General features: G+C 32.6%; 50 protein-coding genes and 8 pseudogenes (1 of these 58 running past the window's edge). 18 read left to right on the plus strand and 40 right to left on the minus strand.

Annotation, left to right across the window (positions count from 1 at the left end; genetic code table 11):
* From P5P87_RS04025 to map, 3 genes are all read left to right on the plus strand, one after another.
* A protein-coding gene (locus tag P5P87_RS04025; protein WP_278021651.1) for a Crp/Fnr family transcriptional regulator crosses the window boundary here: on the plus strand, positions 1–104 show its 3' portion. It extends 466 nt beyond the left edge of the window; 104 of the gene's 570 nt are visible here — the last part of the coding sequence; its start codon lies off the left edge, out of view; the stop codon is at positions 102–104.
* A gap of 80 nt (positions 105–184) precedes the next feature.
* Positions 185–922, plus strand: a complete 738-nt coding sequence (locus P5P87_RS04030; RefSeq protein ID WP_278021652.1) for an SDR family NAD(P)-dependent oxidoreductase — start codon at positions 185–187, stop codon at positions 920–922.
* A gap of 116 nt (positions 923–1038) precedes the next feature.
* Positions 1039–1803 carry a type I methionyl aminopeptidase gene (gene map / locus P5P87_RS04035; protein WP_198855639.1) on the plus strand — a complete coding sequence of 255 codons (765 nt, stop codon included), beginning with the start codon at positions 1039–1041 and terminating at the stop codon, positions 1801–1803.
* Between the two features lie 54 nt (positions 1804–1857).
* Here map and P5P87_RS04040 read toward each other — a convergent pair whose 3' ends face one another.
* Both P5P87_RS04040 and P5P87_RS04045 read right to left on the minus strand, forming a co-directional pair.
* Complete coding sequence (locus P5P87_RS04040) at positions 1858–2277, minus strand: serine O-acetyltransferase (RefSeq protein ID WP_278021653.1); 420 nt, start codon at positions 2275–2277, stop codon at positions 1858–1860.
* A 181-nt stretch (positions 2278–2458) separates the two neighbouring features.
* A complete protein-coding gene (locus tag P5P87_RS04045) occupies positions 2459–2857 on the minus strand; it encodes a VOC family protein (protein ID WP_278021654.1) in 399 nt (132 codons plus the stop codon).
* Between the two features lie 126 nt (positions 2858–2983).
* On the opposite strand from P5P87_RS04045, the gene P5P87_RS04050 reads away from it, so the two are divergent.
* Entirely contained in the window at positions 2984–3334 is a 351-nt protein-coding gene (locus tag P5P87_RS04050; RefSeq protein WP_278021655.1) for a DUF2200 domain-containing protein, read from the plus strand.
* 35 nt (positions 3335–3369) lie between these two features.
* Here P5P87_RS04050 and P5P87_RS04055 read toward each other — a convergent pair.
* From P5P87_RS04055 to P5P87_RS04075, 5 genes and pseudogenes are all read right to left on the minus strand, one after another.
* A pseudogene (locus tag P5P87_RS04055) lies at positions 3370–3928 on the minus strand (DUF4256 domain-containing protein).
* A 12-nt stretch (positions 3929–3940) separates the two neighbouring features.
* A complete protein-coding gene (locus P5P87_RS04060; RefSeq protein ID WP_278021656.1) occupies positions 3941–4318 on the minus strand; it encodes a DoxX family protein in 378 nt (125 codons plus the stop codon).
* A gap of 7 nt (positions 4319–4325) precedes the next feature.
* Positions 4326–4793 carry an SRPBCC domain-containing protein gene (locus P5P87_RS04065; protein ID WP_278021657.1) on the minus strand — a complete coding sequence of 156 codons (468 nt, stop codon included), beginning with the start codon at positions 4791–4793 and terminating at the stop codon, positions 4326–4328.
* A gap of 3 nt (positions 4794–4796) precedes the next feature.
* Positions 4797–5114 (minus strand): ArsR/SmtB family transcription factor, encoded by a 318-nt coding sequence (locus P5P87_RS04070; protein WP_278021658.1) that lies wholly within the window; start codon positions 5112–5114, stop codon positions 4797–4799.
* A 128-nt stretch (positions 5115–5242) separates the two neighbouring features.
* Positions 5243–6306 (minus strand): annotated as a pseudogene (locus P5P87_RS04075) (linear amide C-N hydrolase).
* Positions 6307–6527: 221 nt separating this feature from the next.
* Between P5P87_RS04075 and P5P87_RS04080 the strand changes: the two are divergent.
* Positions 6528–7502 (plus strand): alpha/beta hydrolase, encoded by a 975-nt coding sequence (locus tag P5P87_RS04080; protein ID WP_278021659.1) that lies wholly within the window; start codon positions 6528–6530, stop codon positions 7500–7502.
* Between the two features lie 22 nt (positions 7503–7524).
* Here P5P87_RS04080 and abc-f read toward each other — a convergent pair whose 3' ends face one another.
* The 10 genes from abc-f to P5P87_RS04130 all read right to left on the minus strand — a co-directional run bounded on the left by abc-f (position 7525) and on the right by P5P87_RS04130 (position 15446).
* Positions 7525–9111, minus strand: coding sequence for a ribosomal protection-like ABC-F family protein (gene abc-f, locus P5P87_RS04085; RefSeq protein ID WP_278021660.1), 1587 nt, complete (start codon positions 9109–9111; stop codon positions 7525–7527).
* Between the two features lie 205 nt (positions 9112–9316).
* Positions 9317–9688 carry a hypothetical protein gene (locus tag P5P87_RS04090; RefSeq protein ID WP_233074056.1) on the minus strand — a complete coding sequence of 124 codons (372 nt, stop codon included), beginning with the start codon at positions 9686–9688 and terminating at the stop codon, positions 9317–9319.
* A 216-nt stretch (positions 9689–9904) separates the two neighbouring features.
* Positions 9905–10837: a transglutaminase-like domain-containing protein gene (locus tag P5P87_RS04095; protein WP_278021661.1), complete on the minus strand. Its 933-nt coding sequence runs from the start codon at positions 10835–10837 to the stop codon at positions 9905–9907.
* A gap of 18 nt (positions 10838–10855) precedes the next feature.
* Entirely contained in the window at positions 10856–11707 is an 852-nt protein-coding gene (locus P5P87_RS04100) for a substrate-binding domain-containing protein (RefSeq protein ID WP_278021662.1), read from the minus strand.
* Between the two features lie 133 nt (positions 11708–11840).
* The gene (locus P5P87_RS04105) at positions 11841–12239 is read right to left on the minus strand and encodes a DUF4265 domain-containing protein (RefSeq protein WP_278021663.1); all 399 of its coding nucleotides are present in this window, start codon (positions 12237–12239) and stop codon (positions 11841–11843) included.
* Positions 12239–12631, minus strand: coding sequence for a VOC family protein (locus P5P87_RS04110; RefSeq protein WP_278021664.1), 393 nt, complete (start codon positions 12629–12631; stop codon positions 12239–12241). Before P5P87_RS04110 ends, P5P87_RS04105 begins: the two co-directional genes overlap by 1 nt.
* Positions 12632–12635: 4 nt before the next feature.
* Positions 12636–13076, minus strand: coding sequence for a DinB family protein (locus P5P87_RS04115; RefSeq protein ID WP_198855655.1), 441 nt, complete (start codon positions 13074–13076; stop codon positions 12636–12638).
* Between the two features lie 15 nt (positions 13077–13091).
* A complete protein-coding gene (locus tag P5P87_RS04120) occupies positions 13092–13961 on the minus strand; it encodes a nucleoside phosphorylase (protein ID WP_198855656.1) in 870 nt (289 codons plus the stop codon).
* Positions 13962–14052: 91 nt separating this feature from the next.
* Complete coding sequence (locus P5P87_RS04125) at positions 14053–14385, minus strand: translation initiation factor (protein WP_198855657.1); 333 nt, start codon at positions 14383–14385, stop codon at positions 14053–14055.
* A gap of 110 nt (positions 14386–14495) precedes the next feature.
* Positions 14496–15446, minus strand: coding sequence for an isopenicillin N synthase family dioxygenase (locus P5P87_RS04130; RefSeq protein WP_198855658.1), 951 nt, complete (start codon positions 15444–15446; stop codon positions 14496–14498).
* 188 nt (positions 15447–15634) lie between these two features.
* On the opposite strand from P5P87_RS04130, the gene P5P87_RS04135 reads away from it, so the two are divergent.
* Positions 15635–17611, plus strand: coding sequence for an alpha-ketoacid dehydrogenase subunit alpha/beta (locus P5P87_RS04135; RefSeq protein WP_278021665.1), 1977 nt, complete (start codon positions 15635–15637; stop codon positions 17609–17611).
* Between the two features lie 74 nt (positions 17612–17685).
* Here P5P87_RS04135 and P5P87_RS04140 read toward each other — a convergent pair whose 3' ends face one another.
* The 4 genes from P5P87_RS04140 to P5P87_RS04155 all read right to left on the minus strand — a co-directional run bounded on the left by P5P87_RS04140 (position 17686) and on the right by P5P87_RS04155 (position 20291).
* Positions 17686–18624 carry a quinone oxidoreductase family protein gene (locus P5P87_RS04140; protein ID WP_278021666.1) on the minus strand — a complete coding sequence of 313 codons (939 nt, stop codon included), beginning with the start codon at positions 18622–18624 and terminating at the stop codon, positions 17686–17688.
* Positions 18625–18785: 161 nt separating this feature from the next.
* Positions 18786–19364, minus strand: a complete 579-nt coding sequence (locus P5P87_RS04145; protein WP_278021667.1) for a Crp/Fnr family transcriptional regulator — start codon at positions 19362–19364, stop codon at positions 18786–18788.
* Between the two features lie 25 nt (positions 19365–19389).
* Positions 19390–19860 carry a hypothetical protein gene (locus tag P5P87_RS04150; RefSeq protein ID WP_278021668.1) on the minus strand — a complete coding sequence of 157 codons (471 nt, stop codon included), beginning with the start codon at positions 19858–19860 and terminating at the stop codon, positions 19390–19392.
* Between the two features lie 29 nt (positions 19861–19889).
* A complete protein-coding gene (locus P5P87_RS04155) occupies positions 19890–20291 on the minus strand; it encodes a glyoxalase (RefSeq protein ID WP_278021669.1) in 402 nt (133 codons plus the stop codon).
* 80 nt (positions 20292–20371) lie between these two features.
* On the opposite strand from P5P87_RS04155, the gene P5P87_RS04160 reads away from it, so the two are divergent.
* Entirely contained in the window at positions 20372–20791 is a 420-nt protein-coding gene (locus P5P87_RS04160) for a hypothetical protein (protein WP_278021670.1), read from the plus strand.
* Between the two features lie 192 nt (positions 20792–20983).
* Here P5P87_RS04160 and P5P87_RS04165 read toward each other — a convergent pair whose 3' ends face one another.
* Together P5P87_RS04165 and P5P87_RS04170 are read right to left on the minus strand one after the other, a co-directional pair.
* Positions 20984–22240, minus strand: a complete 1257-nt coding sequence (locus P5P87_RS04165; RefSeq protein ID WP_278021671.1) for a mechanosensitive ion channel family protein — start codon at positions 22238–22240, stop codon at positions 20984–20986.
* Positions 22233–22526, minus strand: a complete 294-nt coding sequence (locus P5P87_RS04170; protein WP_278021672.1) for a DUF3817 domain-containing protein — start codon at positions 22524–22526, stop codon at positions 22233–22235. The genes P5P87_RS04165 and P5P87_RS04170 overlap by 8 nt, the downstream gene beginning before the upstream one ends.
* A 104-nt stretch (positions 22527–22630) precedes the next feature.
* Between P5P87_RS04170 and P5P87_RS04175 the strand changes: the two genes are divergently transcribed.
* The 4 genes from P5P87_RS04175 (at position 22631) to P5P87_RS04190 (ending at position 27666) form a co-directional block, all read left to right on the plus strand.
* Positions 22631–23164 (plus strand): DUF6155 family protein, encoded by a 534-nt coding sequence (locus tag P5P87_RS04175; protein ID WP_278021673.1) that lies wholly within the window; start codon positions 22631–22633, stop codon positions 23162–23164.
* Between the two features lie 109 nt (positions 23165–23273).
* Positions 23274–24812 (plus strand): DEAD/DEAH box helicase, encoded by a 1539-nt coding sequence (locus P5P87_RS04180; protein WP_198855668.1) that lies wholly within the window; start codon positions 23274–23276, stop codon positions 24810–24812.
* A 173-nt stretch (positions 24813–24985) separates the two neighbouring features.
* Positions 24986–26323 carry a DEAD/DEAH box helicase gene (locus P5P87_RS04185; RefSeq protein WP_198855669.1) on the plus strand — a complete coding sequence of 446 codons (1338 nt, stop codon included), beginning with the start codon at positions 24986–24988 and terminating at the stop codon, positions 26321–26323.
* Positions 26324–26400: 77 nt separating this feature from the next.
* Complete coding sequence (locus tag P5P87_RS04190) at positions 26401–27666, plus strand: NAD(P)/FAD-dependent oxidoreductase (protein ID WP_278021674.1); 1266 nt, start codon at positions 26401–26403, stop codon at positions 27664–27666.
* Positions 27667–27776: 110 nt separating this feature from the next.
* Here the strand turns inward: P5P87_RS04190 and P5P87_RS04195 are convergent, their stop codons facing one another.
* A complete protein-coding gene (locus P5P87_RS04195) occupies positions 27777–29006 on the minus strand; it encodes a multidrug effflux MFS transporter (protein ID WP_278021675.1) in 1230 nt (409 codons plus the stop codon).
* A gap of 149 nt (positions 29007–29155) precedes the next feature.
* Between P5P87_RS04195 and P5P87_RS04200 the strand changes: the two genes are divergently transcribed.
* From P5P87_RS04200 to P5P87_RS04220, 5 genes are all read left to right on the plus strand, one after another.
* The gene (locus P5P87_RS04200; RefSeq protein WP_198855672.1) at positions 29156–29572 is read left to right on the plus strand and encodes a hypothetical protein; all 417 of its coding nucleotides are present in this window, start codon (positions 29156–29158) and stop codon (positions 29570–29572) included.
* 86 nt (positions 29573–29658) lie between these two features.
* Positions 29659–30042, plus strand: a complete 384-nt coding sequence (locus P5P87_RS04205; RefSeq protein WP_278021676.1) for a hypothetical protein — start codon at positions 29659–29661, stop codon at positions 30040–30042.
* Between the two features lie 688 nt (positions 30043–30730).
* A complete protein-coding gene (locus P5P87_RS04210; RefSeq protein ID WP_198855674.1) occupies positions 30731–32647 on the plus strand; it encodes a DUF294 nucleotidyltransferase-like domain-containing protein in 1917 nt (638 codons plus the stop codon).
* 3 nt (positions 32648–32650) lie between these two features.
* Complete coding sequence (locus tag P5P87_RS04215; protein ID WP_198855675.1) at positions 32651–33247, plus strand: 3'-5' exonuclease; 597 nt, start codon at positions 32651–32653, stop codon at positions 33245–33247.
* Positions 33248–33456: 209 nt separating this feature from the next.
* Complete coding sequence (locus P5P87_RS04220; RefSeq protein ID WP_198855676.1) at positions 33457–33849, plus strand: hypothetical protein; 393 nt, start codon at positions 33457–33459, stop codon at positions 33847–33849.
* 53 nt (positions 33850–33902) lie between these two features.
* On the opposite strand, the gene acs is transcribed toward P5P87_RS04220, so the two are convergent.
* From acs to P5P87_RS04260, 7 genes and pseudogenes are all read right to left on the minus strand, one after another.
* A complete protein-coding gene (acs, locus tag P5P87_RS04225; RefSeq protein WP_278021677.1) occupies positions 33903–35813 on the minus strand; it encodes an acetate--CoA ligase in 1911 nt (636 codons plus the stop codon).
* Between the two features lie 493 nt (positions 35814–36306).
* Positions 36307–37775 (minus strand): annotated as a pseudogene (gene ilvC, locus P5P87_RS04230) (ketol-acid reductoisomerase).
* Between the two features lie 60 nt (positions 37776–37835).
* A complete protein-coding gene (gene ilvN / locus P5P87_RS04235; protein WP_095929307.1) occupies positions 37836–38357 on the minus strand; it encodes an acetolactate synthase small subunit in 522 nt (173 codons plus the stop codon).
* A 50-nt stretch (positions 38358–38407) separates the two neighbouring features.
* A pseudogene (ilvB, locus tag P5P87_RS26060) lies at positions 38408–40098 on the minus strand (biosynthetic-type acetolactate synthase large subunit).
* Positions 40099–40155: 57 nt separating this feature from the next.
* Positions 40156–41830: pseudogene (ilvD, locus tag P5P87_RS04250) on the minus strand (dihydroxy-acid dehydratase).
* A gap of 271 nt (positions 41831–42101) precedes the next feature.
* Positions 42102–43220 (minus strand): annotated as a pseudogene (leuB, locus tag P5P87_RS04255) (3-isopropylmalate dehydrogenase).
* A gap of 60 nt (positions 43221–43280) precedes the next feature.
* Complete coding sequence (locus tag P5P87_RS04260; protein WP_198855681.1) at positions 43281–44456, minus strand: 2-isopropylmalate synthase; 1176 nt, start codon at positions 44454–44456, stop codon at positions 43281–43283.
* Between the two features lie 155 nt (positions 44457–44611).
* On the opposite strand from P5P87_RS04260, the gene P5P87_RS04265 reads away from it, so the two are divergent.
* The gene (locus P5P87_RS04265) at positions 44612–46156 is read left to right on the plus strand and encodes a hypothetical protein (protein WP_278021680.1); all 1545 of its coding nucleotides are present in this window, start codon (positions 44612–44614) and stop codon (positions 46154–46156) included.
* Between the two features lie 287 nt (positions 46157–46443).
* Here P5P87_RS04265 and P5P87_RS04270 read toward each other — a convergent pair whose 3' ends face one another.
* Both P5P87_RS04270 and P5P87_RS04275 read right to left on the minus strand, forming a co-directional pair.
* Positions 46444–48099, minus strand: a complete 1656-nt coding sequence (locus tag P5P87_RS04270) for a M1 family metallopeptidase (protein ID WP_278021681.1) — start codon at positions 48097–48099, stop codon at positions 46444–46446.
* 158 nt (positions 48100–48257) lie between these two features.
* The gene (locus P5P87_RS04275) at positions 48258–49913 is read right to left on the minus strand and encodes a M1 family metallopeptidase (protein ID WP_278021682.1); all 1656 of its coding nucleotides are present in this window, start codon (positions 49911–49913) and stop codon (positions 48258–48260) included.
* A 117-nt stretch (positions 49914–50030) separates the two neighbouring features.
* Here P5P87_RS04275 and P5P87_RS04280 point away from each other — a divergent pair, with 117 nt between their 5' ends.
* Positions 50031–50729, plus strand: coding sequence for a carbohydrate-binding family 9-like protein (locus P5P87_RS04280; protein WP_278021683.1), 699 nt, complete (start codon positions 50031–50033; stop codon positions 50727–50729).
* 150 nt (positions 50730–50879) lie between these two features.
* On the opposite strand, the gene hisIE is transcribed toward P5P87_RS04280, so the two are convergent.
* The 7 genes and pseudogenes from hisIE to hisD all read right to left on the minus strand — a co-directional run bounded on the left by hisIE (position 50880) and on the right by hisD (position 57561).
* A complete protein-coding gene (hisIE, locus tag P5P87_RS04285) occupies positions 50880–51476 on the minus strand; it encodes a bifunctional phosphoribosyl-AMP cyclohydrolase/phosphoribosyl-ATP diphosphatase HisIE (RefSeq protein ID WP_278021684.1) in 597 nt (198 codons plus the stop codon).
* A gap of 44 nt (positions 51477–51520) precedes the next feature.
* Positions 51521–52276, minus strand: a complete 756-nt coding sequence (hisF, locus tag P5P87_RS04290; protein WP_278021685.1) for an imidazole glycerol phosphate synthase subunit HisF — start codon at positions 52274–52276, stop codon at positions 51521–51523.
* 73 nt (positions 52277–52349) lie between these two features.
* Positions 52350–53075 (minus strand): 1-(5-phosphoribosyl)-5-[(5-phosphoribosylamino)methylideneamino]imidazole-4-carboxamide isomerase, encoded by a 726-nt coding sequence (hisA, locus tag P5P87_RS04295; protein WP_278021686.1) that lies wholly within the window; start codon positions 53073–53075, stop codon positions 52350–52352.
* A gap of 86 nt (positions 53076–53161) precedes the next feature.
* Positions 53162–53743, minus strand: coding sequence for an imidazole glycerol phosphate synthase subunit HisH (gene hisH / locus P5P87_RS04300; RefSeq protein WP_278021687.1), 582 nt, complete (start codon positions 53741–53743; stop codon positions 53162–53164).
* A gap of 102 nt (positions 53744–53845) precedes the next feature.
* Positions 53846–54981, minus strand: a pseudogene (hisB, locus tag P5P87_RS04305) (bifunctional histidinol-phosphatase/imidazoleglycerol-phosphate dehydratase HisB).
* A gap of 160 nt (positions 54982–55141) precedes the next feature.
* Positions 55142–56191: a histidinol-phosphate transaminase gene (hisC, locus tag P5P87_RS04310; RefSeq protein ID WP_278021688.1), complete on the minus strand. Its 1050-nt coding sequence runs from the start codon at positions 56189–56191 to the stop codon at positions 55142–55144.
* Between the two features lie 84 nt (positions 56192–56275).
* Positions 56276–57561, minus strand: a pseudogene (gene hisD, locus P5P87_RS04315) (histidinol dehydrogenase).
* Between the last annotated feature and the right edge of the window lie 110 nt (positions 57562–57671).

The following is a 57671-nucleotide window of genomic DNA, read 5'->3' on the forward strand; positions in this document are numbered from 1 at the left end:
AAATGTTTCCAAAAGTAATTAATCGAGTTCCGCTTTCGTATTTGGCTTCCTATCTCGGAATAACACAATCCTCTTTAAGCAGAATCAGAAAAAATATTCGTTAAAAATCGCTTTTTGCCATATGGCAAATGTTTTTGTTTTTAATCGGTGGAACTTTGCTTCAGATAATTTAAAAATATAAAAAATGAAAACAGTATTAATTACAGGTGCAAATAGGAGCATTGGTTTAGAAACTACTAAACAGCTTTCAGAAAAAGGATTATTTGTTTATTTAGGAACGCGTGATCTTGCAAAAGGAGAAGAAGTAGTAAAAGAATTGAACAAAAAAGGATTCCAAAACATTAAAGCTATTCAAATTGATGTTACCAATGCAGAAAGTGTTTTAGAAGCAAAAAACATCGTTGAAAAAGAAAAAGGTAAATTGGATATTCTGATTAATAATGCCGGAATTTTAGGAGATATTCCGCAAAGTCCTTCGGCAACTTCTATAGAAAACATTCAAAAAGTTTTTGACACGAATTTCTTCGGAGTGATAACTGTAACGCAAGCATTTCTTGATTTGCTAAAAAGATCTGAAAATCCAAGAATTAGCAATATTACATCAGGACTTGGTTCTCTCACTTTACACAGTGATCCAACTTGGAAATATTATTCGATAAAAGCAATTTCATATGTCTCTTCTAAAACTGCTTTAAATGCATTTACAGTGACTTTAGCTTACGAATTAAAAGATCTTCCATTCAAAGTAAACTCAATTGATCCAGGTTACACAGCAACCGATTTTAATCATCATAATGGCCCCGAAGTGTTGAAAGTGCAAGCAAGTTTCATTATAAAACATACTTTATTGGATGAAAATGGACCAACTGGAAAATTCTTCAGCAACGATATTGAAGACGAAAGCGAGGAAAGTCCTTGGTAAAAAGTTAAAAACCTTCCAAAGTCATTGATTTTGGAAGGTTTTTAGCATTTTAATAACGATTCATCTTGTAGAAAAGTAGTAAATTTAGACCGTTATTAATATTAAGAAACAAAACAATGTCTATTACAACCGAAGCAGAATTAGCAGGAATGAAAAAAATAAGTGAAGCTGTAGCTTTTACTTTAAAAGAAATGAGAAAATTTGCCAAACCTGGAATATCGACAAAAGAATTAGACGATTACGGAGGACAAATTTTAAATGATTTAGGAGCGAAATCTGCGCCATATTTAACTTACGGTTTTCCAGGTTGGACTTGCATTAGTGTTGACAATGAATTTTGCCACGGAATTCCTTCTGAAAAAAGAATTTTGCAAGAAGGTGATTTAATTAATATTGATGTTTCTGCTGAATTGGATGGATTTTGGTCAGATAACGGAGGTTCTTTTGTAATTGGTAATGATATAAATGAGCATCAAAAGTTAGTGGAAGCTTCTAGAGATATTTTGCATAAAGCCATTCACAATATAAAAGGCGGCGTTCGTATTTCTGATATTGGTTTTCTGATTGAAACAGAAGCTAAAAAACGTGGTTACAAAGTAATTAAAAACCTAACAGGGCATGGAGTAGGAAGAAGTCTTCATGAAGCGCCGCATGAAATTGCCAATTATAGAGACCGTTTTAATCAAACAAGATTTAAGAAGAATTCTGTTGTAGCAATTGAAACTTTCATTTCTACCAGTTCTACATATGCCGAAACCTTAAAAGATGGTTGGACAATGGTTGGAAACAAAGGCGGTTTTATGGCGCAACACGAACATACTATTGTGGTAACAGAAGGAAAGCCAATTATTTTAACAGAAATGAATGAAATTTGGAATTAAAATTCTATTTAAACAAAAAGCCTCTATTATTTCTAATAGAGGCTTTTTGTTTTATTAAATGACGCCATTTTGTTTGTTAAACGCTGTAATCAAATTTTTATTGGCTTCTATCATTTTCTGAAAATGAATCATATTGGAGTTAAATATTAAATCATAGTTTTCGTCTTTTGGTTTAAATTTATTTACTCCAAAAGCTACACTATTTGGCGGAATGTCTTTTGTAATAATAGAACCCGCACCAATAACCGAATTTTCTCCAATTGCGATTGGTCCTAAAATTTTGGCACCATCGGCAATAATAACATTTTTAGCAATAATCGGGTTGCCAATATTCTCCCATTCCTTACTAATTTTATAGTATTTTAAATTTGCTCCGATAGATACGTTTTGAAATATGACAACATTCTCACAAATTTTAGTCGCTACAATGGTGCATCCACGGCCGTGATGTGCAAACAAAACGCTTTTGTCCATTTCCACACAGTTTATTTCGCAACAATAAAATTTCTCTAGCAAATTGCTCGCAATTAGTTTTAAGAATTTATTTTTTGAATGGCAATTGATTTTAACTAATGTATTAAACATATAATTTTAAGTATTTTTAGATATTTGACATTTTAAAAGAATGTCTAATTAAATCCCATCATTCGTTAACTCAACGAGATTCCCAAAGCTCGATTTTATTGCCTTCAGCGTCCATAATATGAACAAATTTACCATAATCGTAAGTTTCTATATTGTCTAAAATTGTCACGCCATTTTCTTTTAATTGTTCCACCAAACCTTCAATGTTCTGCACACGATAATTGATCATAAAATCCTTTTTTGAAGGTAAAAAGTAATCATCTCCTTTTGGAAACGGACTCCATTGCGCCGAATTTATTTGGTCTGGATTATCTAAATCTCTCGAATCAAAGCTTGAAGAGCCCCACGCATTTATATCAAATCCTAGATTTTTAGCGTACCAATCTTTTGTTTCTTTTGGATTATCCGAATAAAAGAAGATGCCGCCAATTCCGATTACTTTAGGTGTTTTATTATCTTGATTTTCCATAGAAATAACTTTTAAAAATTCCTTGACTTTTTGAAACTCTAAGGTATTAAATATTGTTTGTATTTTTATTCTAACAGCTTTTGATTTATATTTACATAACTGCATTTCTAGCAAAATGATACTACAATGAAAACAGAAAGAATTTACAAAATACTATTTTCTAGCGTTTATCCTTTATACATTCAAAAAGTCGAAAAAAAAGGAGGAACAAAAGAAGAATTAGATATCGTAATCAAATGGCTTACAGGATATAGTGACGAGCAAATTAAAGCACAAATTGAAAAGAAAGTAGATTTTGAAACCTTCTTTGCCGAAGCTCCAGAAATCAATCCGAATGCATCCAAAATCACTGGTGTTATCTGCGGATATCGAGTAGAAGAGATTGAAGATCCTTTAATTCAAAAAATACGATATCTAGATAAATTAATTGATGAAATTGCTAAAGGCAAAAAAATGGAAAAAATTTTAAGAGAATAAAAAAAGTCCTTCAAATTACTTGAAGGACTTTAATTTTAAATTCTTAACAAACCGCGAAAACCTCTAGCAAGCATAATAAGAATCGGCACCATTATGATATACAAAAACCGTATTATATCTGAAATCTGAAAAAATTGCTCCTCCCAATTTTCGTATTTCTGATGGAGTTAAAATCCAGCTTGAAGTTTTGGCATCAAATTTTCCTAGCTTTTGCAAATCTTTATATTGTTCTTCATTTAAAATTTCTATTCCCATTTCTTGTGCCATATTTATAGCGCTGTCTGCAGGTTTGTGTTCTTTTCTTTTTTCCAACGCTTCATGATCATAGCAAATGCTTCTGCGTCCTTTTGGACTCTCTGCAGAACAATCTATAAACAAATATTCATCCGTTTTTTGATCATAGCCAACAACATCTGGTTCGCCTTCCGTTCTTTCCATTTCATCAAGCGACCATAACTTTGACGGATTGGACTTTAATTTGATTTCTATTTTTGACCAATCTAAATTTTCATGTCTACTTTTATTTTTCTCAAAACGTTTTTCAAGAATGCTTAAAAGTTCTTCTTGTTGGTTTGCTGTCAGTTGTTTTTTCATGATTTTGACTTTTTAGTTAGAAGTACATCTTCTGCTTTCTGGTCTAAAATACCAAGAAACTACAGTAAGAACAATTAATAATATTGGTCCGAAAAGTGTTGAAGCATCTTCTTTTACAGCCAAATGCGAAACAACAGCTCCAGACATCGCAAAAAAGAAGCCTGCATAAGCCCATTCTTTCAATAAACCGAATTTAGGAATTAAAATAGCAATTACACCCAAAAGTTTCCAAACGCCTAAAAGAGTCAAGAAATAAAGTGGATAACCCAAACGCTGTATCATTTCAACTTCTTCTTTCATTGGTATAAGCTGTACGATTCCTGTAGAAGTCATTCCTAAAGCCAGCCAAAGTGTGGCAATCCAATAAATAATTTTATTACGTTTTGTCATGATTACTTTATTTAAGTTTAGTTACAATTTCTTCTAATCTATTATGCGCCATATTTAATCCTTGCGCAAATGGCATTTTTAATTGTGTGGCTCTATGCTCAATTGATTTGTAAATAATCTGCATCGTTAATCTACTGGTATCATCTGTTAGTTTTTCAAACTCTAAAAACTCCAATTGAGGTGCAAAATTGATATTTTCCATTTCAAACGTGCGTACTATTTTTTGATTTGGAACAAAATCATGAATCACGCCATTAGCTTTAAAAACTACATTACCGTTGGCATCACTAGTTTCAAACTCCCATCCTCCATATTTTTTATTTTCAAGCTTCAGAACTTTTGTTCCCATCCATTGCGCTACAATTTCAGGATCTTCATAAGCTTTAAATAATAATTCTACAGGCAAATCAAATTCTCTTGTAATTACAAGATCATGTCGGTCGTCTTCAGCGTGAATTTTGGTTTTCTTTTCCATAGTTTATTTTTTATAGTTTTTCATAATTGATTCTAACTTATTAAAACGATCATCCCAAATTTTTCTAAATGGCTCGATGAATTTGTCAATTTCTTTCATTTTTTCTGGATTTAAATGATAATAAATTTCTCTACCGTTTTGTGTTTGATGCAACAATTCACATTCGCTTAGAATTTGAATATGCTTTGAAATCGTCTGTCTTGACGAATTAAAATTCTCGGCAATTGCCCCAGGAGTCATAGCCTGAATGGCAACCAAACTTAAAATAGCTCTTCGAGTAGGATCGGCTATTGCTTGAAAAACGTCTCTTCTAATTTCCATTATGCAGTTATTTGACTGCAAATATAATGAAGTCATTTGACTGCGCAATATTTTTTTTGATTTATTTTCAAAAAACAAACCCTTCAAACTTTTCAATTTGAAGGGTTTAACTGTATTTTTGATTAACCTTAATCAAGTCCTGCAAACTGAAAAGGCTTTGTTTCCTTGAAATTTAGTAGTGAATCGCCTGCATAATTCTCATTATTAGCCAAACTTAATTTCTTGATTTTCCCTTTTTCACTAAAATCAATTTTACTGAATTCAACCCAAATCACATTTGGATTCAGAACATTATCAAAATAATAAACCAAGTTTTTTTGGTCAGCAACTGTTCTCCAGCGAGTAGAGGAGATGTTCGGTTCGGTTTCAGACGAAATTCCTAGCGGAACAGAACAGTTTCTAATTACTCCAAAAACACTTGCCAAAGCTGTTCTAGTGTTATCTGTTTTCGGAATGGCATCGATATAATAAGAAGCTCTTACAAAACGATCAGCCGCACGATTGGTTCCGGAAGCATAATAGTGCCAGGAATTCCTTTCCAATACGCGTTAATTGCCAATTGCTGATCAAAAATTGGAGAATTAGTCATCGTTACATACTTTCTGTCATGATGAATAACCAGTTTGCCGTTTATATATTCGAAAATAGCATTGTCTCCACTAGAATCAGAAATAGATAAATGTACAGTAGCAAAAATGTTAGTTCCTGGAATATGAGAAGAAGTAATCACAAAATCGTTCTTTTCTAATGCTGATACCGTTTCTGCAACTGTCGAAAAATTATCTAAAACATATTGGAGCCATAACGAAACCGCCAAACCTTTTACTTTTCCATTTTTTTCAAATGCAGGATATTGAGATTCTACAAGCCACAAAAGATTGCCTACAAGTCCTTTTTCGTTCATTCCATCAGAAGAGGCAATATCCCACGAACTTGTAATTACACTTCCATATTTAGATTTCCATTTGATAGAACTGGTTCCAACTTCTCCGGCTCTTTCAATTCCACGAGGAAAGATCCACAAATTGGCCGGAATTTCACCTTTCCAATCCATAGAACGTGCAGTAATAATTGTTCCGTTTAAACCTTCATAAACCACTCTCGTACAAGGCAATACAGTTTCAGTTATTAATAATGTAAAAGCAAGTAGGGCAGGAAGAATTCTGTTTTTTAGTTTCATAAATTTAGACATTTAATTAAACGTTAAGTTCTGATTTTCAACAGTGTATTTTAAAGAGAAATAGCTTTATAGAAAGCTTCTCTGCAATTTACTGATTTTATGTAAAAAATTGGCTATAAATTATTTAGTATAAAATCGCCGAGTATTATTTAGAATAATTATAAATAATTTTGAATTAGAGCAAAAATAGGTTTACTTTTGGAGCTTACAGCAAGTATTCTAAAAAATATAAAATGATAAAAAATATATTCAAAATCTTAAAAATAGCATTCATATCACTTCTAGTTTTTATTTTTATAGGATTTTTATTTGAACAAATTGCACGCTTTTACTTTGACAGTAAACGTCCTGATAATAATGAATTTGCAAAAATAGATGGCCGAAATATTCATTACAAAAAGCAAGGAAATGGTTCTTGTACCATAATTTTTGAATCTGGTTTAGGTGGAGATTATCTGCATTGGCAGGAAATCCAAAAGAAACTTTCTAAAAAATACACCACAATTTCTTATGATAAAGCTGGAATTTTATGGAGTGATCCTTCTAAAGAAATTTCATTAAAAAGATATTCTAGAGATTTAGAAGAATTACTGAAGCTGACCAATTGTCCAAAACCATACATTTTAGTTGGACATTCCTTTGGTGGAATTACTTCAAGATTGTTTCTTCAAAAAAATAAAAAAGATATGGCAGGAATTGTTTTTGTTGATGTAACACATCCAAAGCAGTTAGAAAAATCGTCAGAAGCATTGAGAAATTCGGTTCAACCTCCGCCAAGAATACTTTTAAGTTTTTTGAACGAAATTGGCGTTATCAGAATCCTTTATAGCAATACTGGTTTTACAACCGTTGTTCCTAAAACGCATTGGTTCAATCAAAATGTGAAAAAATATTTTTATCGCATTTTTGACGGAATGATGACAGAACTTGAAAATGATAAAAAACTAATGAAAGAAGCCTCGGTAATAAATGGTTTTGGTTCCGTTCCATTAACAATAATCACTGCAAAATATCCTGACGGAGTAGAAGGAATGAAGGATAAAAAATTAGAAAAAGAATATTTGACTATACATAACACATTGCAAATAGATTTACTGCAATTGTCATCAAATAGCAAACAGGTTTTTGCAGAAAAAAGTGGTCATTATATTACACTTCAAAAACCAGATTTAATTTGCAATGAAATTGAAAAATTAGCGCCGAGATAATTCTCAGCGCTAACTGTTTTGCTTAAAGTAAAATACTTTTTTCAATATTAATCTGTTCCAAAAACGATTGATCGTGTGAAATCACAATTAAAGTGCCTTGATATTCGTTGATAGCCGAAGTCAATATTTCTATATTTTGAATATCCAGATTATTTGTTGGTTCATCTAAAATTATAATTTCAGGCGATTCATTGCTAATCGTTAAACAGCATAACATTAAGCGCATTCTTTCGCCACCGCTCAGTGCATTGCAAGGTTTGTCCCAATCATTTCTAGAAAATAAAAAGCGATTCAATCTCATTTTGATTTCATGCTCTTCTAAACCGCAATCATTGAAAACCTGCGCTTGTTCGTAAATTTTAAGATTTTGGTTTAATAAAGAATAGTCCTGGTCTATATAAATTGCTTTTTTGTCCAAACAAGTTATTTGTCCTTGGGTTGGATTTAATTCTCTAAGAATAATTTTAATTAAAGTTGTTTTTCCAGAGCCATTTAATCCTTTTACAGCCAAACGATCTCCTGACAGAATTTCAAAATTTAGATTTTCATTCCAAAGATTCCTTTCACCATAATTGTAATTGATTTCTGAAGCCTTAAAAAGAATTTTTCCTTTAAGAAAAGAAGAATTATTAAAACCAAATTTCATTTGATCTATTGCAGGAAGTGATGATCGAAGTTGTCGCAAATCTTCAGAAATACCGTTAATTTTCTCAGCATGAACATCTTTAATCTTAGAACTGCTATTTTCAGCTTTATTTCTGAGCGTATTCATCATAATTCTGGCAACACCCGATTTCTCTTGTTTCTTTTTGCCTCTCGAATCTAGTTTATTTTGACGTTCAATACTTTCTCGTTCTTTTTCTTTGGCTTTTTTCAATGCCTTTTCCTTGCTTTGAACATCTTGTTCTAAGGCATTATTTTCAACTTTTTTCTGTTCGCTATAAAAATCATAATTCCCTCCATAAACAGAAATTTCATTTTTGGTCATTTCCAGCGTCTTACTCAAAAGATTGAGCAATGTTCTGTCGTGACTGACAATAAGTAATGTACTAGAGGTAGATTTTATAAAATCATATAGTAACGTTCTGCTGGCAAAATCTAGATGATTACTAGGCTCATCTAATAAAACCAAGTCGGGTTGATGAATCATTATTCCGGCTAGAAAAACTTTTGTTTTTTGTCCGCCGCTTAAAGTTTCCATTTTCTGATTCAGATCCAAATCATGCAATTGCCAATAAGACAGAGCTTCATTACAGCGTTCTTCAATCGTCCAGTCGTCATCTAACAATTGAAGATTTTCTTCAGTCACAGTACCTTCAAGTATTTCTTTAAGTGAACTTATTTTTTCCTTTATGTGCAAAGCTTCAGCAACCGTAAAATCGTTAAACTGACCAAACAATTGTGGAACAAAATAAGGTTTAGAATTCTGAATTATCTGTCCTGAAAAAGGCTGTAATTCACCAGCAATAATTTTTAAAAGTGTAGATTTTCCAACACCATTATTTCCAACCAAAGCGGTTTTATCGTGATTGTTTAGCGTAAAGCTAATGTTTTGAAACAGCATGTCTTTATTCTCATGCTGATATGAGATATTTTGAAGAATAAGCATAATTCCTTTCTTTTAAAGATAAATAATCTAGCGACCACAAAGTTGTGGTCGCTTACTACATTTTCCTGAAAGAAATTATTTTTCACATATGCCAGTACTTATTTTAAGAAGTGCAAAGATATTTATTTTAACTTTAAAAATCAAAAAACCATTCTTTACAATTGTAGCGAATGGTTTTTGTACTGAATTACGATGTAATTCTTATTTAAATTTTATCAAATGTTAGTTTGGCTTCTTTGGTGTCTAAAATTAACTTATCATCTGTTATAGTACTTTCACAAACGTAAGGCGTTCCAACTTCGTCTTTTATAACTAGTTTTTTACCTTTTTCTGTTAGCGCATAAGTTCCGTCTGTGATTTCACGAAGCAAATATCCTGTTACATGCCCATCTTCAGTAAAAGTAAGCATCCCGTTGGTTAAAATTGCGTTTTTTGTAGAATCAGAAACAGTTTCTTTTGGTTCTACAGCAGTAACTTTCCATGAATTCACAAGCTTGTCTCTTTTACGATGGCATGAAACAATTAATACGACGACAGCAATGGCAATTACGAGGGTAAATAATTTAGAGTTTTTCATGATTTTGTGATTAAAAGTTAAACAGGAAAAAGTTACAAAAAAAAATAACATTAAAATATTCGGAATCAAATATTTATAAAGTTTTTTTTTACTTCTTAAATCGAATAGCTTTTAATTTGAAAAGTCTTTGTTTATGGGACTTTTACTGACAACCAATCACTTAAGTATTGACTATTACAGTAATTAAAAATTACAAAATAGACACTTTGAGACAGGTTAATTAAGAGTCAAAGCTCCCAAAATTTCCTCATACATAAAAGGGCCGCCAGGATAAGTTGCAGTATAATCTAGATTCATCCAGACTTGTCCACGTTCGTCTATGTGGTAGTGTAATTTTTTGCCGTAGCTTTCTTTTACAAAAAGAACATTTTTGATCAAATAATTGACTTTTTCTAGATCAATCATCGAACCAATTAAAATTTCGGGATAAATATGTCCTTTGGTATGAATAAGGCGAGGAGTTCCGCCAATTGCTCGTACAGCTGCCGCCATCAAAATAGAGTGATCATCGCAATCGCCTGAAAAATATTCAAGAGATTCGCTGGCAGTTGCGATGTAATCACCTTCTTTTGGATCGTTTACATAATTCCATCTGCTGTTTATTTCTTTAAAAACTGCAAAACACTGAATTATAGTTCGATAATCTGAATAGCCTCTAATCTTTTTAAAATGCTTTGTAGTCGCCATAATGGCAAAATTTCGCACTTTAGGATTTTGGTATTCTATAGCATTTATAATCTTTGATTTATTAGGAAACGGAAGCAGTTTTGCTACAATAATGTCCTGCGGATAAGGATTATCAGACATGGTGTAAATCATAGAATTGTAATCTTCTGAGATTTCGCTAAAACCGTAATTTCCAATAACCGATCCGTAAAATAGAATTATCAAGTAAACGGCAACACATAAAATAATTATTGTTCTGAGATACATCAGAAGAAAAAATATGACTGCAAAAACAAAAATAAAGATGAATACGCGATCGAGATTGAACGCCCATTCTAAATCTATTAAATTTTGATGCAGAATGATGAAAATCGGAATTGTAATTAAAAGACTTAAAATCGAAATAATAATCCTGTCCCACGGTGATTTCACCTGTAGCTTGGATTTTAAATACGGTAAGTCAATTTTAGGGAATTTCATCATACGAATCAAAAAGCAGTATTACAATGCTTTTACTGTTTCTACAAAAATACTTTTTTTATCAATAATTCCCAGATCAAATAATTGATTTTGAATTTTATTAAAAGATTTTTCTGTCAAATTTTTTTGTGACCACTGAGTCAATTTTAGCCATTCTTTAATATCTTCTGCTTTTTGATTAAAAAGCTTTGATAATTTCTTGTCGATTTCTGGAATCTCTTTAAAATCAACTGTTGTTTTGTTGATTATTTTGAGAATCATTTCTACTGTTTTGGCGTTTTTTTTTAAAAACTCATCACGGCCTACAATTATAAATGAAGGCCAAGGAGTAGGGCAGTCGTCAATTCTTCTAAAAACTCCTTTATCTACAAGAGGTTTTGTCATAAAACGTTCCCACATAAAATAATCGGCTTTCTTGCTTGTTAAAGCATCCACAGCACCATCAATAGTGTTTACAATTTCAAACTCAAGATCATCCATTTCCCAGCCTTGTTCATTTGCATTTACATAAGCCATCAATTGTGATCCAGAACCAATTCTCGAAATTGCCACTTTTTTATTTTTAAGATCTTTTAAGGTCTGAAAATCAGATTTTGCATCAACGTGAATTCCCCAAATTAAAGGAGATTGCACATAAATCTGAACAATTTTACTCGGATTTCCAGCCGAAATATCTTTTAAAATTCCTTCGGTCAAAATAACAGCAAGATCTGTTTCTCCATCACGAAGCATTTGGCACATTTTACCCGTTCCTTCGGGCACATTTGTCCATTGTAAGTCGATGTTCTCTTCTTCAAATTCACCATTTTCAATGCATAGATGCCACGGCAAATTGAAGTGTTCTGGAACACCCGCAATTTTGACAGTTTTCATTTATTTTAAGTTTAAGTTAAGTTGATTGGTATGCGTAATCTTATCGTTATTAGTTTAGTTTTTTAATAAATCTGCCCTATGTTTTTCTGAAAGGCAAGGTTCTGCAAATTCAATAATATCTTGTGATTCGTATTCACTCAATAGATTTCTTACCAAAGAATAATCTACATCTTTGGCTATTTCTGCTTGCAAAAAAAGTTTCATTTAATCCTTCAGACAAACAATTTATTGCTTTTAATTTTTCGCGAATAATTTCTTTATCAAAACCTTTTTCTAAAACAGCAATCTGAACAATCGAATTTCCAGAGTTTTGAATCGTTTTTCTATGCATGAAACGTTCTTCTGTTTCGTCATATTCTGCATAAAAAATATCATCAGTAGCAATTAAAGGGCCGAAAAAAGGGATATTATCCAACTTAAAAAGTCCTTTTTCTAAATCTATAATTTCTGCCCACATCGTTTCAGAAACCACTTCGTCTAGATAATCACTGTAGTATTTAAATAATATTTTCTTGTGAGTTTCTTGTTCCATTATTCAATTTCGCTGATTACAGCTTTTAAAGGTGATATTACGATTCTATAGCCATCTGGATCCTGAATCATTTTTCCATTTTCATTCCAAAACGGATTCAGTGCATGTATAACTGCAATATTATACTTTGGTAATTTATTTACTAATTTATCGTAATCTGCAATAGTTTTAGGGTATAAAACCATTACATCATCTTCATCAAAAGTATGCTTGGCCGGTACTTCAGATTGTGTAAACTCAAAATGCCAGTCTAAGCCCGGTTTTCCTATGAAAATACCATCATAATTATTATGATTCTCAAACCCGCCCAATCGTTCAAAACCGAGTACATCTACATAAAAATTCTCAATTTTCTCTAAATCATTTGTATGTCGCGCAACCCGTAAAAACATAATTTTATGACTTTATTTGATTAATATGATGCTCTAAATGTTCTACATAATCGGTCATTATAAACCGTAAATCAGCTAGAGATCCATCGCCAAAATCAATTTCATACTCTAAAGCTTTTGGATCAACTGTTTTCATCAGTCTTACAAGCTGTTTATTTATGACAAACCATAATTGCGTAAGCTCCTCAATATCCATTGTCTGATACTTATTTATATCTACTAAAGCATCTGGATCGTAAGTTCTTCTTTGATAAGGTTTGTCAACATAATTAATTTCTGTAAAACGGACAAGATTATGGACGGCTGAATCTACCAAATGACCTATAATTTCTTTCTTAGACCATTTTTTAGGTTTTCTTTCTTCTAAAATTTTCTGGTCTATTATTGGAAAATAATGTACATTTTCGTTCAATAATTTTTCAAATTTGAGAATAACACTTTCCATCAATTTGCCAATTAATTAGTTTCCTGCCAATTTATTTAATGTGTAAGCAATCAATTCATCTACAGCTTTGTACGGATCCTCACTAAAAGTTCCGCTAGCACGATTTGCAATAATAGCGTTAAGCGATAATGCATTGTGTCCTAATAGCGCAGAAAGACCATAGATTGCCGCTGTTTCCATTTCTAAATTAGTGATTTTAGTTTCATTAAAACTAAAATTATCCATTTTATTATTCAATTCTTCGTCTTGAATATTTAAACGTAAAACCCTTCCTTGCGGACCGTAGAATCCACCGGCTGTTGCGGTAATGCCTTTGAAAATTCGATCTGATTCGATTAATTTTTCTAATTTTTCAGAACATTGTGTAACATAAGGTTTCCCTTTTTTAGGATCCCAATTGGTATGTTTTACAAATGCATCTTCAATTTCTGTAATAGAAACATCATCTATTAAATAGGAGCGAAGCATATTGTCTAATCCTAACCCGAACTTTGACATCACGAAACTGTCTACAGGAATATCTTCCTGCAAAGAACCTGACGTTCCTATTCTGATAATATTTAAAGAAGTTAATTTTTCTTTTGGCTGACGCGTTTTTAAATCAATATTTACTAAAGCGTCTAATTCGTTTAATACAATATCAATATTATCAGGTCCAATTCCTGTAGAAACTACAGAGATTCTTTTTCCCTTGTAAATACCGGTTTGAGTCTTAAATTCTCTTTTTTGAGCTGAATGTTCGATTGAATCGAAAAATTGAGTGATTTTTTCAACTCTGTTTTGATCACCAACAAAAATAATGTCGTGTGCTATATGTTCTGGACGAAGGTTTAAGTGGTAAACACTTCCGTCTGGATTTAATATCAATTCTGAAGATTGTATCATTTTTTTTAAGTTGCTAAGGTTCTGAGATACTGAGGCTCTAAGTTTTTTTCAATGTTTCAGGTTAGTCGAATAACTTGAAACCTAAAACTTTTTAGCCTCCAACTCGTTTCGTTTTGAATCCTTTTTCTTTAAGGATTGCCATTATTTTATCTCGGTAATCGCCTTGAATTATAATCGAATCGTCTTTAAAAGTTCCGCCAACGCTTAATTTGGTTTTGATTTCTTTGGCTAAGATTTTAAAATCTTCATCTGAGCCTTCGTAACCTTCAATTATAGTTGTTGGTTTTCCTTTTCTTTTTTCAAATTTACAAATCATAGGTTCTTTCTGAACGTACAAAACATGATCTTGTTCTTCAACTTGCTCAGGTTCATTTGTTTCTACGTGATCTGGAAATAGATTCTTTAATTGATCTTTTAAGTCCATATTTTTTTATTCTAAAAATAAATTCCAAGCATAAAGATATTTAAAAATTAAATTCCAAACCCCAAGAAAAGCTCGGAATTTGGAATTTTAATTTTAAAAATTATGTAAGTCTATTTTTTGATTAAACCTAGCTCCACTAAACGTTCGTATAAGAATTCGCCCGCAGTAATATCTTCGTATTTCTTTGGGTTTTCAGCATCAATACAATTTTCAAGACAATCTAAGCGCATATCGCTAACAGGATGCATAAAAAATGGAATTGAATAACGTGAAGTTCCCCACAATTCTCTTGGTGGATTTACCACTTGGTGAATTGTAGATTTTAATTTATTGTTGGTGTGTCTAGACAACATATCACCAACATTGATTACTAATTCATCATCTTCAGCAATAGCATCAATCCAGTCGCCATTATGATTTTGAACTTGTAAACCTTTACCCTGAGCTCCCATCAACAAAGTAATTAAGTTGATATCGCCGTGAGCAGCTGCGCGAATCGCATTTTCTGGTTCAGAAGTAATAGGAGGATAGTGGATTGGTCTTAAAATTGAGTTTCCTTCTTTTGCATAATTATCAAAATAAAACTCATCTAGACCTAAATGTAAAGCCAAAGCTCTTAAAACATAAACCCCTGTTTTCTCCAATTTTTGATACGCTTCTTTACCAACTACATTAAAACGTGGTAATTCGGTAACTTCAACATTGTCTGGGTATTCTGAAGCCCATCTTGAATCTTTGTCAACGTATTGGCCAAAGTGCCAAAATTCTTTTAAGTCTCCTTCTTTACGTCCTTTAGCATGCTCTTTTCCAAAAGAAACATAACCTCTCTGTCCGCCGATTCCAGGAATTTCATATTTATGCTTAGTTTCTATTGGCAAGGCGAAAAAGTTTCTAATTTCACCATAAAGTTCGTTTACCAATTGATCATCAAGGAAATGACCTTTTAAGGCTACGAAGCCAATGTTTTCAAATGCACTGCCGATTTCATTTACAAATTTTTGTTTACGTTTCGGGTCGTCCGAAAGGAAATCACGTAAGTCTACACTAGGAATGTTTTGCATACTTTACATTTTTTATTTTAAAGAAAAAAGGTGTCATAAGCACCTTTCGCTAACAAAGGTAGATAATATTTTAGAAAATAATCTTAAGCTCAGGCATTAAAAGCTGATTTCTGATTAAAATTAATTTTAAAAACCAATAAAATTGATGCAATTTGTTATATTTGAAACACTAAAAAACAAAAAATTACATGATTTTTTACCGACAAAACCTTTCTGACACTGAATTATTAGATTTATATAAAAAAATATTAAAGCCTAGATTGATTGAAGAAAAGATGCTAATCTTGATTCGTCAAGGAAAAGTTTCTAAATGGTTTTCTGGAATAGGGCAAGAAGCTATCGCTGTTGGTGTAACGGCTGTTTTAGATCAGTCAGAATACATACTTCCAATGCACCGAAATCTTGGTGTTTTTACAACTAGAGAAGTTCCTCTTCATCGTTTGTTTTCGCAATGGCAAGGAAAGGCAAATGGTTTTACAAAAGGACGAGACAGAAGTTTCCATTTTGGAACGCAAGAATACAATATTATAGGAATGATTTCGCATTTGGGTCCACAATTAGGAATTGCTGACGGAATCGCACTTGCAAATAAACTTCAAGACAATAAAAAAATTACGGCTGTTTTTACGGGAGAAGGCGGAACAAGCGAAGGTGATTTTCATGAAGCATTGAATATTGTCGCGGTTTGGAAACTTCCGGTAATGTTTATTGTAGAAAATAACGGTTACGGACTTTCGACACCAACTAACGAACAATATGCTTGCGAAAACCTTGCTGATAAAGGAATTGGCTACGGAATTGAAAGCTGGATCGTTGACGGAAATAATATTGTTGAAGTCTACAATAAATTGTCTAAACTTAAAAAAGAAATGCAGGAAGATCCACGCCCAATTTTGTTGGAGTTTAAGACTTTTAGAATGCGAGGACACGAAGAGGCAAGCGGCACAAAATATGTTCCTCAAGATTTAATGGACCAATGGGAACTTAGAGATCCTGTTACAAATTACAGAAAATATTTGACTGAAATTGGAATTCTAAATGCTGAACAAGACGAACAATTTCATGCTGAAATAAAACAAGAAATTGATGAAAATTGGGCATTGGCAAATGCTGAACCTGAAATCGAACCAACTTATAGTGGAGAATTAGATGATGTTTACAAACCATTTCAATATGAAGGATATACCCATAATTCTGATTCTACAAATATTCGTTTTATTGATGCTATTCGTAATGGTTTAGAGCAATCTATGTGGCGCCATAAAAACTTGGTTATTATGGGACAGGACATTGCTGAATATGGCGGAGCATTTAAAATTACAGAAGGTTTTGTTGATGCTTTTGGAAAAGATCGTGTACGGAACACACCAATTTGCGAAAGTGCTGTAATTTCAACAGGAATGGGATTATCTATAAACGGATACAAAGCAATTATAGAAATGCAATTTGCCGATTTTGTTTCTACTGGATTTAACCCAATTGTGAATCTATTAGCAAAATCTCATTATCGCTGGGGCGAAAAAGCAGATGTTGTCGTTAGAATGCCTTGCGGAGGCGGAACTCAAGCTGGTCCATTCCATTCGCAAACCAATGAAGCTTGGTTTACTAAAACTCCAGGTTTAAAAGTAGTTTATCCAGCATTTCCTTACGATGCAAAAGGTCTTTTAAATACTTCGATTAATGATCCAAATCCTGTTTTATTCTTCGAACATAAATTATTGTACAGAAGTATTTATCAAGATGTTCCAACTGACTATTACACTATTCCTTTAGGTAAAGCTGCTTTGGTTAAAGAAGGAAGATCGGTAACGATTATTTCATTTGGAGCCGCAGTTCATTGGGCTTTAGACACATTGGCGAAACATCCAGAAATTGATGCCGATTTAATAGATTTAAGAACTTTACAGCCTTTAGACACAGAAACAATTTTCGCTTCAGTTAAAAAAACAGGAAAAGCTATAATTTTTCAAGAAGACACACTGTTTGGTGGAATCGCAAGTGATATTTCGGCTTTAATTATGGAAAACTGCTTTGAGTATCTAGACGCTCCTGTAAAACGTGTAGCGAGTTTAGATTCACCTATTCCTTTTACTAAAGCACTAGAAGATCAGTTTTTACCAAAAAACAGATTTGAACAAGTTTTGTTAGAATTGATAAAATACTAAGTTTTTGAGAGGCTGAGTTGCCAAGATACTAAGGGAAAAACTTAGAATCATGGCAACTTAGAACCTTAGAACCTCTAAACAAGAACCACTAAACGTTTTCCGTCAGGAACTTCTGCATTCCACATTTTCTCAATATCTGCTAAACGAACGGTTTCAATATTTACTTTTAGTATATTTTTTGAAGCCAAGAGAAACATTTCGGGAAGTATTTCAGAAAACAACAATTTGACTTCTTCTTTTGTCCAACTTCCTAATCCAGAACCAGATAATTGAAGATCAACACTTCGTAAAATCTGTGCAGACAATTGAATGGTATCTCCAGCCATAGAACCTACAGAAACATACCTAGTTCTATGCGTAAAATTTCCGTTTCCTTTTAAAATTGAAAGAATAAGCTCTGCTGAATGTCCCCATAAATAGTCAATTACAATATCAATTGGAGTGTTTTTATGGATTTCTCTTAGCTGAGAAATAAAAGATTCATCATTCTGTTTTAAGGATATAATTTGATCTGCACCTAATTCTAAAAGGCTTTCAAGCGCTTTTTCATTTCTTCCTGTAACAATTATCCTTTTAGCTCCGTAATGTTTTGCAATTTGAACAGCCATTTGTCCCGTAAAACCAGTGGCTCCATTTATTAAAACTGTTTCTCCAGGTTTTATTGTCGCTCTAAAACGAAGTGCCATTGCCGAACCTGCAACTGCATTTGGCATTGCCGCGGCTGTTGCATCATCAATTCCGTTTGGTAAAACTACCATTCGGTTTTTCTCTACTAAAGCTTTTTCGGCGATTGTTCCTGAGATTCCGCGAGCATAAACTCTTGTTCCATTTTCGAGAACTCCAATTGCGTCACTTCCAACAATAAATCCATTTTGATTTTCTTTTTCCGAAGAATAATGCTCTCCGCTTGCAATTCCTTTATCCAGATTTGTGATGGCTACGGCTTTTACCGAAACTAAAACTTCATTTTCATTTGATGCAATTGGTTCTTCAAATTCTGCATATTTTGGCAATTCGCCTTTTTTATAAACTACTGTCTGCTTTCATAATTATTAAATTTTATGAAGCAAAATTACAGAGCCGTTTATGGGCAGACGATAACATTTGTTATCAAATTTCTCCTTAAACCATATAAGTTATATAAGCTAGTTTAAGTTTGACTTATATTAAAATGTCAATTATTTTTATTTACTAATTTACTTTTTAATCTGCTTAAATGTACAGTAGTTATTCCTAAATAAGAAGCGATATAGTGTTGCGGAACACGCAATATAATTTGAGGTCTTTGCTGAATTAAATTAACATAACGCTCTGCAGGGGAATCTTTTATAAATGAAACAAAATATTTCATATAATCAAAAGTACGCTCAAAAAGCTTATTAATGAGACTATCTCTCAATTCTGGTATTTCTTTGATTTCTTCAAGAATTTTATCCAGATCATTTTTATGAATCCACCACAAAACCGAAGGCTCAATCGTTTCTATATTTGTCGGACTTGGAAGTTTCTTCATAAAACTTTCGATAGAAGCAACGCTCTCATTTTCAAAAAAGAATTGCGTAGTAAGATCTTTTCCGTTATTGTTAAACCAAACCCGAATACAGCCTTTTTCGATGATATAAAGTTTTTTTGAAACTTCACCTTCTTCTAAAAGAGTAGTTTTTGCAGGAACTTCAATTCGATTGAAATAACCGATGTATTCGTTCCATTTTTCATCAGTTAAAGGGAATTTGTTTCGGAATTGGTCGAACATTTATCTTAAATATAAATTTATTGCATTAGAATTTATTTTCAAATCTCTTTAAAACATGTCTATCTGAAAAAACATCTTTCCACATTTCAATTCTATAACAATCCTTAGGATCTTCAGAATATGCAGATTCTAAATTACTATAATAGACACGAACTCTATAATTCCCAGTTTCAATTTTTTCTTCTAAAATAAGGGTCGTTAACGGACAATCATTTATTTGTACGAAACCAGTTTTTATTTCTAAACTAGCTTCTACAACATGATCAAAATCACTGAAATCAGAAATTAAACTTTTAGAATCTAAAAATTCAAGTTCACATTTTACAATTCCGTCACTATTTTCAATAGAAATCCCTAAAATCCCTTTCTCTACAGCAAGTTTATCATTAAAAGCTTCATTAGACCAAAAACCTTCGCTTTCAGTATCTCCTTCATCATCTTTTTCATTTAAATAAAATTGACCATAATCTGTTGTAAAATCTAAACTAAATTTCATCTAAACTAAAATTGCATACTTTTTTATTATTAATTTGATTCCACTTCAAACAACTGCACCTGATTTTTCAATCGGTCAATCAGTAAATTCATCATACGTTTATTTAAATCAGAAGAATTTTGGATATAAGTATTGTATTCATCAACTGTAAAAAGCGCCATTACAATTCCTTTTAAAGAATTTCTGAATTTAATGTCTTTTTGAATGGAGTTTTCGATTGTCTGGAGTTTCTTTTCAACCGAGTAAGAATAAAAATCAGGTTTATTCTTGTTTACGTAATTCAAAAAAACGGCTATAAATAAATCGTTTTGAAGCTTTAAAATCGGTCTGATCGTTTGGTTTTGAAAGATCTCATCTGGTGAAGATTGAGCACTTACGGTTCCTAAAGTTTCGCCTCTGAATTCTTTTAAAAAAGTGTCTCTATCTTCCATGGTATTTCTTTTAAGTTTTTTTAAAGTTAAAGAAATAATCTCACAGTAAAACCTATTTTTGTTTTTATAAAAAATAAATTATGCGATTATTTCTGTTTCTCTGCTTATTATTAGCTTCTTGCAATTCTAAAGAAGATAAAGAAAAATATAACCGTTCTTTTTATAGAGCTGTAAATAATAAAGACACTGCAATTCTAGATATTCACATGAATGACAAGCGTTTTTATGGCCGTTACGAAATTTCGCATTATGGAACCGGAAAAGATTCTGGCGATGTACGAGGAGATTTAAGAGGTGATACGCTTAGAGGCGATTATCATTATATTTCTTTTGGCGGAGCTTGGAAAAGAGTTCCTTTGGCTCTTCTAAAGAAAGACAATAAACTCTATTTAGGAAAAGGAGTAATCGGGACCTATTTTAATCTTCCATGTTATGTTCCAGAAGTTCCAATTGAATATAATAATCCTGAGTTTCTTTTTGAGAAGATAGAGGAGAAGTAAATATTATAAAATTCCAAATTTTAAATTTTAAATTCCAAATTCCAAACTTGAATTACTTTGTGTATTTTACAGCAAAGCACGCAAAGTTTTTTTATAAGTTAGACTTACTAAAAATGCAAAGTCCGCAAAGCTTTGTGTAAAAACTTTGCGAACCTTGCGTAATTCTTAGCGCTCTTTGCGGTTAAAAAAACTCTATTCTAATTTTCCAATTTTCGAAGGAAGTTCAAAAATTTCAAGATCAAAATATTGCACAGAAGCCATTACATGATCAAAAATGTCGGCCATGATATATTCATAATTTGCCCAGCGTTTGTCGCTTGAAAACACATAAATTTCTAACGGAACTCCATGAGCTGTCGATTGCAACTGTCGGCACATAATATGCATATTTTTGTTCAATCCTGGATGATCGTGTAAATATTGCATAATGTATTTTCTAAACAACCCTAAATTGGTCATATTTCGACCATTTAGAGAAAGCGTTTTATCAATTCCTCTAAGATCATTGTACTTGTCAATTTCGGCTTGACGGCTATCAATGTAAGAAGTAATTAGCTGTACTTTTCGCAATTGATGCAAATCTTCATCGTTTAAAAAACGAATTGTACTGCTCTTTATTAAAATATGTCTTTTGATACGTCTTCCATCAGATTTCTGCATTCCGCGCCAATTCTGAAATGAATCTGAACTTAAAGCATAAGTCGGAATTGTGGTAATGGTATTATCGAAATTTCGAACTTTTACCGTTGTCAAATTGATTTCGATAACATCTCCATCGGCACCAAATTTATCCATCGTAATCCAGTCTCCAATGCGAACCATATCGTTTATAGCAACCTGAACACTCGAAACAAAACCAAGGATTGTGTCTCTGAAAATTAAGATGATAATGGCCGAAAGTGTTCCTAAGATCGTTAGCAATTCGCCTTTTTTGATTCCGAATAAAGTCGAAATAATCATGGCAACTCCAAAAATCCAAAGCACAATCATAATAACCTGAACGAAGCTGTCAATTGGTTTGTCGCTGTATTCTGGTTTTTGTTTTAAATAATCTCGTAACGAATTAAAAACAGTTCTAACGATCCATAATCCTAATAATACAATATAAATTCCAACAATTTTTCCGAACATGGATTCCCAATATTCGTATTTATCTAAAATAACAGGAACTGCTTTGTAGATAAAGAAAAACGGAATTAAATAAGCTGTATATCTAGTGGTTTTATTTTGAATTAAATAATCGTCAAATTTCGTCTTAGTTCGTTGAGCGAAAACGGCAGTCAAAGTGACTAAAATAAATTTGGCAACATAATATATAACGTATGCCAATGCTATTAAAATAGCGATATTAAAGAATAGGCTTGTATAAGACGCAACATTGCGGCTCATTCCCCAATCTCTGAAAACAGGATATAAAAAATTAAATATTTTCTCCAAAAGCTTATGCATTTGCTTTAGTTTCTAAATATTTTTTCTCAATATAAAAAGTTCCAAACGGAATAAGAGAAGCGATTAGAATGATTGCAAATGTTTTGAAATCCCAATTCATTGATTTTTTTAATAAAAATGCTAAAACAATGTATCCGATAAATAAAACACCATGTGTCATTCCTAACGGACGTAATAAGGTATGATAAAGTTCAGGATTATTATTTTTGATAATCAACATATTAGCAAATAACACTAAATAAGAAATTCCCTCTAAAATGGCAGTAACTTTGAAAATCTTGAGCATGTATATAATTTTTAAGTTTAATAGGCGCAAAATTAAGTATTATCGTTGGTTTTTGAGGTATTTATAAAGAAAGTAATTTACTTTTGTAATCTTAAGTTTTGAGAATGAGCAAAAGAGATTTAAAAAAATATTTAGGCGAATTAACCAAAGAGCAATTAGAAGAACAATTGATAGAATTGTATGAGAAATTTGCTCCTGTAAAAGTGTACTATGATTTTGTTTTTAATCCAAAAGAAGACAAATTACTTCAGGATGCAAAGATCAAAATCTCACACGAATATTTTCCAGTTAAGAAGCCTGGAGCAAAATGGCGTCCGAAAGCCAAGATGCGAAGATCGGTTGCGCAAAAATTGATTAAGCATTTTATGATGCTAGGTGTAGATTCATATGTTGTTGCCGATATTATGCTTTATAATATTGAAATCGCGCAAACGTTTTCTTCTCAAAATTTCATCAAGCAGGAATTGTTTTACAAAAGCATCTTAAATTCTTTTGAGCAAGCAACAAATTTTATTGTTTCAAACGGAATTTTTAACGATTTTAAATTGCGAATTAACGCTATTCATAAAGAAACTGTAGAGCAAAAATGGAAAAATAAGTACGATTTTGAGGCAATTTTGGAAAAAATCGACTACTAAAACCGTTTCTCATAAAAAATCTTTATTTAAAAAAAACATTTATTTTAAGTTAAAAGAAGATGAATAACTGTTTTTTCGGTGTATTTTTGCAAAAATCCAAAAATAAACAATGTCTCAAAACACTTTAGAAATACAAAGAGAAGAGAAAAAAGAACTGTATGCATACCAAAAAGGCGATATTGACGCCATTTTTGACCGTTTAGACAATGCTCCTCCAAAACACCACTTACTGTATCAGCTTCCAACAGGAGGAGGAAAAACAGTAATATTTTCTGAAATCGTTCGCCGCTATTTATCTCATAACGATAAAAAAGTGGTTGTTTTAACGCACCGTATCGAACTTTGTAAACAAACTTCAAAAATGTTAACTGGTTTTGGTGTTACAAACAAAATAATTAACAGTAAAGTAAAAGAATTGCCTGATCAGAATGATTTTTCTTGTTTCGTGGCGATGGTTGAAACTTTGAAAAACCGTATTAATGATGAAAAACTTCATTTAGACAATATCGGTTTAGTTATTATTGATGAGGCACATTACAACTCATTTAGAAAGTTATTAAACTCATTTAAAAATGCTTTTATTCTTGGAGTAACTGCAACACCTTTGAGTTCTAATATAAAATTACCAATGCACCAAAGCTACAACGAACTTATCGTTGGTGATACTATTGGTTCATTGATTGAAAAAGGTTTCTTGGCAAAAGCTACAACTTATAGCTACGATGTTGGTTTGACTTCGTTAAAAGTTGGTATCAATGGAGATTATACAGTAAAATCTTCAGACGATTTATATACCAATACTTTAATGCAGGAAAAACTGCTTCATGCATATACAGAACGTTCTTTAGGAAAGAAAACGTTGATTTTCAATAATGGTATTCATACTTCTTTATATGTATATGAGACGTTTAGAGAAGCAGGTTACGACATCAGACACTTAGATAATACTAGTAGTTCTGAAGAACGTAAAGACATTTTACAATGGTTTAAAAAGACTCCTGACGCAATTTTAACTTCTGTCGGAATCTTGACAACTGGTTTTGATGAGCCAACCGTAGAAACAATTATTTTGAACAGAGCAACAAAATCGTTGACATTATATTTCCAAATGATTGGTCGTGGTTCTCGTAAATTACCTGGAAAAGATGAATTTACAGTTATCGATTTAGGAAACAATGCCGCACGTTTTGGTTTATGGAGCGATCCTGTTAATTGGCAACATATTTTTAAATCACCAGAATTTTATCTTGAAAACTTGCGTGATGATCACGAAATTGAATTGTTCTTTAAATATAGCATGCCACCAGAATTACGAGCAAAATTTAGTAAAACTGCCGAAGTTAATTTTGATGTAGATGAAGAGCATAAATTAATCATTAAACAAAATCTTCGTTCTAAAGTTGTTTTAGACAAATCTCTAGATCAGCATGCTGCAATGTGTGTAGACAATACTGAAACACTTCAAGAAGCAAAAATGTTAGCTAAAGAATTAGAAGATGATATTGAAGATCGTATCAAACGTTATTCAAAATGCTTAAGCCAATGTAGTAAAAACTACCGAGAATGGCTAGTTGACGATTATAAGCAGAGATTAACTTTATTAATTGGTAAAAAGTATCGTGAGAAAATCATGAACGAACCAGATTGATAATTTAAAAGTTAAATTGTTTCAGGTTTCATGTTTCAAGTTATTGGAATCTAAAATAGTATCATAATTTATAAAAGGAGAAATAGCATTTCAAAGTAAATGTGATTTCTCCTTTCAACTTATTAAGTTTTTGGTGTAACTTGAAACCTGAAACTTTAAACAAATTAAAGAACATGTCTAAACCATTCTCAACATTAGGAATCTCGACTCCAATTTTAAAAGCTTTAAGCGAATTAAACATTGTTGAACCAACAGAAATTCAACAAAAAACAATTCCGTTATTTTTGAGTGAAACTCACGATATAGTTGGTTTAGCTAAAACAGGAACAGGAAAAACTGCTGCTTTTGGATTGCCTTTATTACAATTAGTAAATTCAGAATCTACTGAAGTCCAAGCTGTAATCTTAGTTCCAACAAGAGAATTAGGACAGCAGATTTTTAGAAATTTAGAAAGTTTTTCAAAATATATTCCTAATATATCTATTGCCTCAATTTGTGGAGGAACTCCAATAAAACCTCAAATAGAGAGATTAAAAGAAGGCGCTCAGATTGTTGTCGCAACTCCAGGACGTTTAATAGATTTGATTCAGAGAAAAGCAATCGACATTAAAAAAGCTGAATATTTAGTTTTAGATGAAGCTGATGAAATGGTTACGATTCTAAAAGAAAGTTTAGATGAAATTATTGCTGAATTACCTAAAAAACATCGTACTTTATTGTTTTCAGCAACACTTCCTGGAACAATTAAACAATTGATTCAGAATTATTTGAACAAAAATGTCGTTCAGATAAGTGCCAATATGGAAACTGTTGGAAATGAAGGAATAGACCATGAGTATATTGTGGTCGATCCAATTGAAAAGTTAGAAGTTTTAATGCATTTCTTGAATTCTAGAGATGGCGAAAGAGGAATTATTTTCTGTAAAACTAAAGCTGCTGTAAACAAATTAGCCAAAAACTTAGCTATCAATAAGTTTTCTTCTGGAGCACTTCATGGAAGCTTGTCGCAAGGAATTCGCGATAGAATTATGGAACAGTTTCGTGAAGGCCATATCAACATTTTAGTTGCAACCGATTTGGCAGCGAGAGGAATCGATGTAAAAGAAATCTCGTATGTGATTAATTATCACTTGCCTGACACTTACGAGAACTATGTTCACAGAAGCGGAAGAACTGCAAGGGCAGGAGCAAAAGGACTTTCTTTGACTGTTTTACAGCAAGAAGAAGTTTTTGAAATTGCTGATTTCGAAAGAGAATTAGGAATTAAATTTTCTGAGTTTAAAAAACCTTCTGCAGCAAGTCTGGAAGAAAATAATATGCTTTTATGGGCAAAACAAATCTTCAAAACAAAACCAAATCATGAGCTTTCTCAGGATCTAAAAACACGAGTAAAAACCGTTTTTCATCATCTTACAAAAGATGAATTAATCGAGAAATTAATGGCAAGTTATGTCTTACAGAACAAAATCGATATAGTTGAAAAACCTGTTAAAAAATTCAAAAACAAATAAGCATGACAATTGTCATTGCATATTAAAGTTGTATATTTATAAGGAATTATTTTATAATCCTACTTAATACAACATATATGAAAATAGTCATTATTGGAGGTGGGTTTGCAGGACTTAATCTAGCAAAAGAGCTTGTAAATCAGCCTCAAATACAAGTAACACTTGTAGACAAGAATAATTATAACTTTTTCCCTCCACTTATATATCAAGTTGCAACAGCATTTTTAGAGCCATCGAGCATTAGTTATCCGTTTAGAAAATTCTTTGCTGGCAAAAAAAATCTGCAATTTCGCTTAGGCGAATTATTATCTGTTTCTCCAGCCGAAAAGAAAATCACTTTGAGCAACGGAGATTTAGATTACGATTATCTAGTTTTTGCAACTGGAGCAGAAACCAGCTATTTTGGCATGGAAAACGTTATGAAAAACGCCATTCCGATGAAAACTTTAAATGATGCCATCGAAATGCGTAACGCGCTTCTTAAAAATCTAGAAAAAGTCGCAATTTGTAAAGATATGCGTAAACGACGTAAATTATTGACAATTGTGGTGGCCGGAGGCGGACCAACTGGAGTGGAAGTTTCTGGAATGTTTGCAGAAATGCGAAAAAACATTCTCTTAAAAGAATATCCAGAATTAGACACTTCTGTAAGCAACGTTTATTTAGTTGATGGAGGAGACGCTCTTTTAGCTCCAATGAGTAAAGATTCACAAAAAGATACTTTAGAAGCTTTAACCAAATTAGGCGTTGTCGTAAAATTAAACAGTCGTGTAACCGATTATGTTGATGATACTGTTCATTTTGAAAATGGAGAAACCATTAAAACTAAAAACCTTATCTGGGCTGCCGGTGTAACTGCAAAGATTTTTGAAGGAATGCCAAAGGAAAGCTACGGACGTGGACGCAGAATGGCAACTGACGTTTATAACAAAGTAAATGCTGTAGATAATATTTATGCAATTGGTGATACTGCAATTTTAGCTGGTGACACAAATTTCCCTGACGGGCATCCGCAAGTTGCACAAGTTGCAATTCAGCAAGGATTAAATTTAGCTAAAAACTTTAAAGCAATGGTGGCCAATAAACCGTTAAAACCATTTGCTTACAAAGACAAAGGTTCTATGGCAATTATCGGAAAAAACAAGGCTGTCGTAGATTTACCAAGTCCGAAATGGCATTTTAAAGGATTTTTTGCTTGGTTTATCTGGCTATTTGTTCACTTAATTTCATTGATAACCTATCGCAATAGGTTAAATACCTTCTGGAATTGGATGGTAGCTTATTTTGCAAAAGATCAATCACTTAGAATGATCATAAGACCTGAAAAAAGACAGCAAAGCTAAAACTTTCTGAAAATTCTAAAATTGGAAAATTTTTAAATACTAAAAAGCCTAAATCAATGATTTAGGCTTTTTTATTAGAATTTGGAATTTCTTCTTTGGCATTTAAAAAATTAATGCCCAATCATAACATCATCACTATCTGATAATTCCACTTTTTCTTTAATAAAACGCTTTCCGATATTTAAAATAATAAAGGCTGTAATCGTAGTTGTTGTCATAATGGCAACCATAGGCGCTACAGAATCTTTTACAAAGACACCAATTGCAAATGATGCCAATGCACCAATTCCTAATTGAATAGCTCCCATTAAAGCAGAAGCACTACCTGTATTTTTAGCGAAAGGAGCAAGCGTTAATCCTGCCGTATTTGGGTTTGAAATTCCTAAACAAGCAAGAAATAAAAACAACATTCCGATCGTTTGATACAATCCTAAAAGATCATTTAAGGCTAGAATTAAAAATATAATACTTATAATAGACTGCGAAATTAAAGCGCCATAGATCATTTGTTCGCTCGAAAATCGTTTTAACAGCATAGAATTCAACTGGCTAGAACCAATAAAACTAACTGACATAAGAGCAAAAATCCATCCATAAGTTTTAGCGTTAACATTATAAATATCCATAAAAACTAGAGGAGAAGCCGCTACATAAGAAAACAAGCCAGAAAATGCGACTGCTCCAGTAAATGCATAGGTATAAAATTGAGGTTCTTTTAAAACCATTACAAAATTTGATATGATTGGTTTTGGTTTTAGCGAAATTGAATTATCTGGTTTATAAGTATCCGGAAGTCCGAATTGTGAAGTCGCTAAAATTACGATTCCCATACACATAAGAATAAAAAACACAGCGTGCCAACCTAAATCTTCTGTAACATAACCACCAATAGTTGGCGCCAACATAGGAGAAAGTCCAACAACAAGCATTAAAAGCGAAAACACTTTTGGAATATCTTTTACAGGAAATAAATCACGAACCATTGCTACAGAGGCAACAGTTGCGACACAACTTCCGATGGCTTGAATAAAACGAAGCAATATGAAAGCATCAATATCAGCAACATAAATACATCCTAAAGAGGCAAGAATATATACTAGAAGCCCAATAAATAAAGGTTTTTTACGCCCAAAACGGTCTAATAAAGGCCCATAAAGCAATTGTCCAGCAGAAATTCCGATGAAATAACTGGATAAACTCATCGAAACTTTTGCTACAGAAGTATTTAAATCTTTTGCAATTCCTGAGAAACCAGGCAGATACATATCAATAGAAAAAGGACCAAGTGCAGTTAACGAACCTAAAATAAGGATTAGCTGGATATATTTTTTTGTTGTCATTATCTTAAAAAACGGCTTATAATTTTCTGCAAAGGTAAAGATTTCATATCTTGTTATATAACTTGAAGAAGTTTATAACAATAAATTAAAGTAATTGCCAACATTATTTAGTGTAACTATTTATTAATCTTTAAATTAGAAAAAAAATTATGAAAAAGTACCTTTTGTTATTAGCAGTTTTATGCACATCAATTACGTTTGCGCAAACCATTACATCTAAACAAGAAGAAGCCAGTGTTGCGCAGTACGAACTTCTTAAAAAGGTTAACGAGTATTATCCGGATATTACATTAAGTAAATCGGTCACCAATTTTTATGCAGACGGAAACATTATCGATTCACAACAAGATTTCGATTTAAGAGGAACAAAATTTTCAAGTTACAAGCTAGGAATTGAACCAGGAAACAAAAAAGTAAAGTTTGATTATGTTTCTACTGAAACTGGACACGTATACGGCGACGTTACGATTTTTAACGGAAACGCTTTGAGAACAACTTTTAACGAAAAAACGAATCAAATTGACGTGTCGTTAAACGGAAAATCAGTTTATTTGAAAAAATTATAGATTTAAGAAAACTTAAAAAAAGCATCGCAAATATGTGATGCTTTTTTGATTTATATTTGATTCAGATTTTAATACAACAAACTACAATGAAAAAATTTCTTTTACTGGCATTTTTAATTTCGTTACAATCATTTGCGCGACAAAATAAATTCTCAGGAACTTGGGGAAACAAAAAATGCAAAGACTGCAAAAAAGAATACATTTTTACAATTACGATTGCTCAGTCAAATTATAAAATTTTTGGAACCGCTGAAGTTACTAGCGATCATAAAGAATTAAATTCTGGAGTTTTAGAAGTTACGGGGCATGTGTATCCGCATGGCGATAAAGCTCAAATAAAATTTAAAGATCAAAACGGAAATACATCCAGCGCAGTTTTATTTGTAGAAGATTCAGTAATACAGTTTACTAAAAATGGTGGAAGCGATATTGTACCAAAAGAGATGATTTTGAATAAATTATATGAATAAACTCCTCTTCGGAGTTATTTCAATTTGAACTATAATTTATATTATGTAAAATAGAATGTTTTGGAAACTGCCCTGTAAATCTGTTATACAGTTTTGTGTGTAAAATATTTTCATCCAAGATAAATTTACCATCCTTGCTTCTAATTTTTTTGTTTGAGAATTTTAGTTTTATAAAACTACATCTCTCATAAATCTACTGTATGATTTTTATTTTCGAAAAAACTCAAATATTCAAAATTTAGCTTGCCAAATTATTACAGTTTATTTTCAAAAGCATTTTACTTAAATTCAAATCGCTTAAAATGCGCTGTATCATTTTTATTTTTGAAAATTTCCAAATATTCAAAATTTAGCTCGCTAGATTTACATACAGTTTGTTTTCTAATCAAAACATTTTCCTTAAATTCAAATATTCATAAATACGCTGTATGATTTTAGATTTAAAATATTTTCAAATATCGCAGTATTTATTAATCTAGTTTTTGCCAATGTTTTTTTGTAAACATAAATCGTCTCTGTGCCAATCGTAAATATTCAATTTTTTAAAACAGAAAAGTTTTTGCAAGTCTTATTGTCATTATCTTTTAACATTTCTTTAAAATAGTTAGATTCTACTAAAGAACTTTCATTGTAAGAGTTTATTTTACTATTTTTACATTCGATACTTTAAAAATAAATTATCACATATATGAATACAGTTGCTGAACATATTGCAGATTTTTTAAAAGAATACAAACCGTTTGATAATTTAACTTTCCAGGAATTATCAGATATTGCTACGAATATTCGTGTCATTAATCTAGAAAAACATGCGGTATTATTTCAAAATAACGATCCGCTTCATGAAAACTTTTATGTTGTAGCTTCTGGTGTCATTAATCTTACAACTATTGCCGATGCTGAGGAAACGATTATAAATAAGTGTCACGAAGGCGATATTTTTGGTTTACGTCCGTTTTTTGCCAAAAACAACTACATGATGACGGCAAAAGCACGTGAGGAAAGTATTGTATATGCTATTCCGATTGCTGTTTTCAGACCTTTTGTGGCAAATAATTCAGATGTATTAAACTTTTTATTAGAAAGTTTTGCTGTAAATTCTCGTCATACTAAAGACAGTATGAACTCTAACGGCAAATTAGTTTCAGATTCTGATTATATAGATCAGCAGACAGAAATGCAATACATTCAGTCTCTTAACTATAACAATTCTCCTTTAACAACACAGGCAAGTTCTATAATTAAAGACGTTGCAATTTTAATGACAGATTCTATGGTAGACAATATCATAATCTGTGGCGAAAAAAATCATCCAATTGGTATCGTTACCAATGCAGATTTATCATCAAAAATTGCAACAGGACGCTTTCCTATTAGTGAAACTATTGATAAAATTATGTCGTCTCCAGTTGTTACAGTTTTAGAAAATGTATCTTTAGCTGAAGCTCAATTATTGATGCTAAAACACAACGTAACTCACTTATGTGTTACAAAAGACGGTACAAGCAAATCTGTAGTAAAAGGAATTATTTCTGAACACGATCTTATTGTAGCACAAGCTAGTAACCCAGGTGTATTAATCAAAGAAATTAAGCGTTCTCAGCTTCCTAAAGACTTAAAACAAATACGCGATCGTCTATCAGATTTGATTCAGAATTCGATTCAAAAAAATATTCCAATTTCACATGTTAGCAATATTGCAAGTGAGATCAACTTAGCTATTATTAAAAGAGCAGTCGAATTATCGATTTTAGACTTAGGCTCCCCTCCTGCACGTTTTGCATGGTTAAGCATTGGTAGTCAAGGACGTAAAGAACAATTATTACTTACAGATCAAGATAGTATTTTAATTTTTGAAGATGTTACGCCTGAGAAATATAGAGAAGTAAAAGATTATTTCTTGAGATTGGCAAAACGTACAACTTCTATATTAGAAAAAGTGGGCTACGATTATTGCCCAAATGGACATATGGGAAGCAATATGCTTTGGTGTAAATCATTGAGTGATTGGACTAAACAATACAACAGTTGGATGAATACTCCAGGTGAAAACAGTAATGATTTGAGTAGTATTTTCTTTGATTATGAAATTGTTTTTGGAGAACCAAAAATTGAAGAAGCAATTGAAAATGTGATTTTCAAAAATGCCGTTAACAATACCTTATTCTTTGACTTTTTAGGAAACGATGCTTTAAAGAGAAACTCACCTTTAAGTTTCTTTAAAAAATTCATTGTTGAAGAAGATGGTCCGAATAAGGATAAATTTGATATTAAAACAAGAGCTTTAATGCCATTAATTGATGGAGCGCGTTTATTAATTTTAAATGCAAACATTAAAGGAATTCAAAATACCTATTTAAGATTCAAACAATTAGCAATCACAGATTCTAAAAATGCTGAAATTTATTTAAGTTGTGCGGAAGCTTTTTTAACGCTTTCAAAATTTAGAACTGTTGAAGGATTAAAAAACGACGACTCTGGCCAATATATTAACCTAAGAGAAATGTCAAAAACTGACAAAGAGAAATTAAAAAATGCATTGTCCCCAATGAAAGACCTGGAGGAACTGATAAAGAGTAAATTTCAATTGACACAATTCTCATAAAACATGCTAGACTGGTTAAAAAACATTAATAAAGACTATCCAGATTTCTGGAAAGACTATTTAACAAAATTCGAAACCAAACCTAATAAGTTTGTTGTTTTATCGACCGAAACTTCTGGTTTAAATCCGGACAAAGATGTTATTTTGTCTCTTGGAGCTTTTTCGGTTATTGATGACAGCATTGTTATTAAGGAAAGTTTCGAAACAGTTTTATTACAATACAAATATCTTCAAGATAACGGGCTTTCAAATGAATTTATCATTGAAAGTAAAATGATGAAAATGCCTGAACCAGATGCGCTTGAAGCTTTTGTAAATTTTATAGGAAACTCAATTCTAGTTGGGCATCATATTAATTTTGATATCGAAATGCTGAATGCTGCTCTAGAACGTTTAGATTGCGGCCGATTGAAAAATGAGGCTTTAGATGTAGATGTCATGTACAGAAAGCTTACAGATATAAATGACAAGCAATTTTCGCTTGACGATTTATGCGGGATTTATAAAATTCCAAAAAGCGATAGAAATTCTTCTTCTGAAGATGCGTATAGAATTGGACTTTTATTCTTAAAATTAAAATCTAGATTAGGAATCAAATAAATTTTAAAAAAAAACAATTTTTAAAGTACCAAGTTCTAATCAGTATCATATTTAAAAGGTCTCTTAACTTTAAGAGGCTTTTTTTTTGTCATTCTATTTATGAATTAACAGAAAATTACTAATTCAATGGTTTTTCAAATTAAGTAAAATTGTAATTTTATATTGATTAAATAAAATTAGAGACAAACCTTTTCTAAAACTAAAATTCTATGAAAAAGCTACTATTTGTTCTGTCCTTTCTGTTTTTTGTTTCAGTGATTTTTGCACAAAATCAAGATCCTTCATCTAAACGTATTTTAGGAAATTGGTATTCTAAAACAAATACAAGTACAAAATGGGTCTTTACTCAGGATGGAAAAGCTTACAATTACAACAATAACCAAATGAAGGTAATGTACAAATATACTATTTCAAATAGTTGTCAGAACTTTTCAGATGATACGGCTGAGTTTGTAACTTTTCGAGATAAAGACGGAAATGAGTTTTGTTTTAGAATAAATGGAATTAATGAAAATAAAAATGGAATTCTGTCACTTACCAACTTAAGTAATATGCAACAGCTTATTTTTGTAAATGATGCAGGTTTAAAAAACAACCAATAAATACCATAAAAAAAGCCTCGTGTTAAGAGGCTTTTTTAGAATTATATTTTTAATTAAGAAATTCTTTCTTTCATAATTTCTTCAACAACTTCTGGATTTAATAAAGTTGAAGTGTCTCCAAAATTAGAGAAATCACCTTCAGCTATTTTACGTAAAATTCTACGCATAATTTTTCCAGAACGAGTTTTTGGCAAACCAGAAACAAATTGAATTTTATCTAACTTAGCGATTGGTCCAATGTGATCTGCAATATATTGGTTTATCTCTTTAGTTAGATTCTCTTTATTTCTAACTTCTCCTGTTTCTTTAAGAATAACAAAACCATATAACGCATTTCCTTTAATATCGTGAGGGAATCCAACAATTGCAGATTCTGCTACAGCTGGATGTTCGTTGATCGCATCTTCAATAGGAGCTGTTCCTAAGTTGTGTCCAGAAACAATAACAACATCATCTACTCGACCGGTAATTCTGTAGTATCCAACTTCGTCTCTTAAAGCACCGTCTCCTGTAAAGTATTTTCCAGGGAAAGCAGAGAAATAAGTTTCTTTGTAACGTTCGTGATTATTCCAGATAGTTCTAGCGATTCCCGGCCATGGAAATTTAATACATAAACTTCCAACTACTTGGTTTCCTTCAATTTCATTACGTTTTTCATCCATCAAAACAGGTTGGATTCCAGGTAATGGCAATGTTGCATAAGTAGGTTTTGTTGGGGTTACAAAAGCAATTGGCGAAATCATGATTCCTCCTGTTTCTGTCTGCCACCAAGTATCTACAACTGGACATCTCTTATCTCCTACGTGGTCATTAAACCAGTGCCAAGCCTCTTCGTTAATTGGCTCTCCAACAGATCCGATAACTTTAAGTGATTTAAGAGGATATTTTTGAATATAATCTAAACTTTCTTTTGCCAATGAACGGATTGCCGTTGGTGCAGTATAGAATTGTGTAATTTTATGTTTTTCGATAATATCCCAAAAACGGCTAAAATCTGGATAAGAAGGAACTCCTTCAAAAATTACAGTTGTAGCTCCGTTTAATAATGGACCATACAATATATAAGAGTGACCAGTGATCCATCCAATATCTGCTGTACACCAGAAAATATCATTGTCTTCGTAGTTGAATACATTTTTGAAAGTATACGCAGTGTATACCATATAACCAGCAGTAGTATGAACCATTCCTTTTGGTTTTCCTGTTGATCCTGAAGTATATAAGATAAACAAAGGATCTTCGGCATCCATAATTTCAGCAACACTATTATCTAAAGCCGCATCTAATAATGGTTGTAACCAAACATCACGACCATCTTTCATTTTTACATTAGTATTAGTTCTTTTTGCAACTAAAACTTTTGTAACAGAAGGGCAAGTTTCTAGAGCTTCGTCTACAATTCCTTTAAGATCAATTGTTTTGTTCCCTCTATATCCTCCATCAGATGTAATTACCATTTTGCATTCGCAATCGTTGATTCTTGCAGAAACTGCAGAAGCAGAAAATCCAGCGAAAATAACAGAGTGAATTGCTCCAATTCTAGCACAAGCTAAAACAGAAACAGCCAATTCTGGAATCATTGGTAAATAAATACAAACTCTATCTCCTTTACGAACACCTTGCTCGCGAAGAACGTTTGCCATTTTTGAAACTCTCTCGTATAATTCATTATACGATATATGTAAAGCCTCTTCAGAAGGATCATTTGGCTCAAAAATAATTGCCGTCTTCTCTCCTCTTTTGCTTAAATGTCTATCGATACAGTTTTTTGTAATGTTAACTTTAGCGTCTGTAAACCATTTTACTTCTGCCTCAGCCATATTAAAATCAACAACTTTCTCCCATTGCTGGTACCATGTGAAATTCTCCTCAGCTATTTTTCCCCAAAATTTTCTTGGCTCCCTTATTGACTTATTGTAATGTTTAAAGTATTGTTCTAAATTTTCAATTTTGTAATAGCTCATCGTTTGTTGAATTTTTTTATAAATGTATTAAATCTGAACGTATTCTTGAAATAATTTAATTCATAAATTTTATCAAAAAAAAACTTTTATTTAATAAAATATGATAATTATTTGCAGTTGTCTTAAAATTTTATTTTTTAATGCAATTTAGAAAGGGCAAAAAAGGCATAATAAATAGATATTATGCCTTTTTTAATTTAACAAATTTCAATAACAATTAATTTTGTAAATCGCACTGCGAGACTTTTCTCTATTTTGAAAATAGCAAGCATCTTTATTAATTAAAACAGAAATTTCAACAAGCATATTTTTTTCAAAATACACCCCATTTTAGGGATCCGCTTCACTTAACTCTCTCACTGAAGTTAAGTGAATGCAATATGCATCTATATCTATTATCTTAATAAGTGCTTACTAATTCAAAATATTACAAATCATTGATACAGTGCAAATCCCGCAAAATCGAATTCTGCGGGAATTCCCAATTTTTTAATTATCCAATTTTTTTCATTGCCGTCATAGACTCTCTCAACCAAGCTCCTACTTCTTCGATAGGGTGTTGACGAATTTCTTTATTAACAGCGATTAGTACCGCATTGTCTACTCCGTTTGAAGTTGAAAATGGTTTACCAATAATGTTAGTTTCCACTTTTTTCATGAATTCAGTCAATAATGGCTTACATGCATGATCAAATAAGTAGCATCCGTACTCAGCAGTATCAGAAATTACACGGTTCATTTCGAATAATTTCTTTCTTGCAATTGTGTTTGCAATTAATGGCAATTCGTGTAATGACTCATAATAAGCAGACTCTTCAATGATTCCAGCCTCAGTCATTGTTTCAAAAGCTAATTCAACACCAGCTTTTACCATTGCAATCATTAATACTCCATTATCAAAATATTCTTGTTCTGAGATTGGAGCTTCTTGTGGAGCTGTTTTTTCGAAGTTAGTTTCTCCTGTTGCAGCTCTCCATTTCAATAAGTTAACATCGTCATTAGCCCAGTCGATCATCATAGTTCTAGAGAATTCTCCAGAAATGATATCGTCTTGATGTTTTTGGAATAAAGGACGCATAATGTCTTTTAATTCTTCAGCTAATTCGTAAGCTTCAATTTTTGAAGGATTGTTTAAACGATCCATCATATTTGTAATACCACCGTGTTTTAAAGCCTCAGTGATAGTTTCCCATCCGTATTGGATTAATTTAGAAGCGTAAGCTGCATCGATTCCTTTTTCAACCATTTTATCGAAACATAAAATAGATCCAGTTTGCAATAAACCACAAAGAATAGTTTGCTCACCCATTAAATCTGATTTTACTTCAGCTACGAAAGATGATCTTAAAACTCCTGCTCTGTGTCCTCCAGTTGCAACAGCGTAAGCTTTTGCTTGATCTAAACCAAATCCGTTTGGATCGTTTTCTGGGTGAACTGCGATAAGAGTTGGAACTCCAAATCCTCTTTTGTACTCTTCACGTACCTCAGAACCTGGACATTTAGGAGCACACATAATAACAGTAATGTCTTTACGAATCTGCATTCCTTCTTCTACGATGTTGAATCCGTGAGAGTAAGATAAAGTAGAACCTTGTTTCATTAATGGCATAATAGCAGTTACCACAGCTGTATGTTGTTTGTCTGGTGTAAGGTTACAAACTAAATCTGCAGTTGGAATCAATTCTTCATAAGTTCCTACTTTGAAACCATTTTCAGTTGCATTTTTATAAGAAGCTCTTTTTTCTGCAATTGCATCTGCACGCAATGCATAAGAAATGTCTAAACCAGAATCTCTCATGTTTAAACCTTGATTCAAACCTTGTGCTCCACAACCAACAATTACAACTTTTTTCCAGCCAATGCTGCAATTCCGTCTGCAAATTCTGATTGCTCCATAAATTCGCAAACTCCTAATTGTTCTAATTGTAATCTAAGTGGTAATGTATTGAAATAATTTGCCATTTTTGTTTTAATATTTAATGAAATGAAATTTTAATATTGATATATATAACTAAGATTTTATTATTTAAAGGATTCTAATAATGTAGAAATCTCCATTTTTTGTTTAGAAACTGATATTCTTCCCGAACGTACAAACTGCATAATTCCGTATGGTTTGAACTTTTGGTACAATTCCTCAATTTCAGAACGTCTTCCTGATTTTGAAATCACAAAGAAATCGCGAGAAACTGTCACAATTGTAGACTGGCTCTCTTTAATAATATTCTGAATTTGTTTCTCGTCAAACAACAAACTTGAAGCGATTTTAAATAAAGCATTTTCTAAGAAAATAGTCTCTTCATCTGTGTGATAAAATGCTTTTATAACTTCAATTTGTTTTTCAATTTGTCCAACAATATTCTGAACCCATTTTTCTGTCGTATTTACAACGATGATAAATCTTGAAACATTCTCAATTTCTGATTCTGAAACATTTAGACTTAATATATTAATGTGACGCTTTAAGAATATTCCTGATATCCTATTTAATAAACCCACATTATTTTCTGAATATACCGATATGGTAAATGTTTTATCTTCCATTTGTTTTTTTAGTTTTATTTTCCCGATAGCTATCGGGATTGAAACTTTTCTTAACTTAATCTAATTTCTGATACACAAGCTCCTGTTGGAATCATTGGGAAAACGTTGTTTTCTTTTTCGACTACAACTTCTAAGAAATATGAATCTTTTGAAGCCAGCATCTCAGCGACCGCTGCATCAAGATCTTCACGCTGTGTAACTTTTTTAGATTTGATATGATATCCTTCAGCAATTGCAATGAAATTTGGATTAATCATTTTTGTAGAAGCATATCTATTATCAAAGAATAATTCCTGCCATTGGCGAACCATTCCTAAGAATTCATTATTTAAAATAACAATCTTCACTGGAACCTGAGTTTGGAAAATAGTTCCAAGTTCCTGAATTGTCATTTGGAAACCTCCATCACCAATAATCGCCACTACTTCACGCTCTGGTTTTCCCATTTTTGCTCCAATCGCAGCAGGCAATGCAAATCCCATAGTTCCTAAACCTCCAGAAGTAATGTTACTTTTAGTTGAATTGAATTTAGCATAACGACAAGCAAACATTTGGTGCTGACCAACATCTGAAACAATAATTGCGTCTCCTTTTGAGTGTTTGTTGATCATTTCAATAGTTTCTCCCATCGAAATTCCTTTACCGTTTGTTGGATTTAATTCTTCTTTTATTACTGAATCGTATTCAACTTTACTTAATTCTTTAAATTCATTATGCCAAGCATCGTGAGATTTTGCATCTAATAATGGTAATAAAGCAGTTAAAGATTCTTTCACATCTCCTAAAACAGCTACTTCTGTTTTCACGTTTTTATCAACCTCTGCAGGATCAATTTCGAAGTGAACTACTTTTGCCTGTTTTGCATAAGTACTTAATTTACCTGTTACACGGTCATCAAAACGCATTCCGAAAGCAATTAAAACATCGCATTCGTTTGTTAGTAAATTTGGCGCATAATTTCCGTGCATTCCAAGCATACCAACATTTAAAGGATGATCTGTTGGTAAAGCTGATAATCCTAAAATTGTCCATGCTTGCTGGAATTCCAGATTTTTCAACCACTGCTTTAAATTCTGCTTCTGCCTGACCCAAAATAACTCCTTGTCCAAAAACAATAAACGGTTTTTTTGCACTATTGATTAAAGCTGCAGACTTCGGCAACTTTATCTAAATTTAATTTTGGAACTGGAACATAACTTCTAATTCCTGTGCATTTTTCGTAGCTAAATTCGAACTCATCAAACTGAGCATTTTTAGTAATATCAACCAATACAGGCCCTGGACGTCCAGAACGAGCAATGTAAAATGCTTTGGCAATAATTTCAGGAATTTGAGAAGCTTCAGTTACTTGAAAATTCCATTTTGTTACCGGAGTTGAAATTCCGATAATATCTGTTTCCTGAAATGCATCAGATCCTAATAAGTGTCTTCCAACTTGACCTGTAATACAAACCAATGGAGTTGAATCAATTTGAGCATCTGCGATACCAGTTACTAAGTTTGTAGCTCCTGGCCCAGAAGTAGCAATGGCTACTCCTACTTTTCCTGTAGCTCTTGCATAACCTTGAGCTGCATGCGTTGCACCTTGTTCGTGACGAACTAAAACGTGGTGTAACTGATCTTGAAATTTATATAATTCGTCGTAAACTGGCATTATAGCTCCACCTGGGTAACCATAAATTAAATCTACTCCTTCTGCTAATAAACATCTTATAACGGCTTCTGCCCCTGATATTTTCATAGTATATTTTTTTTATCAATTTCAATTTTGCTGAAATTGATTTTTGATTTTTTATAATTAATTATCGGTTACACATCCTGTTGATGCACTAGAAACCGACTTAGCGTATTTAAGTAAAACCCCTCTGTCAACTTTTAATTTCGGCTGAACCCAAGCCGCTTTTCTTGCTCGCAAATTCTTCGTCAGATATCTTCAGGTCGATTGTATTTTTCACAGCATCGATAGCAATTAAATCTCCATCTTTTACTAGTGCAATACCACCACCGTCATATGCTTCTGGTGTAACGTGACCTACCACGAAACCGTGCGAACCGCCCGAGAATCTACCGTCTGTGATTAGTGCACAACTGCTTCCTAATCCAGCTCCAATAATCGCAGATGTAGGCTTCAGCATTTCAGGCATTCCCGGACCACCTTTTGGCCCACAACCCCTGATGACGACTACATTACCTGGTTTAATTTTTCCGGCTTGAAGACCTGGAATTACTTCAAATTCACCTTCAAATACAACAGCTGGTCCTTCGAAATATTCTCCTTCTTTACCGCTAATTTTTGCTACAGCACCTTCAGAAGCTAGATTTCCGTATAATACCTGAATATTTCCTGTTGGTTTTAATGCTTTTTGAATTTCATGAATTACTTCTTGTCCGTCTTGTAAATCTGGAGTTGAAGCTAAGTTTTCAGCCACCGTTTTTCCTGTTACAGTTAAACAGTCTCCGTGAATAAGTCCAACTTTCAATAAGTATTTCATAACTGCTGGAATACCTCCAACTTCGTGAATGTCTTCCATCATGTACTTACCACTTGGTTTCATGTCTGCCAATACTGGTGTTCTATCATTAATTGCTTGAAAATCATCTAAAGTAATAGTTATTCCAACCGAGTGAGCCATTGCGATTAAGTGCATAACAGCATTTGTAGAACCTCCTAAAACAGCCACAATTGTAATAGCATTTTCGAAAGCCTTACGAGTCATAATGTCTCTTGGCTTGATATCTTTTTCTAATAATATTTTGATTGCTTTTCCAGCTTCCAGACATTCATCTCTTTTTTCTTGGCTTAAAGCAGGGTTTGAAGAACTATAAGGCAAGCTCATTCCTAATGCTTCAATTGCAGAAGACATTGTGTTTGCAGTATACATTCCACCGCAAGCACCAGCTCCTGGACAAGCATTCTGAATAACACCTTTGAAATCTTCTGGAGTAATTTCGCCTTTTACTTTTTTTCCTAATGCTTCAAAAGCAGAAACGATGTTTAAAGATTCTCCTTTCCATTTTCCAGAATGAATAGAACCGCCATAAATCATCATAGAAGGACGATTTAATCTTCCCATTGCGATTAATGCTCCAGGCATATTTTTATCGCACCCAGGAATTGCAATAATACTATCATACCATTGTGCTCCGGCAACAGTTTCAATAGAATCTGCAATTACATCACGAGAAACTAGTGAGTAACGCATACCTTCAGTTCCGTTAGAAATACCGTCACTGACACCAATAGTATTAAAAATAAGTCCGACAAGATCTGCATCCCAAACACCTTTTTTAACATCTTTTGCTAAATCGTTCAAGTGCATGTTACAAGTGTTACCATCGTAACCCATGCTCACAATACCAACCTGTGCTTTCTTTAAATCTTCTTCAGTTAAACCAATTCCGTACAACATCGCTTGCGCCGCAGGCTGTGTTTGATCTTGTGTGATGGTCTTGCTGTACTTATTTAATTCCATTATTGCTTTTTATTTATTTTAATTTTTTATTCAAAAAAAAACCTTCCAGTATTTGGAAGGTTTGTAATATAGTCTTTCAATTATATTTATAACATTCCCGATGCAGATGTGTGAATCACATTGACAACAACGACAGAAGTAATAATAATTGAGATTTGCATCATTTATTTTTTTAGTGTCACAAAAGTAAGTAAACTTCTGGAAGTAAAAAAATAAAATCTCAACATTTCAAAGACTTCTTGTTATTATATTCACATTTTAACAAAAAATATTAAACAATTGTTGATTGCCCAATACTTACATTATCATTATTAAAATACAGCAAATCATCTTTGCTGAAAATAAAATTAGAAACGAACTCTCCTACTTCGTTTGTTCCAAATTTTGAATCTGGTTTCAAATCAACTGTAACTACCTTGTATTCAATTGCTTTTTCTACCGCTTTATAAATTACATGAGCTTCTTTAGTTAATCCAAAATGTTCTAACAAAAGTCTGTCGCTAAAATCGAAGCAATCGGATTAGCAATGTTTTTTCCTTTTGCCTGCGGATATGATCCGTGAATTGGCTCAAACAAAGCGTTTTTTTCTCCTAAAGACACAGATGGCAATAAACCTATTGAACCTGTAATTACACTAGCTTCATCAGATAAAATATCTCCAAACAAGTTTTCAGTCAAAATCACATCAAACTGCTTTGGATTTAAAATCAACTGCATTCTTTGCGTTATCCACAAATAAGAAATCAAGCTTAACATCTGAATACTCTTCGCTCACTTTCTGAACTACTTTTCTCCATAATCTCGAAGTCTCCAAAACATTTGCTTTATCAACCATTGTAAGTTTTTTACGTCGTTTTTGTGCCGACTGAAAAGCTAAATGCGCAATTCTGGTAATTTCTTCTTCTGAATATTCACATAAATCTGAAGCATGTGTCCCTTCTTCATTAAGTGTTTTTGTACCAAAGTACGCTCCACCAGTTAATTCTCTAAAAATGGTAAAATCAGCTCCTTCAATAATTTCTCTTTTTAAAGGAGAAGATTCAATTAAGGCTTTATAAGGTTTTATAGGACGAATATTAGCAAACAATCCTAATTCTTTTCGCAGTTTTAATAATCCTTGTTCTGGACGAACCTTTGCATTTGGGTTGTTATCGTATTTAGGATCTCCAATTGCACCAAGTAAAACTGCATCAGTGTTTAAACACAGATTTAAAGTTTGCTCCGGTAACGGATTTCCAGTTTTATCAATAGCAACCGCTCCCATCAGCGCTTCTTCAAAAACAAATTCATGATTATACACTTCGCCAATGGCGTACAAAGCTTTCTTAGCTTGTAAAATTACTTCAGGTCCAATTCCATCTCCTGGTAAAACTGCTATTTTTAAATTCATAATCTCTCGCTATTTATGTCTTTAAATCCTTATTGTTCCTTAAATTTTTATATTGAAATATTAGTTTCTGATTAACTCTCCTTCTATTTTAGAAGCTTCTATAATTTGGTGGATATCTGCGTCTACAACTTCTTTTTTAATATCAGCGAATTTCAAGAATTCGATGTAAACGATATCTAATTGTGTTTTTGTCAATTCGTAGCCTACTTTTTTAGCACGGTAAGCCAAAGCAGCTCTTCCGCTTCTTGCTGTCAAAATGATTGAAGATTCATTTACTCCGACATCTAACGGATCCATGATTTCGTAAGTTGCTCTGTTTTTGATCACACCATCTTGGTGAATTCCAGAACTGTGTGCAAAAGCATTTGCTCCAACAATCGCTTTATTAGGCTGTACAATCATTCCCATACTCTCAGAAACCAAACGACTCATTTCGTTCAATTCTCTTGTATTGATGTTTGTATCTAAGTTTAGGTAAGGATGTTGTTTGAAAATCATAACCACTTCTTCAAGTGCAGTATTTCCAGCTCTCTCTCCAATACCATTAATAGTACATTCTATTTGTCTTGCTCCATTTATAGCTCCTGCGATTGAGTTTGCAGTTGCCATTCCTAAATCATTATGACAGTGACATGAAAGGATTACGTTTTCGATTCCTTTTACGTTTTCTTTTAAGTATTTAATTTTTGCTCCGTATTCTTCTGGAAGACAATATCCAGTAGTATCAGGAATATTCAATACAGTTGCTCCAGATTTAATAACTTCTTCACAAACTTTAGCTAAGAACGCATTGTCTGTTCTACCAGCGTCTTCTGCGTAGAATTCTACATCTTCTACATAAGATTTAGCGTGTGATACAGCAAATTTTGCTCTTGCAATAATATCTTCAGGCGTAGTTTGTAATTTGTGGAGTATATGAGATTCCGAAGTTCCGATTCCAGTATGGATTCTAGGTTTCTTAGCGTGCTTTAAAGCTGCTGCTGCAACATCAATATCGTTTTTTACGGCTCTTGTAAGTCCGCAGACGGTTGCATTTTCTACAATTTTACAAATCTCAGAGACCGATAAAAAATCGCCCGGACTTGACACAGGAAAGCCTGCTTCGATAATGTCAACTCCCATTTTGTCTAGTCGTTCTGCAATAACTAATTTTTGCTTAGTATCTAACTTACATCCTGGAACTTGTTCACCATCTCGCAATGTGGTGTCAAAAATTTGAACTTTCTCTCTATTCATATTCATTTATTTAATGTAATTTCACATCTTGATAACAAATATATATTGTACTATTACAGTATGAAATTCATTTTAATGAAATTATACTGTTTATAAAACGATTTATCACACACTAACTAACTTACAATCAATAAGTTATATTATTATTTTTTACAATGGCTAACCATCAAAAAGATTTCTTATTTGTTCTAATCAAATCACTTTCGAAATCAGAAAAAAGGCAGTTTAAAATTTTTGCAAGCCGATTAGAAACGAGTTCAAATACAAAATTTATCGAATTATTCAACATTTTAGATAAATCTGAAGTTTATGATGAAAAACTCATTCTTAAAAGTGGTGTTATCCAAAAAGTACAGTTATCTAACTTAAAATCATACTTATACAAACAAATTCTAGTAAGTATAAGGCTAAATATTCCGAGCCAAAACATCCGTTATCAGCTTAGAGAGCAAATGGATTTTGCTGTTATTCTTTATAATAAAGGATTATACAAGCAAAGTTTGAAAATTTTAGATAAAACAAAACAGCAAGCTCTTGAAAATGACGAAAAATATATGGCGTATGAAATTGTTGAGTTCGAAAAATTAATCGAATCACAATATATCACACGAAGTATTCAAGGTCGCGCCGACGAATTGGTTGTTCAAGCCAAAGAATTAAATTATAGAAACACAATTTCAAGTAAACTTTCGAACTTATCGCTTCAGCTTTACGGAATCATGCTAAAAACAGGATATGTAAAAAGTGATGCCGAATACAAATACATAGACGACTATTTTAATAGACATATTTCTAAACTTGATGAAAGTAAATTTGGCTTTCGCGAAAAATATTGGTTTTACAATGCTAATTTATGGCGAAGCTTCTTGGTTCAGGATTTCTTAGCGAGTTATAAATTTGCTTATAAATGGGTGCGACTTTTTTATGATAATCCAAATATGATTTATCTGAATCCTGTATTTTTCTTAAAAGGAAATCATTACTTCTTAGAATCGCTTTATATGCTTAAGTATAAGTCGAATTTCAAAAAGTACTTGAATCTTCTAGAAGAAACTATTGCAGATCCAAAATTTCCTTCAAATGATAATCTTGCTTCATTGTCTTTCTTATATGTATATAACAATAAATTGAATCTACACATACTAGAAGGTACTTTCGCAGAAAGCGAATATTTGATTCCTGAAATTTTAAATAAACTGAAATTACACAGCGAGCATCTTGATGAACATCACGAAATGTTGTTTTTCTATAAAATTGCTTCTATTTATTTTGGTAACGAAAAATACAATGAATGCATTAATTACTTAGATAAAATCATCAACAACAAGAACTTGACCATGCGCGAAGATTTAATGTGCTTCGCGAGATTATTATCGCTGATTGCACATTACGAACTTGGAAAAGATTATTATTTAGAAAATCATCTAAAGAGCACCTATAAGTTCTTATTGAAGATGAACGATTTGCATGAGGTTCAAAAGGAGATTATCAAGTTTTTAAGAAACCTAAACAACTTCTACCCTGCTGATATTAAAAAGGAATTCAAGAAAATGCACGCTCGTTTCGTAGAACTTGAAAAGAACACTTACGAGAAAAGAGCTTTCTTGTATCTTGATATTATTTCGTGGCTGGAAAGTAAAATTGAGAATCGAAAAATTGCGGATATAATTAAGGAAAAGGCGAAATTGAACAATCGTTAAGATTTAAATTCTAATAAAAAAATCCAAATTCCAATAAAAAGCCTTTAAATTCAAGGCTTTTTGTCATTTCGACGAAGGAGAAATCTTCGCAAGTAGCTCCGTAATGAGAATCCAATCTTTGTGGAGTTTCTTGTGGAGATTTCTCCCTTCGGTCAAAATGACATACTAAACACTAAAAACAACAAACCCGACAGGTTTTTAAAACCTGTCGGATTAACAACCATAAAAAAATCCCAAACTCCGATAATTGGAATTTGGGATTTAAAAAATTGAAAATTATCGAATTTTTATTCGACTATATTAGAAGTCGTAACATAGAAATCTTTATCAACTTCTAGTTTTCTATCTTCGTTTGTTGTTTTAACCGATTGCCATTCTGTAGTTGGCTTCAACCATGTTTCAACGCCGTTTAATTTCACTCTTACCGGCATATCAAATTTCGCTACACAATTTGTCCAATGATATCCGAACGTTCCATTTTTAAACATATATTCAAAAACCGGAATTTGAGTTGTAGTTAAATATTGAGCAAAAACTCTATTGAAGTTAATTCCAGATTGCTCATTAATATAATCCTGAATTTGTTTTCCAGTAACCGTTTGGTGATAGAACGTTTTGTTCATGCCTCGTAAAATCGATTTCCATTTTGCATCATCATTGATAACTTGACGAATCATATGAAGCATTGAAGCTCCTTTTGGATACATATCTCCAGATCCTTCATTGTTTACATCATAATGTCCAATAATTGGTGTGTCATTTTTAATGTTTTTTCTGCATCCAATTACATACTCAGCACCGGCTTCTTTACCATAGTAGTATTCCACAAAAAGACTTTCTGAATAATTGGTAAAACTCTCGTGAACCCACATATCTGCGATATCTTTATAAGTAATATTGTTAGCATACCATTCATGACCTGATTCGTGAATAATGATAAAATCAAACTTTAATCCCCAACCTGTTCCACTTAAATCACGTCCTAAATAACCATTTTTGTATTGATTTCCGTAAGTTACAGAACTTTGGTGCTCCATTCCTAAATACGGAACTTCAACCAATTTATAACTGTCTTCGTAGAAAGGATAAGGCCCGAACCAGTTTTCAAAAGCTTTAAGCATTCTTGGAGCATCTTTAAACTGCTCTTTTGCTAAAGCTAAATTATCTTTTAACACATAATAGTTGCAATCTAAATTTCCCTTTTCACCTTTAAAAACTTCAGAGAAATTAACGTAATCTCCAATGTTGATGTTTACACCATAATTATTGATCGGATTGGCAACATACCAATTGAAAGTTTTAGTTCCGTCTTTTTCTTTCTTTACGCTTTGTAATCTTCCGTTAGAAACCTCAGTTAAATCTCCAGGAACATTAACGCTTATTAGCATATTCTCTACTTCATCGTACATATGATCCTTACAAGGCCACCAAACGCTAGCGCCTAAACCTTGACAAGAAGTAGCAATAAAATCTTTTCCGTTTTTATCTTTTTTCCAAGAGAAACCACCATCCCAAGGAGCTCTAACAGCTTCTTTCGGTTTTCCTTCAAAAAAAACCACGATTTCTTTTACTGCACCAACTTTTTGTTTTTCGTTTAAAGTGATGAAAAACGCGTTTCCATCTCTTTCAAATTTTAATTCTTTACCATTTTGCGTTACTTTGGTAATATTCATTGGTTCTTGCAAATCAATCTGCATGCGGTTGTTTTCTGTTAAAACAGTATAACGAACGGTGTTTGAACCTGAAATAAATTTTTCAGCAGGTTTAACCTTTACATCAAGGTGATAATATTTTAAATCCCACCAGGCTCTCTCTTTTGTGATGCTTCCGCGTAAAGTGTCTTGATGTGTAAAAACGGTTTCTGACTTGTTTAAAAGTCCCTGAGCATTGGCAGTAAAACCAATTAGAAAAGCACCTAAAATGCTTCCAAAGTAATTTTTCATTAGTTAGAATTATAAAATAAATAAAGTATTCGAACTTAATCTGTCACAAATGTAAACATTCGAATTAAGAATTCTAAAATTTTATGATTTCTTCATAAAAAACAAACCCAATAAATAAGAAATTTATTGGGTTTCAGTTTTTAAACTAATTACAAAGATTAATTTGTGATATTAGATTCAATAACATAAAAGTTTTTATCTACAGTTAAAGCTGTTTTTTCGCTATTTAAATCTTTGGCTTGCCAGTCTGTTGTTGGTTTTAGCCAAGTTTCTTCGCCGTTTAAAGTTACCTTTAAAGGAAGATTAAAGTTCTCCTGACAATTAATCCAATGATAAGCTAATTTTTTATTTTTAAAATAATATTCAAAAACAGGCACCTGAGGCGTTCTCAAATACTGATTAAAAATGGGGCTAAAATCAATTCCAAATTCTTTACTAATATAGTCTTCAATTTGTTTTGTGGTAACGGTTTGATGATAAAACGTTTTGTTCAATCCACGAAGAATCGATTTAAACTTCGCATCATCATTAATCACCTGACGAATCGTATGAATCATGTTGGCGCCTTTTGGATACATATCTCCAGAACCTTCTCTGTTTACATCATAATACCCAATAATAGGCTCTTTATTAGCAATCATTTTTCTAATTCCTCTCGCGTATTCATTTGCGGCATCTTTTCCGTAATAATATTCTATAAAAAGAACTTCAGAATAAGTGGTGAAGCTTTCATGAATCCACATATCGGCAATGTCCTTATAAGTAATATTATTGGCAAACCACTCGTGACCCGATTCGTGAATAATGATATAATCAAACTTTAATCCCCAACCGGTTCCGCTTATATCATGTCCGTTATGCCCATTCTGATAGTTGTTCCCATAAGTTACAGAACTCTGGTGCTCCATTCCCAAATACGGAACTTCGACCAATTTATAACTGTCTTCGTAAAACGGATAAGGTCCAAACCAGCTTTCAAAAGCCTTCAGCATTTTTGGCGCATCTTTAAATTGCTCTTTTGCTTTAGTTAAATTGTCTCTCAAAACATAGTAATTACAGTCTAAATCACCTTTTTCTCCTTTAAATTTTTCTGAGAAATTAACGTAATCTCCAATATTGATATTTACGCCGTAATTATTAATCGGATTGGCAACATACCAGTTAAAAGTTTTTGTTCCATCCTTTTGTTTTTTAATACTTTGAAGCCTTCCATTTGAAACATCAGTTAAATCTCCAGGAACATTTACACTAATTAGCATATTCTCTACTTCGTCGTACATATGATCTTTGCAAGGCCACCAAACACTAGCTCCTAATCCCTGACAAGATGAAGCTATAAAATCTTTTCCGTTTTTATCTTTCTGCCAAGTTATTCCTCCATCCCAAGGCGGACGAACAGCTTCTTTTGGAACACCGCCAAACGATACAATAATTTCTTTTGTATCGCCCACTTTTTGATTTTCATTCAAAGTAATAAAGAAAGCATTTCCATCTCTTTCAAACTTTAATTCCTTTCCATTCTGTGTAACTTTTGTGATATTCATTGGTTGCTGAAGATCAATCTGCATACGATTGTAATCCGTTAAAACCGTATAACGAACAGTATTGGTTCCCGAAATGGTTCTGTCTGCCGGATTCACCTTAATATCAAGGTGATAATATTTCAAATCCCACCAAGCTCTTTCTTTAGTAATGCTTCCGCGTAAAGTATCCTGATGCGTAAAACCTGTTTCTGATTTACTTAAAAGGCCTTGAGCATTGGCAGTAAAACCAATTAGAAAAGCAACTACAACACTTTTAAAGTATCTTTTCATATCTATAAATTAAGTTTTGAATTAGTTACAACATTAGTATATATTTTCAATTTATGTTACAAAATTTATAATCATATATCATATTGTTTTTTATTTTAGCTAAAATTTTCCTGTTTTATGAAATTTAGCTCATTTGTATACCTTTTGATATTTTTATATTCAATAAATAACTATTCGCAGACATTTCCTGTTTATAAAACATCTGAGAAAATAACAATTGATGGAGATTTAAAAGAGTGGAAAACGCCTTTTATTGGCCCTTTCGTAATTCATAATTCTGGAGAAAAAGCTTTGCAAAATACTTTTGTTTCACTTTCGTGGAATAATAAAAACTTATACTTAGCCTACAAATGCACTGATTCACAAATCATTGGATCACCGCAAAAAAAAGATTCTCAGATATTTAATACTGATGATTTAGTCGAAATATTTCTTGATCCAGATGGAGACGGTCAGAATTATATTGAAATTGGAGTAAATGCATTTTCTACAAATTATGATTTGCTTTTAAAATGCATTTCGCCAGAATGTGGCGGATGGAATACTGCAATGGATTTTGATATAAAAGGTTTAGAATCTGTAAGCAAAGTGACTCCAGAAGGCTATACAGTTGAAATTAAAATTCCGTTTTCTAGTCTAGAAAATATTGAAAACGGTGGTTTTTCGAAACCTAAAGTTGGAACAAAATGGAAAGGAAATGCTTTTAGAATTGATTACGGTAATACAACTGAATATCTTGCTTTACAACCTTATAAGAGTTTAATTTTTGGTTTTCATCAGCCACAAGAGTTTGCAGTTTTTGAGTTTGTGGAATGATTTGTTTTTGCTTAACTGTTTATTTGTATAATTGCTTAATTGTGTCATTTCGACCGAAGGGAGAAATCACACTCATAAATCGACAAAGATTGAAGATATTCTTTGCGGAATTTCTGGTGTGATTTCTCCCTTCGGTCGAAATGACAAGCTTTACTTCTGACGTTTCTTCAAAATTTCGACAACATCATTTAACTGATATCCTTTCGCTTGAAGCAGAATCAAATAATGAAACAATAAATCGGCGCTTTCGCTAAGAAACAAATCATCGTTATCATCTTTTGCTTCAATCACCACTTCTACTGCCTCTTCTCCAACTTTTTGAGCAATTTTATTGATTCCTTTTGCAAATAAAGAAGCTACATAACTCTGTTCAGAATCAGCATTTTCTCTGCGGGTTTTGATTGTATTTTCTAATTGCGAAATAAAACCGTAATTGGCATCATTTGGTTCCTGCCAGCAAGTATCTGCGCCTGTGTGGCACGTTGGCCCAACAGGTTTTGCTTGAATCAGAAGCGTATCACCATCACAATCGTTTTTAATACTTACCAATTCTAAAAAGTTACCGCTCTCCTCGCCTTTCGTCCAAAGTCTTTGTTTTGAACGGCTGAAAAAAGTTACTTTTTGTGTTTCTATTGTTTTTTGAAGCGATTCTTCGTTCATATAACCCAACATCAAAACATTTTTTGTTTCTGAATCTTGGATTATAGCAGGAATTAATCCGTGTGCGCTTTTGATATCGATTTCCATAATTTTAGTCTAAAGTTATAAAGTCCAAAGTCTTAAAGTCAAAACTATAATCGAACTTCTATATTATTATTTCTTAATTCTTGTTTCAACGCCTTGATTTCGATTTCTTTAAAATGAAAAACACTTGTCGCCAAAGCGGCGTCTGCTTTTCCTTCTTTAAACGAATCTACGAAATGCTGTATGTTTCCAGCGCCTCCCGAAGCAATAATTGGAATATTTACTAATTCGGATAGTTTCGCCAAAGCCTCATTTGCAAAGCCATTTTTAGTTCCGTCATTATCCATTGAAGTAAAAAGGATTTCTCCTGCACCTCGTTCTGCAACTTCAACGGCCCAATCGAATAAATTCAACTCAGTTGGCACTTTTCCTCCAACTAAATGTACAATCCATTGTCCGTCAATTTGTTTAGCATCAATTGCTACGACAACACATTGACTTCCAAATTTCTGAGCCAAATCATTAATTAACTGCGGATTTTTAAATGCCGATGAATTAATTGAAACTTTATCAGCTCCATTATTTAATAGAATATCAACATCTTCAACAGATGAAATTCCGCCACCAACCGTAAACGGAATATTGATTTTTTCTGCCACACTTCGTACCATATTTACAAGAGTTTTGCGTCTTTCTTCTGTTGCCGAAATATCTAGAAAAACCAATTCGTCTGCGCCTTCTCTCGAATAAATTTCAGCCAATTCTACAGGATCTCCTGCATCACGCAAATCAACGAAATTAACGCCTTTTACAGTTCTTCCGTTTTTTATATCCAAGCAAGGTATTATTCTTTTTGCTAACATTTTTAATTTGGTTGCTGGTTGTTGGTTGATTGTTGTTGGCTAATACGATAAACTATCAACCAACAACTAACAACTATAAACCAATTATATAATTCTCTAGTTGTTTCAAAGTGATTCTTCCCTCGTAAATTGCTTTTCCGATAATAGTTCCTTCACAGCCTAATTCTGCAAGTTTTGGTAATTCGTCGAAAGTTGAAATTCCGCCAGAAGCAATTAATTTTATGCCTTTTGCTTCTGCTAAAATTTTGCTATACAAATCAAAACTTGGACCTTGAAGCATTCCATCTTTGGCAATATCTGTACAAATAACATACTGAATTCCTTTTGATTGATAATCTTGAATAAATGGAACTAAATCTTCGTTTGATTCTTCCAACCAGCCAGAAACCGCTATTTTTTCATCTTTTGCGTCAGCTCCCAAAATAATTTTTTCTGAACCATATTCTGAAATCCATTTTTCAAAAATTGCTCTGTTTTTTACAGCAATACTTCCGCCGGTAATTTGGTTTGCACCACTTTCAAAAGCAATTCTTAAATCATCATCGGATTTTAATCCGCCTCCAAAATCAATTTTTAAGCTCGTTTGCGTTGCAATTTGTTCTAATATCTTATAGTTGACAATTTTACTCGATTTTGCACCGTCAAGATCTACTAAATGCAGGTATTCAATTCCGTGTGCTTCAAATGATTTTGCCACTTCAAGCGGATTTTCATTGTAAATTATCTTAGTATCATAATCACCTTTGGACAAACGAACGCATTTTCCTTCAATGATATCTATGGCTGGTATTATTCTCATTTTAATTTAGTCTTAAAGTTTGAAAGTCTAAAGTCATAAAGCCTTTTTGATTTTCAAAATTGATAATTTGATTGATATTTGATTTTTTACATTTTTAAAAAATTACCTAGAATCTTTTCTCCGACATCACCGCTCTTTTCTGGGTGAAATTGTGTACCGTAAAAATTATCTTTTTGTAATGCAGATGCGTATTCTACGTCATAATTTGTTTTAGCAACAGCATATTCGCAATTTGGTGCGTAAAAACTGTGAACCAAATACATGAATTCATTTTCAGAAATTCCTTTGAATAAATCGGTTTTTAAATCATAAATCTGATTCCAACCCATTTGTGGTACTTTTACGTTGTTTGAAAATTTTACAACATCAACATCAAAAATGCCTAAACCTTTGGTATTTCCTTCTTCTGTTTTGTTGCACATTAACTGCATACCCAAGCAAATTCCTAAAACTGGCTGTTTTAATTCTGAAATCAAACTGTCTAAACCACTTTCACGAAGTTTTGCCATAGCCGAACTCGCTTCGCCCACACCAGGAAAAATCACTTTATCTGCCGATTTGATTTCATCTGGATTATTACTCAGAACAGCTTTAAAACCTAATCTTTCAATAGCAAACATTATGCTTTGTATATTTCCTGCTCCGTAATTTATAATTACTATTTTCATTTAATTTTAGTCTTAAAGTCAAAAGTCCAAAGTCTTAAAGTCGTTTTAAATATCCGTTATTTAGGAAACTTTCGACTTTATGACTTTCCACTTTTGACTCAATTAAAGCATTCCTTTCGTTGAAGGCAAAATCATTTTTTCGGTATCTCTTTTTACGGCTACTTTTATTGCTTTCGCGAAAGCTTTGAAGATTGCTTCGATTTTATGATGTTCGTTGATTCCTTCTGCTTTGATATTTAAGTTGGCTTTTGCACCGTCTGTGAATGATTTGAAGAAGTGATAGAACATTTCAGTTGGCATTTTTCCAACCATTTCACGTTTAAATTCGGTTTCCCAAATCAGCCAATTTCTTCCTCCAAAATCAATTGTCGCTTGCGCTAAACAATCATCCATTGGAAGACAGAAACCATAACGTTCAATTCCTAATTTATTTCCTAAAGCTTTTGCGAAAACTTCTCCTAAAGCAATTGCTGTATCTTCGATTGTATGATGTTCATCAACTTCTAAATCCCCTTTTACAAGAATCTCCAAGTCCATTTGACCGTGACGCGAGATTTGATCTAACATGTGATCAAAAAATGCAATTCGATGTCGATTTTGCTTTTTCCTGTTCCGTCAAGATTTAAATTAATATAAATATCCGTTTCGTTCGTTTTTCTTGTAATAGAAGCCGAACGCGCCTCTAATTTCAAAAACTCATAAATTTTCTTCCAATCCATTGACTGCAAAACGATTGTTTCATCCAATTCTTCACGTTTTGAAGAAATTTCATTGCTTCCTGCGCCATCTGTATCGTTCATGAAAATCGCTTTTGCACCAAGGTTTTTCGCCAATTCAACATCCGTTAAACGATCTCCTAAAACAAAAGAATTAGTTAAATCATATTCAGGATTGTTCAAATATTTAGTAAGCATTCCAGTTCTTGGTTTGCGTGTAGGCGCGTTTTCTTCAGGAAAAGTTCTGTCAACAAAAATTTCATCAAAAACAACTCCTTCGTTTTCAAAAGCTTTTAGAATGAAATTTTGCGTTGGCCAAAACGTATCTTCAGGAAAACTGTCCGTTCCTAATCCGTCCTGATTGGTTACCATTGCTAATTCGTAATCTAATTCATTAGCAATTTTAGCCAAATACTGAAATGCTTTTGGATAAAATTCTAGTTTATCTAAACTGTCTAATTGGTAGTTTTCAGGTTCTAAAACAATCGTTCCGTCACGATCGATAAAAAGTACTTTTTTCATGTTTTTTTGTTTTGCCACAGATTTCACAGATTAATATGATTTTTTTGCCACGAATTCACGAATTTCTCCAATTTAATTCGTGCTAATTTGTGTAATTCGTGGCTAAAAATCACACACAGAAAGAAATCATTTTAATCCTTCTAATCTGTGGCTATATTTTTTAATTCAACAACTTCAATTCTCTAATTACAACAGCGTTTTCTTCTTTTGTTCCAATTGTAAAGCGAAGACAATTTTCGCATAAAGGTTGTGTCGTTCGGTTTCTAATTACAATTCCTTTTTCGATCAATTGATCGTATCTTTTGTTCGCATCATCCACTTTTGCTAAAATAAAATTAGCTTCCGTTGGATATACTTTTTCAACAAAACTCACTTCAAGTAAAACTTTAAGCAATTCTTCTCTTTGCTCAACAATAGAAGCTATTTCTTGTTTAATTTTATCAAAATCCTTCAAACGTTCGATTGCTCTTTGTTGCGTTAATTCGTTTACATTATAAGGCGGTTTGATCTTATTTAAAATTGAAATTACAGCTTCAGAAGCATAGCAAACCCCTAAACGAATTCCTGCTAAACCATAAGCTTTAGAAAGTGTTTGCGTAATCACTAAATTTGGATAAGCATCTATTTCTGCCAACCAGCTTTCCTTCTCCGAAAAATCAATATATGCTTCATCAATTACTACTAAACCTTTAAAGTTTTGCAATAATTTCACCACACTTTCATCTGAAAAAGAATTTCCTGTTGGGTTATTTGGTGAGCATAAAAAAATAATTTTCGTATTCTTATCAACTGCTTCTAGAATCTTTTCTACTTGTGGCTGAAAGTCTGTTGATAACAGAATTTCTCTATTTTCAACCGCATTAATATTAGCCAAAACACCATACATCCCGTATGTTGGCGGTAACGAAATGATATTGTCTTTATTTGGTTCGCAGAAAGCTCTAAAAAGCAGATCTAAAACTTCATCGCTTCCGTTTCCTAACAAAATCTGGCTTTGTTTTATTAAATTGTTTTTAGCCAAAATTGCTTTAACCGAATTCTGTTGTGGATCTGGATAACGATTTACACCATTTTGAAACGGATTTTCATTAGCATCTAGAAAAATCATTTCGGCTGTGTCAAAATCTTCAAACTCATCTCTTGCAGAAGAATATGGTTTTAAGGATTTTACGTTTTCACGTGTTATTGTATTTATATCGAAAGTATTCATTGTTTTATTTTTTAAGAAGCAAGAACCAAGATGAAAGACTTTAAAAAAAACTTGTTTCTTTGCTCTTTCTTCTTCCTTTGTCTTTTATTCTAAACTCTTTAATCTTAAGGTCACGGCGTTTTTATGCGCTTGCAATCCTTCAGCTTCAGCCATTCTTTCGATAGCGTTTCCAATATTCTGAATCCCTTTTTCTGATATTTTTTGGAATGTCATCGATTTCATAAAGCTGTCCAAATTTACACCGCTGTAATTCTTAGCGTAACCGTTCGTCGGCAAAGTATGATTGGTTCCAGATGCATAATCTCCAGCACTTTCTGGCGTATAATTCCCAATAAAAACAGAACCTGCATTTACGATTCCATTACAATAGAAATCATCATATTCAGAACAAATAATAAAGTGTTCTGGTCCATATTCATTGATTAAATCTAAAGCGATTTGATCGTTTTCAACAAAAATTAGCTTTGAATTCTCAATGGCTTTTTCTGCAATTGCTTTTCGCGGAAGCACTTGTAATTGAGTCTGAACTTCTTTTTCTACTTCGTCAATTAATTTTTTTGAAGTCGAAACCAAAATTACCTGACTATCTGTTCCGTGCTCTGCTTGAGATAGTAAATCTGAAGCTACAAAAGCAGGGACTGCGCTATCATCTGCGACAATTAACAATTCTGAAGGGCCAGCAGGCATATCGATTGCTACTCCAAACTGAGTTGCCAACTGTTTTGCTACGGTTACAAACTGATTTCCTGGTCCGAAAATTTTATATACTTTCGGAATAGATTGTGTGCCGAAAGTCATTCCTGCAATGGCTTGAATTCCGCCAACTTTCAAAATTTTAGTTACTCCACATAAATTCGCAGACGTACAAAATTGCTGGATTTATTTTTCCTTTTTTATCTGGTGGCGAACACAAAACAATCTCTTTACAACCCGCAATTTCAGCCGGAACAGCAAGCATTAAAACAGTTGAAAACAATGGTGCTGTTCCTCCTGGAATATATAAACCAATTTTCTGAATTGGTCTTTTTTTCTTGCCAGCAGTTTACCCCTTCAATCGTTTCAACAGAAACACGATCTGTTTTTTGAGCGTTATGAAAATTATAAATATTGTTTTTTGCTAATTCGATCGCTTCCTTCAATTCAATCGGAATCAGACTAATTGCTTCTTCAATTTCTGCTTGAGAAACTTCATAATTGTCTAACGAAATTCCGTCAAAAATCGAAGTGTATTTCGCAACCGCTTCATCTCCTTTTCTCTGAACCTCTTTAAAAATCTCTTTTACTGTAACTTCAATATCATCAACAGTTTGTGTTGGTCTCTTTAATATTTCTAACCAGATTTCTGGTTTTGGACTGATTATTTTATTCATTTTTTTTAAGCTTTAAGCTTTAAGCTGTAGGCTTTAGGCTTTATTAACGTTGTGTTTATTTTTTGCATTAGGAGCAAGCTTTTCAAAAGCGTAAAGCTTAAAGCTTACTG

Source organism: Flavobacterium ginsengisoli (genome assembly GCF_029625315.1).
In the GTDB taxonomy this organism is placed as follows: Bacteria; Bacteroidota; Bacteroidia; order Flavobacteriales; family Flavobacteriaceae; genus Flavobacterium; species Flavobacterium ginsengisoli.

What these genes read in the sequence shown, in the direction of transcription:
- P5P87_RS04030 (WP_278021652.1), top strand. Translation starts at nt 185, where the DNA reads ATGAAAACAGTATTAATTACAGGTGCAAATAGGAGCATTGGTTTAGAA.
- map (WP_198855639.1), top strand. Translation starts at nt 1,039, where the DNA reads ATGTCTATTACAACCGAAGCAGAATTAGCAGGAATGAAAAAAATAAGT.
- P5P87_RS04040 (WP_278021653.1), bottom strand. Translation starts at nt 2,277, where the DNA reads ATGGACAAAAGCGTTTTGTTTGCACATCACGGCCGTGGATGCACCATT.
- P5P87_RS04045 (WP_278021654.1), bottom strand. Translation starts at nt 2,857, where the DNA reads ATGGAAAATCAAGATAATAAAACACCTAAAGTAATCGGAATTGGCGGC.
- P5P87_RS04050 (WP_278021655.1), top strand. Translation starts at nt 2,984, where the DNA reads ATGAAAACAGAAAGAATTTACAAAATACTATTTTCTAGCGTTTATCCT.
- P5P87_RS04060 (WP_278021656.1), bottom strand. Translation starts at nt 4,318, where the DNA reads ATGACAAAACGTAATAAAATTATTTATTGGATTGCCACACTTTGGCTG.
- P5P87_RS04065 (WP_278021657.1), bottom strand. Translation starts at nt 4,793, where the DNA reads ATGGAAAAGAAAACCAAAATTCACGCTGAAGACGACCGACATGATCTT.
- P5P87_RS04070 (WP_278021658.1), bottom strand. Translation starts at nt 5,114, where the DNA reads ATGGAAATTAGAAGAGACGTTTTTCAAGCAATAGCCGATCCTACTCGA.
- P5P87_RS04080 (WP_278021659.1), top strand. Translation starts at nt 6,528, where the DNA reads ATGATAAAAAATATATTCAAAATCTTAAAAATAGCATTCATATCACTT.
- abc-f (WP_278021660.1), bottom strand. Translation starts at nt 9,111, where the DNA reads ATGCTTATTCTTCAAAATATCTCATATCAGCATGAGAATAAAGACATG.
- P5P87_RS04090 (WP_233074056.1), bottom strand. Translation starts at nt 9,688, where the DNA reads ATGAAAAACTCTAAATTATTTACCCTCGTAATTGCCATTGCTGTCGTC.
- P5P87_RS04095 (WP_278021661.1), bottom strand. Translation starts at nt 10,837, where the DNA reads ATGATGAAATTCCCTAAAATTGACTTACCGTATTTAAAATCCAAGCTA.
- P5P87_RS04100 (WP_278021662.1), bottom strand. Translation starts at nt 11,707, where the DNA reads ATGAAAACTGTCAAAATTGCGGGTGTTCCAGAACACTTCAATTTGCCG.
- P5P87_RS04105 (WP_278021663.1), bottom strand. Translation starts at nt 12,239, where the DNA reads ATGGAACAAGAAACTCACAAGAAAATATTATTTAAATACTACAGTGAT.
- P5P87_RS04110 (WP_278021664.1), bottom strand. Translation starts at nt 12,631, where the DNA reads ATGTTTTTACGGGTTGCGCGACATACAAATGATTTAGAGAAAATTGAG.
- P5P87_RS04115 (WP_198855655.1), bottom strand. Translation starts at nt 13,076, where the DNA reads ATGGAAAGTGTTATTCTCAAATTTGAAAAATTATTGAACGAAAATGTA.
- P5P87_RS04120 (WP_198855656.1), bottom strand. Translation starts at nt 13,961, where the DNA reads ATGATACAATCTTCAGAATTGATATTAAATCCAGACGGAAGTGTTTAC.
- P5P87_RS04125 (WP_198855657.1), bottom strand. Translation starts at nt 14,385, where the DNA reads ATGGACTTAAAAGATCAATTAAAGAATCTATTTCCAGATCACGTAGAA.
- P5P87_RS04130 (WP_198855658.1), bottom strand. Translation starts at nt 15,446, where the DNA reads ATGCAAAACATTCCTAGTGTAGACTTACGTGATTTCCTTTCGGACGAC.
- P5P87_RS04135 (WP_278021665.1), top strand. Translation starts at nt 15,635, where the DNA reads ATGATTTTTTACCGACAAAACCTTTCTGACACTGAATTATTAGATTTA.
- P5P87_RS04145 (WP_278021667.1), bottom strand. Translation starts at nt 19,364, where the DNA reads ATGTTCGACCAATTCCGAAACAAATTCCCTTTAACTGATGAAAAATGG.
- P5P87_RS04150 (WP_278021668.1), bottom strand. Translation starts at nt 19,860, where the DNA reads ATGAAATTTAGTTTAGATTTTACAACAGATTATGGTCAATTTTATTTA.
- P5P87_RS04155 (WP_278021669.1), bottom strand. Translation starts at nt 20,291, where the DNA reads ATGGAAGATAGAGACACTTTTTTAAAAGAATTCAGAGGCGAAACTTTA.
- P5P87_RS04160 (WP_278021670.1), top strand. Translation starts at nt 20,372, where the DNA reads ATGCGATTATTTCTGTTTCTCTGCTTATTATTAGCTTCTTGCAATTCT.
- P5P87_RS04165 (WP_278021671.1), bottom strand. Translation starts at nt 22,240, where the DNA reads ATGCATAAGCTTTTGGAGAAAATATTTAATTTTTTATATCCTGTTTTC.
- P5P87_RS04170 (WP_278021672.1), bottom strand. Translation starts at nt 22,526, where the DNA reads ATGCTCAAGATTTTCAAAGTTACTGCCATTTTAGAGGGAATTTCTTAT.
- P5P87_RS04175 (WP_278021673.1), top strand. Translation starts at nt 22,631, where the DNA reads ATGAGCAAAAGAGATTTAAAAAAATATTTAGGCGAATTAACCAAAGAG.
- P5P87_RS04180 (WP_198855668.1), top strand. Translation starts at nt 23,274, where the DNA reads ATGTCTCAAAACACTTTAGAAATACAAAGAGAAGAGAAAAAAGAACTG.
- P5P87_RS04185 (WP_198855669.1), top strand. Translation starts at nt 24,986, where the DNA reads ATGTCTAAACCATTCTCAACATTAGGAATCTCGACTCCAATTTTAAAA.
- P5P87_RS04190 (WP_278021674.1), top strand. Translation starts at nt 26,401, where the DNA reads ATGAAAATAGTCATTATTGGAGGTGGGTTTGCAGGACTTAATCTAGCA.
- P5P87_RS04195 (WP_278021675.1), bottom strand. Translation starts at nt 29,006, where the DNA reads ATGACAACAAAAAAATATATCCAGCTAATCCTTATTTTAGGTTCGTTA.
- P5P87_RS04200 (WP_198855672.1), top strand. Translation starts at nt 29,156, where the DNA reads ATGAAAAAGTACCTTTTGTTATTAGCAGTTTTATGCACATCAATTACG.
- P5P87_RS04205 (WP_278021676.1), top strand. Translation starts at nt 29,659, where the DNA reads ATGAAAAAATTTCTTTTACTGGCATTTTTAATTTCGTTACAATCATTT.
- P5P87_RS04210 (WP_198855674.1), top strand. Translation starts at nt 30,731, where the DNA reads ATGAATACAGTTGCTGAACATATTGCAGATTTTTTAAAAGAATACAAA.
- P5P87_RS04215 (WP_198855675.1), top strand. Translation starts at nt 32,651, where the DNA reads ATGCTAGACTGGTTAAAAAACATTAATAAAGACTATCCAGATTTCTGG.
- P5P87_RS04220 (WP_198855676.1), top strand. Translation starts at nt 33,457, where the DNA reads ATGAAAAAGCTACTATTTGTTCTGTCCTTTCTGTTTTTTGTTTCAGTG.
- acs (WP_278021677.1), bottom strand. Translation starts at nt 35,813, where the DNA reads ATGAGCTATTACAAAATTGAAAATTTAGAACAATACTTTAAACATTAC.
- ilvN (WP_095929307.1), bottom strand. Translation starts at nt 38,357, where the DNA reads ATGGAAGATAAAACATTTACCATATCGGTATATTCAGAAAATAATGTG.
- P5P87_RS04260 (WP_198855681.1), bottom strand. Translation starts at nt 44,456, where the DNA reads ATGAATAGAGAGAAAGTTCAAATTTTTGACACCACATTGCGAGATGGT.
- P5P87_RS04265 (WP_278021680.1), top strand. Translation starts at nt 44,612, where the DNA reads ATGGCTAACCATCAAAAAGATTTCTTATTTGTTCTAATCAAATCACTT.
- P5P87_RS04270 (WP_278021681.1), bottom strand. Translation starts at nt 48,099, where the DNA reads ATGAAAAATTACTTTGGAAGCATTTTAGGTGCTTTTCTAATTGGTTTT.
- P5P87_RS04275 (WP_278021682.1), bottom strand. Translation starts at nt 49,913, where the DNA reads ATGAAAAGATACTTTAAAAGTGTTGTAGTTGCTTTTCTAATTGGTTTT.
- P5P87_RS04280 (WP_278021683.1), top strand. Translation starts at nt 50,031, where the DNA reads ATGAAATTTAGCTCATTTGTATACCTTTTGATATTTTTATATTCAATA.
- hisIE (WP_278021684.1), bottom strand. Translation starts at nt 51,476, where the DNA reads ATGGAAATCGATATCAAAAGCGCACACGGATTAATTCCTGCTATAATC.
- hisF (WP_278021685.1), bottom strand. Translation starts at nt 52,276, where the DNA reads ATGTTAGCAAAAAGAATAATACCTTGCTTGGATATAAAAAACGGAAGA.
- hisA (WP_278021686.1), bottom strand. Translation starts at nt 53,075, where the DNA reads ATGAGAATAATACCAGCCATAGATATCATTGAAGGAAAATGCGTTCGT.
- hisH (WP_278021687.1), bottom strand. Translation starts at nt 53,743, where the DNA reads ATGAAAATAGTAATTATAAATTACGGAGCAGGAAATATACAAAGCATA.
- hisC (WP_278021688.1), bottom strand. Translation starts at nt 56,191, where the DNA reads ATGAATACTTTCGATATAAATACAATAACACGTGAAAACGTAAAATCC.